Origin of the sequence: Runella defluvii (assembly GCF_014195535.1) — a bacterium.
Taxonomy (GTDB): Bacteria; Bacteroidota; Bacteroidia; order Cytophagales; family Spirosomataceae; genus Runella; species Runella defluvii.
In genome coordinates this window covers 82304-139206 of sequence record NZ_JACIBY010000009.1, presented here as the reverse complement: position 1 = coordinate 139206, position 56903 = coordinate 82304, and the positions used below count along the sequence as shown (strand labels likewise).

Here is a 56903-nt window from a genome sequence, read left to right as displayed (position 1 = left end):
CTTTACCAATGAAAGTACGCCGCCAGCGAAATCTTTGCACTATTTTTGGAAAAAATCAATCCAATGATTCCAGAAACAACCCTAGCACTTGCCCAGCAACTTTGGGACTATCACCATGTTAATCAGCATCTACAAAAATCAGACTGTATTTTGGTATTAGGAAGTCACGATTTGCGCGTGGCTGAGCGGGGAGCCGAATTGTATTTGCAAGGTTGGGCACCTTTGCTTATCATGTCAGGAGGTCTTGGGAGGCTTACCCAAGAAATGTGGTCGGAGCCAGAAGCCGATAAATTTGCAAAAATTGCCCTCGAAATGGGTGTTCCTGCGGAAGCGATTTTGATTGAAAACAAGTCAACCAACACGGGAGAGAATATTTTATTTACCCAGCAATTACTACAAAAAGAAAACCTTGCTCCAGAGCGGTTTATTGTCGTCCAAAAGCCCTACATGGAGCGCCGAAGTTTTGCTACGTTTAAGAAACATTGGCCAGAAAAAGAGTTGATTGTGACTTCCCCCCAACTTTCGATGCAAGCATATCCCACTGCCGAAATTACGTTGGAAGAAGTGATACATATCATGGTAGGAGATCTTCAACGCATCAAAGTTTACCCAGAAAAAGGATTTCAGATTGAACAAGAAATTCCCAAAGAGGTGTGGGAGGCGTTTGAGAAACTCGTTTCGTTAGGCTTCAACAGCCACCTTATTGGCAGTTGATTTACGATTTTTCCACTTCTTTTTTATCCGTTCTACCCAAATGATGTAAATGTCTTTATCAAACAATCGAGAATCTTTGAGGGCGCGGTCGGCAAAATACATGCCTACAAAAAATAGGATGGTGTTTGAAAACCAAGCCCCCACAGGTACCCAAACTAGACCATCTTTGGCCCATTTGTCGCCCTGAAGGGTAAGTACGTAGGATAAAATAAATAACAAAACCGACACTAAAACGGGAATACCAAAGCCTCCTTTTTTGATGATAGCACCAAGCGGAGCACCGAGCAAAAACATGATGAAACACGACACGGCTTGGGTGTATTTGTGGTGCATTTCTAGGTCATAGCGGTACCATGCTTTCCCTTTTTCGGTGATGTAGGTTTTGTTACTTTCGGCGTAAGAGCGGATGTTTTGGGCTTGACTCAGGGCAGTCGCTACTACTTGTTCTTTCTCCGCAGGAAGTACAATGGCTTTTTTCTTTAACAAAGAGTCCACCCATTTGCCAAATTTTGGCGTGGTATTTTTCGCCATGGTTTCAGCACGGAAAGCGTAGCTAAAATATTGTTTTGACTGAGGCAGGAGGCCATCCCTACTTTTGCGGTATTCTTTTTTGAGCGAATCGGCTACTTTGCGAAGTTCCTTCGCGTCTTTCATGTACTCGTGGTACTGAAATTGATTCTCGTCGGTTCGTTTGAGACCAAACGATTCTAGGCTTACGACCATTTTGTAGTGCCCAAAATGGGAACGGGTAAACTGGCCTCCACTATTGGGTGATGAAAAAGAGTTGGCAGTTTGGGCAGCCTCAGAATATTGGGTGCCGTTGAAAAGCTCAAATACCAAATAACTTTTGTCGTTGATGGTGTACATCAAGCCCGAATCGGCTAAAATCACTTCACGGTTACCTGCGTTGTAATCATTGACGTTGTGACGATACACGACCAATCCTTTGAGGCTTCGTTCGTTGGGCGCGGGGAATTTTTTGTCCACCTTAATATTATGTCCTGGAAGGTCATTGTAGAAAATACCTTCTTTAATATTAAGCGTAGCTTTGGCTGTTTTAATATCATAGAGCAGACTGTATCCTTTCAAATTGGCCCAAGGTGCTACCTTATTGTTGTACCAAAATGAAAAAAGGGTGATGGCAATCACCATGACCATGACTGAGCGCATGGCACGCCAAGTAGAAATGCCCGCACTTTTAATGGCGGTTAGCTCAAAAAACTCACCCAAGTTGCCGAAAGTCATGAGCGAAGAAAGGAGCACTGCCAAAGGAAGCGCGATAGGGATGGTTATGAGGCTAAAAAAGACGATGAGTTTAACATAGTTTAACAAATCAATGTCTTTGCCGACGAGTTCATTGAGGTATTGGGAAATGAGGCGCATCAAAAAAATGAAGACCACAATGCACAACGTCAACGCAAACGGCCCTAGAAATGACCGTAAAACTAGCTTATCAATCTTTTTCATGCACTTTTAACTGAACCTCGGCTACAGATACCTAGCTTCCTACAATTTCTTTGAGACTATCGATTAAACCATCCCAAAGGTCTTTTAGTTCTTCGCTGTCGGTGTTTGTAGAGTAGTCGGTAATGCGCAAATAGGTTGAACCCGTCAGGTCGCTTACCTCTACTTTAAATTCGATATAATTGTTATCGCGGTTATTATCGCTTGTGTTTAAGAACTCAAATTTGGCACTTTTATTGAGCCGAAGTGAGGTTTGTTCGGCGATGTGGCTTTCTTTATCCCAAATAAAATCGAAGCTATGGTTAGGTTTTACATTTACTTTTTCACAAAACCATTCAGAAAGTCCCGATGCTGTACTCAAGTACGGGAACAACATTTTAGGCGAGGCGCGGAGCTCGTATTCGTTTGAGTATTTGAATTTTTGCATAGCTTTTTTTTTTGTTCGGTCTTAAAGGTAAGAAAAGTCTTTTACTTAGGTAATTACCTTCCCCAACAAAGAGGCAAAATAGAAACTTCTCACAATTATTCAAAATGTGTTTGCGTAATTAAAATATTTATTCTACTTTTGCACCACCAAAACGATGGCGGGGTAGCTCAGATGGTTAGAGCGTAGGATTCATAACCCTAAGGTCGGCAGTTCGATCCTGCTCCCCGCTACACTGATTGTCAGGCCGTTACGATGAAAATTCGTAGCGGCTTTTTTTGTTAGTGTGACATAATTACAACATCGTCTGATTCCAATTTGTACAAATTTTACTCAGAATAAATTTATTTAAATGCTAAAAGTGAGTGCAACGGAGTCAAATTTTTTCAATTATTTTAACATTTCTAACGTTAAATCATCAAAATAAGCGGTTCCTTCACAATCACCAGAAGTGAAACCCAAACGACAAGTGATTTTCACGTACCCATCTCCTGAGTTGAAAGGAAGCTGTATCAATGTCCAGTCGTTGGTGCCTTTTAAATCTTTACTACGAGGAGGAAAACTAGGATTGCTTGTGCTTGTTACTACACTCAAATTAGCTCCCACGCCATTTGAATTGGTTTGTGTAGTGATGTCCTGAGTTTTGATCCAACCTTTTAAAATATAATTAGTATAGGGTATCACCCGAATGGTTTGATACACTTGTAGGTCATTACTTTGTACTGACCCATAGGCGGGACCTGAATATATTTTGATGCAATTTGAGCCATTCCTCCCTTGCCCCCTGAGCCATGAAAATACGCCTTGGTCAATCTTCCAGCCTGCTTTTAACCAAGGCAAGGTTAAAATGCTACTCACAAAACTTACGGAGTCTTCAAAGCTATTATTGGAAAGTGGAGAAAAGTAGGGTTGTAAATTGACTGTTACTTGCGCTTGTGAGCAGGAGGAGGGATTGCTTCGATTGCAAATGGCATAAACAAAGCGATCGGTTCCGCTTTTTTCGTTGGAAAAGTAATTGAGGCTGCCATTCGGATTGACCGTTACTGTACCTTTGGTAGGGCTAGTTACAAGGGTTGGTAAGGAGATTTGAGTTAGATTCGTTACTGCTGTGCCATCGGGGTTTTGATCGTTAGTCAAAATAGAAATAGTTTGAGCTACCCCGCCCCCCGCATAACTATTGTCAATGTGGGCGATTGGCTCACTGCACCCTTTTAAAAGGGCTGTAAATGTACTTCCTCTTTGTGCCTGAAAGCCTGGCAACAACGTAACGCTATTGTTGGCTATGTACAATCCATTTGTTTTATCAGGTATATTTTGCGTGGAAATAAGCGTACCCGCTGTCCGCTCAATCCCTGATATGTTGGTGCCTGTAAGTGAAATAGTATCGGCAATGATTGACACGGTAAAAGGCGTACTTGTCAGACTGTTACAACCATAGGTACATGTGACGGAGTAGTTGGTGGTAGCATTTGGAGTGACTATAATGGAAGAGCTAGTCTCACCCGTAGTCCATAAGTTGGTACCATAACAACCATAGGCCGTCAATGTAACCGATGCACCTGGACAGACCTCAGGGACGCCACTGATTGTCGGGGCATCTACGCCGCAGGTATTTCCATAATTTCCGCTAATCGGACTCGAAATGGCCGACGCACCGTGCGCATCAGTTACCCGAATGCGCGACATGTAAGGCCCTGATTGAGGGATTTGATAGTCGAAATAGTGAGTGTTCAGCGGAGGTGTATCAAAAATACCATCATTGTTGACGTCGAATTCAACTGTGAAGGAGTCGCCGTCGGGGTCTGTGGTTGTCGTTGCGTCAAATCGAGTAAATGGCCCCGTGTATGCAGTGGTAGGGTACAGAAGTTTTAAAAAGGGCTTAGGCGCCTGATTTCCCCCAGTCACATTGAGGGTAAAGGCAGAAGAAACTTTCCGATTTCCTTGCCGATCACACACTGAAATAGAAAAAGTATTGTTTTGCCCTGCCGTATAATAAGGGGTTTTAAACGTGGCTATTACTGAGGTAGGATTCGAGGTGGATTTTTCAAATATCAATTCATCAATAGCATTTCCTTGGTAGTCGAATAGTTGTGCGTAAGAAATACTGTCAGCATCAGCTGCATTAAAACTTATATGGAGTAGCCCATCCACAGGAGAGAGGATATTGGAAGTTAGTATAGTGAGGCTTGGGGCAGAATTTACGGTTTTGATTCGGTTGAAATAATGGCTTTCGTTCAGTTGAACCGATGAACCATATTCCAATCTAGTGTATTCTTTAGGGTAAAGTGTTGGGAAAAAACTCCCACGTATTCCCCTTAATCCGTTATACATTAATCCTCCAAAGGCATTATTGTCGTGGCGAGCATCGTGACTGAGCCCGAAAGCATGTCCCATCTCGTGGCACAAGGCCCCTAAATAGGACGATGCTACGGAGCTGAAGGTCTCTCCTTCAAACCACATAAAAGAGGTATTTTGCACCAAGGGATAAGGCCCCCATTCGGGTACCGTCTGACCAGCATAAGGGGTGTTATCCAGTAGTCGTTGAGGGTTAAATAATTGTATAACGGTACTTCCTAACTGCATTAACCCCGAATTTTTTCCGCTTCCTCCTCCTCCTCCCAAAGCCAAACCGCCGTAAAAACTGCCATCTGGATTTTGTACGTGCGTTTCGGGAATCAATATCCATAACTCTCCCTCAAAATCTACGGTTAATCCTACATTTTTGGCAGCGATCTTTGTTCGTTCAAAAAGTACATTTCCATTTCCTCCCCACAAATAATCATCGGTTTCGGGGACATTGACTAGGTGAATTTTGGGCCTTGGAGATTCTTCTTCGGTTTCATAAATAAATGTTTTGGGCCCGAAACCATTTTGGAGCATGTTGTTGCGGTACCACATTTGCGCCATTTCAACTGCGAATTGAAGGTTTTCCTTATAGTGGGGTTGAGGTGTGCGATTGGAAGGAACGACATACCCTATTCTGACTTTCGCAGGTGGTAGGGCTGGTACTCCAGTCCCGAAGGTTTTATCCATCGACAATGGCTGTTCTGTAACAACGGTTCTGGCGGGAATTGTAACCGATTCGTGCCTTACTGAATCTCTCAGCAGGGGGAGTTGCGCCATGATTACAGTTGTATTGTAAAGAGTAAGCAGAACTATAAACCAAATGACTATTCTAGGCGCCCAATACTTTTTCATAAATCCATCATGTTTGTGAAACGGCGTGATACCCCCTACGTTTTGTAAGAGAGTCTAAACTAAGAGAAAGTAAATCATGATGGTATGATGCAGGTCATCTTTGGACTAATGCCGTAAATTTCTGTACTGTATAAAACATGGGGCTTACGTTAGCAAAAGAGCCCATTAGTAGTGTAACTTTGAAGCGTTTTGAAGTATAGTTTACAATGAGACAAATACCACGAGTAAAAATTTGTTGTATCAGTAGCGTAGCCGAAGCACGCCTTGCGGTTGCGCATGGAGCGTCAGCGTTAGGATTGGTGGGAAAAATGCCTAGCGGGCCTGGCGTTATTACAGATGATCTTATTGCTGAAATTGCTCAGCAAGTGCCACCACCAATTTCAACGTTCTTACTAACGAGTGAGACGTCGGCTGCTTCCATTATTGAACACCACCAAAAAGTGAATACAACGACTATTCAGATGGTTGATGCCTTATCAGAAGGTACTTACCGACAAATTCGGGCACAATTGCCTGCGGTCAAACTCGTTCAAGTCATTCACGTGATTGACGAACGAACTGTCGAGGAGGCCATTGAAATTGCCCAGCACGTTGATGCTTTGTTGTTGGACAGCGGTAATCCCAACCTTCAAGTAAAAGAACTTGGGGGAACTGGGCGGGTACACAATTGGGAGCTAAGTCGAAAAATTCGCGAAAGTATTTCAATCCCTTTGTTTTTGGCAGGAGGGATTCGGGCGGAGAATGTGCGTGAAGCGATTGAAACCGTCGAACCTTTTGGTTTGGATTTGTGCAGTAGTGTTCGTTCCAACGGTCAATTAGATGAACAAAAGTTGGCCACCTTTTTTGAGGCCGTTTTTGCGTCTAAATAGTTTTCATTTGGCGTAAAAGTTCACAGTACTGCCTGCTGAAAGCTGACTGCTAACTACTTATATGAAATGGGGGTAAATACTTTTTGAATTGTCTTTGCATTAAAATTCGTTGGAAAACGTTAATTTAGTGGTAACAAATTAATCTAATTAGCTATGAAAACCCGATTCACACTTTTAGCCACCTTTTTGGTGCTTGCTACCGTTTTAAGTAGCTGTTTTTATTCAGGAGGATATCGTTCGCGGTATTATGACCCTTATTATGCCCCCCGCCCTTACGTTCGGGTAGTGCCACCGCCGCCCGCGTATCGCCCTCGGGTTTACGTAGCCCCACCACGATACCGCCCTCCACATCGGTACGAAAGTCGCGGACGTTATCAATACCATCGAGGGAATCGCAGACGTTGGTAAATAAAAGACCGATTATAAATTTTTGACATGAAAAAGATATTTTTATTGATGCTTTTGGGGTTAATGCTTGAATTGCCAACCGCCCAAGCAAAAACAGCTTCGATGGCCGAAACGACGACCATTGAAGCTGCTTCTGATGCGAAAACGCTGCGTAAGAAGAGACGAAACCGCCAACGTAAAGGCTTTATGTGGGGGCTATTTCGTAAACGCAATGCCTGCGATTGCCCTAAACATTGATTGTTAACTCACTTTTTTTAGCCAAAATGTCGTGGTAGGCTCCTTCCCAAAGCGCGAGTCTTTGTTCTAAAGAGGCTACCACGGCTTCTTCGGCTTCTTGCCAAAAAGCGGCGTTTGTGCCACACAAATTTTCGGTCATTTGAATCGCTAAATGACTATGGTGGTCGCCATCTACTTCAATGTGACGTTCGAGGTAATACTTAAAAATTGAGATGTTGTCGGGAGAGGTTTGGTTTAAATCATTGACCATCGAAACAAACATATTCGGTATCAAATCTTCTCGCCCAAACGTAAAGACCGCTGCTTGAAGGTGGTCTTTTTTGCTATTAATGACATCAAACGTATGCGTCACAAAATTTGCGGCAGCGGCAGGTGTACCTGCAAGCTGAAACGCATTTGAAAGTTGCCCCGAAGTCAAAAAGTGTTGGATAAAATCTAAAACAGGTTGGGTGTCTGCTTTGGCTTGGTGCATGGCATCCAAGTAGAGCTCAAAGTGGCTTTTTCGATTCCCTTCAAGGTCAACATCAGATTCTTCTCCTACCACAATTTCATTGATAAGAAAGCGGGTATCTGCCGAACCTTTCGGATACCACGGGACAGTTGTGCAAGTCAGTGATTGTTGTAATGATTTTAGGAGCGACATAAAATCCCAAACGGCATAGACATGATACTGCATGAAGATTTTTAGGTCGTCGATGCTGTCGATAGCAGCATAAATTGGGTGGTTAATAATTTGTTGGCGTAGTGGCTGAATTCGTAAGTTGATTTGTTCAATGGAAGGATTCATACGTACATGAAAAATGGTTTATTCTTTCCTAACTACGTTTTTTACAGGAAGATGGTTTTAGAATTTTTGAAAAAATAAGAATAATAGAAACAAAGAATGACACAAAAAGGCATGAAAATAAGGTGTTGCTGATTTTTTAAGACAAGTGGAAATGTCTAAAATTTTCAATAAAAAGTGATACATTTGAGAAGACTAAAACCAACCTTTTTGATTTATGAGAACAATTGATTCTTGGCTGAATGAATACGGAGAAAGCCACCAAAACCCTACCAACAAGCTTGTACATTGGATATGTGTTCCTGCCATCTTTTTTAGCATCGTGGGTTTATTGTACGGAGTAAAGCTACCTTTTGCCATTACCGAAATGCTCCAGCTAAACCTGGCCATTTTGATTTTAGCTTTTGTAAGTATTTACTATTTCCGTCTGTCGGTAACTCTCGCAATTGGGCTTTTGTTCTTCTCAGGGTTTTGTTTGTATTTGGCACAACAGATAGAAAATCAAGGTTTTACGCTTTGGAAAGTATCAGTTGCTATTTTTGTGATAGCGTGGATAGGGCAATTTTGGGGGCATAAAGTAGAAGGGAAGAAACCTTCTTTTTTTAAAGATTTACAATTTTTAATGATTGGCCCCGCGTGGCTGATGCACTTCATCTATAAAAAAATAGGCATTCCGTACTGAGCAATCGTCTGACTTGTTGGTAAGTAAATCATTTGGTGAAAATGAATGGATTTGAGCGTCAAAAAAAGATATACCTCGACGGTGCATCGGGTCTGGTTTCTTCGATTCCTGTTGATAATGCCCTTTTAGAAAAAAAAGCTCTGGGGGCTATGTCGCCCAAAGCGGCTGCGTATATTGGAGGAGGAGCTGGTCACGGTAGCACCATGGCTCAAAACCGCGCGGCTTTTGAACGATGGCGGGTATTGCCCCGAATGCTTCGCGATGTGTCGGTGCGAGATACCAGTATTAACTTGTTTGGCCGAAAACTACCTTACCCACTTTTACTGTCGCCGATTGGCGTATTGGAAATGGTTCATCCTGAGGCCGATTTGGGGGTAGCTAAGGCGGCAGCGGAGCTAGGAATTCCTTATATTTTTTCCAATCAAGCGTCGGTGCCGATGGAACAATGCGCGGAGGCGATGGGTTCGCAACCACGCTGGTTTCAATTGTATTGGAGTAAGTCGGATGAGCTCGTGGCGAGTTTTGTAGAGCGGGCCGAAAAATCAGGCTGCGAAGCCATTGTTGTTACCCTCGACACGACTCTTTTGGGCTGGAGAACCCAAGATTTAGAATTGGCGTATTTGCCTTTTATACACGGTCTCGGCATTGCGCAATATACTTCTGACCCCGTATTTAGAAAGTTGTTAGACGAGCCAGATGCCGCACCTGCGCCAAAACCAACCATCACTTTTGATGCCATTCGTACGCTTTTTAGCGCGATTAGCCATTATCCAGGTAGTTTTTGGCAAAACGCTACCTCGGGTTATCCCCGCAAAGCCGTCAAAAAATTTATAGATATTTATACACGGCCATCGTTGACGTGGGAAAACTTGGGTTATTTACGAAAACGCACAAAACTGCCCATTTTGTTGAAAGGCATTCTTCATCCCGATGATGCACTGAAAGCCCTTGATTATGGCCTAGATGGGATTGTGGTATCCAACCACGGTGGTCGGCAAGTCGATGGTGCCGTTGCGACGATGGACATGCTGCCGCTGATTGCCGAGGCACTGCAAGGCCGTATGCCTATTCTTATCGACAGCGGTGTACGTGGTGGCGCTGATATATTCAAAGCGCTGGCCTTGGGCGCAACGGCTGTGTGCTTAGGGCGTCCGTACGTATATGGGCTTACATTGGGTGGAAGTGCAGGGGTAAAAGAAGTTTTATCGAATTATTTAGCCGATTTTGATCTTACCATGGCTTTGGCGGGCTGCCGTTCAATAAAAGAAATTGGGCGAGAGTCGTTGAGACACCAATAAATTTTTGCTGTAATTCAAAAACGGGGAAGTAAAGGCGACTTTGCTTCCCCGTTTTTATGTTTTTTAAAAGAAAAAATAGAGCAGTTTTCGCAACGTTTACATTGTAGGCATCGTATAGTCTATCTGAAAGCTTCTTGTGAGGCTAAACTCTTTTTTAACCTATGAATTTCAAGTGAAAAAATTAACCATTGCCGTTGGACTTTATTTGAGTTTTTTGTGCGGGGCTAATGCCCAACAAAAAAGCCTCGCGACGAACTCAAACTACCAAGTGAAAAAACTAAAATTAGAAGAAGTAAATTTGGTCTCAAGTTATTATCACCAAAATGGTAATAACTCTGCTGTTACTGGCGGTATTGGTACCGAAAAACTAACTGATTTTGGAAATACGCTGGATCTTAAATGGGTGAAAACGGATGCTAAAAAGCGCAAACACTCATTGACCGTGGACATGGGGGTGGATACCTACACGTCGGCTTCGTCGGATAAAATAAATCCAAATCCAGTAACGCAAGGTACCTTGACGGGCGCTTCTTCAAGTGGTTCTTCAACCAACATACAGCCTGTAACTCAGACCGTCACGTCGGCTTCGGGTAAAGGTGGAGGACGTTCTAAACCTTCGCGAACGACAAGCGACCCCAATGCGGTTATTTCGCTCACTTCGGCCTCTTATCGTGATACACGCGTGTATCCAACGATTGGTTGGTCGATGAAAGATGAAAAATCGAGAACAACCTTTGGGATTTCGGGTTCGGCCTCTACAGAATACGATTACAAATCGTTGGGGGGGAGCCTTAATTTTGTAAAAAACTCCCGCGATAATAACCGTGAATTTGGCGTTAAAATCAACGCATTTTTTGATACGTGGTCGGTTATTTTACCAGTAGAATTGCGTCCAGTAGGATATGGGTCTGGGGCCAAAAGTGACCCAAATCCGATTGACTACAAACCGCGACAATCTTTTTCAGCGGCGTTTTCTTGGGCTCAAGTTATCAATGCTCGCTTACAAGTGGCATTGATTGCCGAACCATCGTACCAACAAGGATTATTGAGTACGCCTTATCACCGTGTGTATTTCAATAATGGCTCCGAAGGGCTTGAAAAACTACCAGGGACGCGTATAAAGCTACCAATTGCGCTTCGAGCCAATTACTTTATGGGCGATAAATTTATTTTCCGTACTTCCTATCGTTTTTACCAAGATGACTGGGGGATGACGGCCCATACGGCCAGCCTCGAAACTTCAGTCCGAATGTCGCCGTTCGTTGTCATCACTCCTTTTTATCGTTTTAATACCCAAACGGCGATTGACTATTTCGCTCCTTACCAACAAAATTCGGCGTCGAGCGAATTTCATACCAGCGATTATGACGTTTCGGCCTTGCAGTCGCATTTTGTGGGCGCTGGGTTTAAGCTCATGCCGTTGAACGGAGTCATGAATTGGAACCACTTCAATTCGCTGGAATTGCGAGTGGGGCATTATATGAGAAGCACGGGGCTTGTTGCAAACAGTGTGACACTGGCAGCGAAGTTTAAATAAAAACAAACTTGTACTAAACATAGCGCTGGATAGGTTGACTACCCAGCGCTAGTTGTTATTCAAAAGAGATAGTTTTTCCCGACTGACTACTTTCGAGGGCTAATTCCATCACTCGGGTGGTATTTCGAGCTTGTTGAGGTGTCACCTCTAATGGCACTTTATTGACAATCGCTTGATACACATTTTCGTAAAAAGGGGCATAATGCCCAGCTTGGCTCGGGATTATTTCCGCACCTGCCTCGGTATAAAGTGTTCCCCAAAGCTTTTCTGGTTCGCTTCCCCAGTCATCAGTGTTGGGTAGCGCATTTTTGCGAAGCGTTTCTTCCTGAACATCCAATCCTGACTTAAAAAAGCTGCCTTTATTGCCATGAATAATGTAGCGAAGGTCGTTTTGGAACACCATCAGACTGGCTTTCAAAATGACGCGTTTATCTGCATAGTTCATTTGAATGTCAAAATAATCGTCCGTCTCTCCGTCAGGACGAATGGTTTTGATGGTGGCCGTTACGCTTTTGGGTGTTCCGAAAAGTACGAGTGCTTGGTCAATCAAATGTGGTCCCAAATTATAGAGATTACCCGCGCCCGCCGACGCCACTTCTTTCCAGGTACCTTTGGCTACTTCGGGGCGAAAACGGTCAAAATGAGCTTCGTATTCTACAATATCGCCCAATTTATTTTCTCGTAATAACGCCTGTATGGTCAGGAAGTCGGAGTCCCAACGGCGGTTTTGATAAGCCGTAATCGTAAGTCCTTTCTCTGCCGCCAATGCAATTAAAATATCAGCTTCGGCAGTGGTATTGGTAAAAGGTTTTTCGATAACAACGTGTTTGCCAGCCTCCAAAGCCGCTTTTGCGTAGGGGAAGTGGAGGTCGTTGGGGGTACAAATAAACACCAAGTCGATTTCTGAATCGGCCAAAAGCGCTTCTGCACTGCCTACAACGGCAATAGTTGGGTCAAAATCGTGGACAGAAGTGGTGTTGCGGGTAACAACTTTTGAAAGTTTAAAATGTGGATTTGTGGCTAAAAAAGGGGCGTGGAAGTACCGTCCCGAAAGGCCAAACCCAATTAATCCGACATTTACAACGGGGTCAAGTGGTGAGTTCATGCGACTAAAAATGCGTTTTCTTTCTTACCGAAGCGTTTTTTACGACAAAGTTACTGTAAAGTTGGGGATAAAATACGTGCGAGCAGGACTGCGGGCGTAGGATTAATTTGTACCTTTGTGGGCTCATTTTGAACAGCTTTTTACGAATGCAATTTTTTGAAAAAAATAAGACATTGCTTGCCCGACTGGGCGTTTTTATATCGCTAGTGACGCTGTTGTTAGTGGTGCTTATCGGGGTTGAGTTTTTTGTGGGAAACGGTGATGGCGTTTGGTTTGACTACGATTTGCGCCTGATTGGCTTTCGCGTAGCCGCTTGGGCGGTGTCGTTGGTGGCGTTGTCGCTACTCATCAGAAATTCATCACCTCTTTTGCAAAATATCCTACTTTCGGTGGTAACGATTGTACTCGTGATTTTGGGGGTGGAAACGGCCGTTGGATGGATACATGATGCGGGTCAAAAACAACCTACCACCCCAACGGGGCCTCAGTACGCTGGTCCTGCGTATGATTCGAGCTATGCTTTTGACGAATTTTTGGGACGTAAGCCCATTCCAAATCATACTTTTGTTTGGGCCAAAACGCTGGACGGAAAGCCTTTTATTCAAATTCCGATGAAGGTCGATTCGTTCTCGCGGCGGATTACGCCTTTTGCCGATTCTGCACACACTGTGCGAAATAAATATGCGCTGTTTTTTGGGTGCTCGTTTACCTACGGAGATGCCGTGCGCGACAATGAAACCATGCCTTATTATTTCCAAAAAGACAACGCTGACGTTCAGGCGTACAATTATGGCTTCTTTGGTTATTCTCCGCGACATGCACTGGCTCGTTTGCAGCACCAAAATGTTGTGCAACAAGTGGCTCAAAAAGACGGTATTGGGATTTATACCTACATCGAAGACCACGTCAACCGAGCTATTCCGTCGGTAGGCTGGATTGGCATGTACGATGGCTATTTTCCCGATATTGATGAAAAAAACATGCAAACGCAAGGGGTCTATCGGTTTGCACACCCTTTGAAATACCGTTTTGGAATGATGTTGTTTAAAAGCAAAGTTCGTCAGCATTTTGCGATGGATTTTCCTTTTGTGTATCGCCCGAAAGATTACGAATTGACGGCAAATTTGATTAAAGCAACGGAAGACGAGTACAAAAAGCAGTTTAAAAACGATAAGTTCTACGTGATTTTGTACCCCGATGCCTTGAAAAAGGATTCACCTATGCCTGCTCTATTGAAAGAACGGGGCATGAAAGTGCTGGATTATCGTCAGCTTTTTCCCTATCCAGCAAAACAATACCAGCTTACGTACGATGGACACCCCAATCCTGAGGCACATCGGTTGTTGATGGAGCAATTGACCAAAGATCTTAAAAAACAAGGCGTACTTTAAAATGACATTGTTAAGCATCGAACGTTTTGGGTTAGAAGACATCGAAGAGGTGGCCGCCAAAGTCCTGCAAGCTTGTGGGAACGAAACCATTTGGCTATTGAATGGAGCCATGGGAGCGGGAAAAACAACGTTTGTGAAGGCGCTAGGCAAGGTCATGGGGGTGATGAATAACGTTCAAAGTCCGACGTTTTCGATTGTGAATGAATATATCACCGCCGATGGGGAAACGATTTACCATTTTGATTGTTATAGACTAAAAAATACGGCTGAGGCGTACGATATTGGGGTTGAAGAATACCTCGATTCTGGCTATATTTGTTTGATTGAATGGCCCGACCGAATCGAAGAACTTTTACCAGAAAGTTACGTAGAAATCCATATTTCGAGCCTGCCAGATGGGTTTCGGAAACTGGAGGTTCTCAAAAAAGCATAAATCAACAAACGTAAATCGACTAATTTGGACATGATGGGTTTTGGCGAATTGGCGCAACAAACAGCTTTGTATCCGCAAGAAGCGCTTGCCCCGCTCAAAACAAGCCAGCAAAGCTTGTTGATTGGGCTTCCAAAAGAAATATCTCTGCAAGAAAACCGCATTGCACTGACGCCCGAAGCCGTGGCGATTTTGGTTCGAAATGGTCACCGAGTCGTTGTGGAAAAGGGAGCGGGAGAAGGGGCTCAGTTTCCCGATAATGAGTACAGCGAAGCTGGAGCGCAGATTGTGTTTTCGCCCCAAGAAGTTTTTACGAGTGATTTAATCCTTAAAATTGAACCCCTCGTAGAGCAAGAGTTTGGAATCCTGAAAAATGGCCAAACCATTATTTCGGCGCTCAATCTTCCCACCCGCGACCGTTCATATTTTGAACACCTCAATCAGAAAAATATTACGGCACTTGGCTACGAGTACATTGAAGACCCCGCTGGCGGTCAGCCTGTGATACGTTCATTGAGCGAAATTGCAGGAAGTACCGTCATGCTTATTGCCGCCGAGTATTTGAGCAGTGCCAACAAGGGGAGAGGGATAATTTTGGGCGGAATTACGGGAGTTCCACCCACCAAAGTAGTCATCATCGGCGCGGGAACTGTGGCAGAATACGCCGCCCGTACAGCGCTGGGGCTAGGGGCTGAAATCAAAATTTTTGACCAACACATTTACCGTCTCCAACGGCTGAAATATGCCATTGGGCAGCACATTTATACCTCAATTATTGAGTCAGATACGCTTTCGGAAGCCGTGCAGCGGGCCGATGTCGTTATTGGTGCTCTGCGCCCCGAAGACGGCCAAAATATTTACGTTGTTACCGAAGAAATGGTCTCAAAAATGAAACCCAACTCGGTGATTATCGACGTGTCCATCGACCAAGGAGGCTGCATCGAAACCTCGCGAATTACGACCCACAAAGACCCAATTTACCGACAATACGACGTCATTCATTATTGTGTGCCCAACATTGCATCGCGGGTGGCACATACGGCAAGTGTTACGTTGAGCAACGTCTTTTTGCCTATGTTGTTGAAAATGGGCTCGTTAGGAGGCGTTGAGGAAATGATGTATGCGCGTCGTTGGTTTAGTAAAGGAGTTTATACGCACCGTGGCACGTTGACAAATCCTTTTATCGCCAAGAAGTTTTCGATGCGTCACAAAGACCTTAGCTTGTTATTGGCAGCACGGCTCTAGTCAGATTGTATTCAATAATCTGAATTTTTACATTCGACATTCAAAAAACATGATTAACCACAGCAACGAAAATACCTTAATGGATGATGCTAATTCACCCGAAGTAAACAAACAGCTTTTGGGGATAGTATCACAAGATTTTGTCAAGGTTTCTGACCAGCTCAAAGAAGCTTCCTATCAAATTCGGAAGCGAGGCTTTTCCACCCACCCCATTTTTGTGGCGGTACAAAAAGAGATAGAACTTGGGGTATTGCTGATTGGAAAAACCGAGCTAGAAAACGAATGGTCGTACCGCGCTTCCATGTTAGACGAATTTATCCAACGCAATCTCGTAGGTCTTGAATCCATCGAATTGTTCAAAGAAAACTATAAAAACCCCGACGAATACTGCTGTTTATTTGTCATTCAAGGCGATTTTGCTGGCTTTATTTTCATTCCATACCCCGAAGACTAAATTATGAAAACCAATTCTGTACTTCTTTTTTTAGCGCTAGGCTTCAGTGTTTTATTGGTAAGTTTTATCCCAAACAACGAGGAAGGAACGTACCAAAATGAAATAAATCAGTGGCATCAAAAACGCATGGATGGGCTGAAAAGTGAAGAAGGTTGGTTGAACCTCGCAGGTTTATTTTGGCTGAAAGAAGGAGATAATACCTTTGGAAGCGACGAGAAAAATGACATTGTTTTTCCAAAAAAAGCATCAAAACAAGTAGGGACGCTAGTACTCCGTGATGGCAAAGTGAGCTTCAAGGCGCATTCAGATGCACAGGTAAAACTGATTGAGGTAGAAACTTCTCCCGAATTTGTGTTTGAGGAGGGCAAAACAACTACCATGGAACAAGGCGCTCTTCGGTGGTTTATCATCAAACGTGGACCAAAATATGGCATTCGACTTCGGGATTTGGAACATCCCGCTTTGGCGCATTTTAAAGGTGTTGAGCGGTTTGTGGTCAATGAATCGTGGAAAATAAAGGCAAAGCTTGAAAAACCAGCTACTCCACGCACCATTGCCATTACTGATGTATTGGGATTGGTAAGCCAACAATCGTTGGTGGGTCATGCTGTGTTTCAACATAACGGAAAAACGTATCGCCTAGCTGCGACAGACGCAGGAGGTGGACGATTGTTTATTATTTTCAAGGACAAAACTACTTCCCACGAAACCTACGGTGCAGGGCGCTTTTTATACACAGATGTGCCCGACGAGGCAGGAAATGTCGTATTGGACTTTAACAAGTCTATCAATCCACCCTGTGCGTTTAGTCCTTACGCGACTTGTCCATTGCCTCCTGCCGAAAATAACCTTGCAATACGAGTAGAAGCGGGAGAGAAAGATGCTAAGATGCACTAGTCGAGAGGGGCAGATACTAGGCTTTCATAGAAATATAATACCTGTTTTTTGTACAGAAAGTAGCCCCTCGTAACGGCCGTATTGAAGTTACGAATGGCATCAAAAAGGACATTGATAGCTTCGTCGTCATAGCTAGGTTGGGTAAAATAATCCCACGTCTTTGAGAGGTATTTTTTGAAACTTTCCTTCATTTGAGGGGACAATTCCGTCTCAACGAGCGAAAAATCTAAAAGCTTTCCAATGTGTTGCTTAAAATCGCCTTCTATTTTGCCTACCGTTATTAAGTTTTCTCTAATCGTCTCGAAGGGCGTGGTTTCTTGTATAAATTGAAGTGAATCAGACAATTTGCCTGAAATCGCCATTGCTTCATCACTCCATCTGTCAAATTCGATAAACGAACGATATACCACGTTAAACTGCTCAATTTCTCCTTTTTGGGTAGCCAAGTGATGAAAATAATGGTAAATCGCGTGGTCGTTTTCTTCAACTTTTACTTTTAATTCATCTAACTCTTTTTCCAATGAGGGCAGGAGTTGGGCTAGGTCATTGACAGTGTATTTGACCCCGTCATAGTCAAAGGTTTTGATACCTGTGTTATCTTCTGCAATTTGTTTAAGGATGATTAAATCATAGCTTAGTGCCATGGTGTTGTTGAGGGTTTCTAGCATTTTTGCCCCAAATAACTCATCTAAATTGCGGTTTGGCGCGAAGTTCGAAGGTTCATTGGGAAGTTGGGTAAGTAAATTTTGGCTGTCGAAGTACCCGTTAAAAAACGAGCTAAACCGACGTTTATGATAGTTCTCCGTATAATCCGCTGCGAATTTCTGGGCTGGAAGCTCAGTCGTTGGTTTTGAATAAACTACGGTAGAGAAAATCTTTTGTGTAAGAAGTTGCTGATGGGCTTCAATATGGCTGAATACGGCTGATGCAGGTCGCAAATCTTCGTGAGTTGGCAAAAGGTCAAGCTGTTCTAGCCGTTTAATCCTATCTTCGGTACTTGGGTGGGAGGCCCATTGATCAGTAATTACCAATTTTGACTTATTGTAACGATTGAGTTGTTCTAGTCCCACCATGGGTAATTGATTCACAACAGGGAGCCCATTTTCCTTGCCCAAAAAATTGAGCACAAAATAGTGTTGTGGGTAAATATTGTTAGTCGTAACGGCTTCGGTAAACCTTTCATCATAGTAACTGAGTACATTATTATAGGCCTCGTCGGCGAGGCTAAAACGTAAAAGCGAAGTAATTAAAGGTTTAGAACCTGCAATGTGAGCCGCTACTTCGTCGGCGTGAAATTCCATTTCACGAGAAAGGCTCATGTAACTGAGGTTGACGACCTCGTAAACTTTGCGGAGGATAAATTGAATACCTTGGATGATTTTAACCGCCACCATGACGAAAAAGCCAATAATCGCGTGTATATCCGCAATTTTCTGAGCTAGGGTCCCGTACCAGTTGTTTTCATAAAGCATGTTATAAATAATTTGGTTAACGTTATACACGTAACTCCCAATCTTCATACTCCGTTGAGAAAAGTGCCCAAACTCATGCGCAAGTATGGCTTTAAACTCATGTACCGAAACAGAATTGACAAGCGCCAATCCTATTTGGAGGTTTTTGCGAATGGGTAAAAACATACTCCAGAAGCTAGAATCGTAAAAAACACAGGCATTGACGTCGGCAGAAAGATAAATTTTCTTTGGGAACTGAGTACCAACTTCTTTAACAAGGGAATCTATGAAGGCAAATAGATGAGGGTCGCTTTCTGCTGTAAGTTCGACTAAGTGAGAGCGGTCCACTATGTGTTTTTTGAACATGAACTTTAACAAAAACAAAAGAACAAGCAATCCCATAACGATAAGTCCAATGCCTACCGCAATGGTGATCCATTGTACTTTGAGGGTAATAAACATGATACCTAAGTAACTGCTTAAAAGTGTGAGGCCAATAGCCAACACAATTAAAATTAGATACACTATAACAAAGAAGGAAATCGCCAAAATGGCTTTGGTCGTCATCTTTTTGAAGTCGCTTGTTAGCTGAATGTTAGGGGTAGGCATGGCAAAATGGCGTTTGTGGACATTTTAAGCTATAAAAACGTGTAGTTTGAGTATCAAAACTACAGTTCTTTTTTTATTTTCCAACTAAATGGGTCGTAATATTTGAGATTTTAGAATTAAAACACTACCTTTGCGGGCTCATTTTCAATGAGTTTATTTTTATACACATTTAACAATTCTCAGTATGTTCACAAAACAGTATGAGATGGTGTTCATTATGACTCCCGTTTTATCTGATCAACAGATGAAGGACACCGTTGATAAGTTCCGCAAACTCCTTACCGATAACGGCGCGGAACTCGTACACGAAGAGAGTTGGGGGCTCAAGAAATTGGCCTACCCAATCCAAAACAAAAACACTGGTTTTTATCACTTGATTGAGTTCAAGTCGGAGCCTAGCCTTATCCAAACGGTTGAGACTGAATTCCGTCGCGATGAGCGCGTTATGCGTTATTTGACAGTTGCTATGGAAAAGCACCACGTAACTTATGCTGAGCGTAAGCGCAGTGGATTAGTTGGAAAAAAACAAACTGAAAACAACTAAGGAGGGCCAAGACATGACACTTGTAAACGAACCAATCGAGCGTAACCAAAATCGCAAAAAGTACTGCCGTTTTAAGAAAGCGGGTATCAAATTTATTGATTACAAAGACCCAAATTTCTTATTGAAATTGGTAAATGAGCAAGGTAGAATTTTACCTCGCCGCCTTACTGGTACTTCTTTGAAGTATCAGCGCAAAGTGTCGCAAGCTATCAAGCGTGCGCGTCACTTGGCTTTATTACCGTATGTAGCTGACCAATTAAAGTAAAAAACGGAAGGAGAAACTGACGATGCAAGTTATTTTAAGAACTGATATTGCTGGGCTTGGTTATAAGAACGACGTCGTTGACGTTAAACCTGGCTATGGTCGTAACTATCTCATTCCGCAAGGATTTGCGGTAATGGCGACCGATTCAAACAAAAAACAATTAGCTGAAAACTTGAAGCAAGCTGCTCACAAAGCAGAAAAACTCAAGAAAGATGCCGAAGACTTGGCGGCTGCTATTGGAGATATTACGCTTAACATCGCTGCAAAAGTGGGTGAAAGCGGAAAAATCTTCGGTCGCGTTACTAGCATCCAAATCTCTGACGCACTTAAAGCAAAAGGTTTTGATGTTGACCGTAAGAAAATCACTATCGAAGATGTGAAAGTTGTAGGTACTTACAAAGCACAACTTGACCTTCACAAAGAAGTGAAACACACAGTAAGCATCAGCGTAGCAGGCGAAGAATAAGCCGTCTCAGCAGATGTGGATATACAAAAGGCGCGTTTCAAACGCGCCTTTTGCTTTTGTGCCTATCCTTGTGACGGTGGGTCGTTGGGAACGGCTTCGGCGGTAGGCGTTTTGCCTTTTATGCTGTCTAGCAGCTCTTGCAAAAGACGTTCTGCCTCGGGCGTATATTTCTTCAAAGCCTCAGAACCTTCCGTTTTGAGTTGTTCAAAATACTCAGGCATTTTATCCAGTGCTTGTTCGGCTTCTCCTTTGAGGTCGTTGGCCTTCGCTTTTAAATCCTCAAATGTCTTTTCACCTTCTTCGGTTTGTAGGTACTTGTGTAAAGCTACGCCAGCGGCGGCGCCTAAAATGAACGTTGCTAAGTGTTTTGCATTGACCATGACTATAGGTAGTTTTAAAGTTGTTGGCAGAAAGGTAAAGAATCCCCAAACTTAATACAATGACTTTCTACAGGAATGGTGCACCTTATTTGGCGGTCGGGTAAAATGCAGTATGAATTCATGCAGCGTGTAAGTCATGGTACATTTGCTCTCTTCCTTTTTTGTAGGCTTCCCAGTCAAATTTTTTCAAAAAGTCGGCGGCAGTTTGCGCTCCTTTTACAAAAAGTTGGCACTTTTCTTCGTCCGAAATGTTAAAATTGAGCCAATTAAACCCTCGAACGTCAATTCGGCCAATGGTTTTCTCAAAATCTCGGTTTTTTAGCAAAAATTCACGGTCGTAATTAAACCTAACGGTGTTAAACATACCCATGATAAAACTGCCAAATGTCTCGTATTCATGAATGGTAGTGGCATCGTCGTCGAGCTTAATACCAAACGTAGGCAAACGAGGGGTTTTAAGGTTGGGGTTGAAAAAAACGTTGATGGGGAAATTGGAGACAATCCCGCCGTCAACAAATTGCACACCACTAGGAATATCACTGAGGTTTTCTACCAAAAAGAATTCTTTCCAAGCTTCTTTTACGCTGTTTTTGGGAATATTATTGATTTGGAATGCCTCAAAAAAAATTGGAACCGACATCGAAGAACGTACAAAAGCAGAGGGCTGAACTTGGGCTTCGTCGTCCCAGTACAATCGCCACATTTTGGGAAACTCCACTTTCACTTGTTTTGTAATGTCGCAGGCAATGATGGTAATAGAATCCTCTAGTTTGGGTTGATTGAGGTCAGTCACTTTGAGGTGGTCTTCGCGCGTTGGGCGGAGTTGAATGTGGGTCGCCGTTTTTTCAATTTTTTCACGAAAATCTTTCAAGGAAGAAATACCATTGTTTTCTAAAATGCCTTGCATCCATTTTAAAAAAGCATTGCCCTTGCTTATGCCAAATCGGCTGCGTTTGAAACGGTAATACAAATAATAAACGTAGCTCACAATCACGGCCGAACAAATAAGTAACACCCCACTAATGGCATATAAAATGCTAACGAGGGCAGGCGTAGAGGGGGCGTCTCGGTAAATCCAGTAAAAAATACTACATACGACGGCAAGAATTAGGCTAAGACCAATCGCCGAAAACAACGCTTTGATTGTCAACTTGGGCTTATACTTCATAGCCCAAGCGATTATGCGCTTTACCACCCAAAAGGCATCCACAAAGTCGAAAAGGTTGGTGCTGGACAAAATTTTAAGGGCTTCAGTCGATTTCTCTTCGTTGCGGTATCCGATACTGGCCAACAGCATGGTATTAATGGCTCCTGCGCTAGTCCCAGCCAGTTTCAGAAAACGAATGCCCATTTTTTCGAGCACATAGGTGTAGCCTACCAACGCCACTCCGAGTACGCCACCACCTTCTTGCACGAGATTGACGTATTGATGGGATTCATCATCTATCACATCCGAAACCACAAATTCTTTGTTCTCAAAATGGGCTTTTAAATCCGTTAAAATCGGCGCAACGGCACTTTCATAGTCATTAAGGGTGAGCTTTTTCATAGGGAAGTTGAGTTTATTTAGAAAATGTCCAAACTGAATTCTGTTTTATTTTGTTGTCTTAACCAAAAGTCAAAAACTATTAGCAATAAATCAAACCGAATACTCAATTGTAGGTTGATTTTTGACTTGGAACTCACTTATCTGTGTTTATGCTAGATATTCAAAAAATACGCCAAGACTTTCCCATTCTCAATGAGGTAGTTCATGGTAAATCATTGGTTTACTTTGACAACGCCGCCACTACCCAAAAACCCCTTCCTGTTCTTGAGGCATTGGCCAATTATTACGGGCATTACAACGCCAATATTCACCGTGGTATTCACTTTTTAGCCGAAAAAGCAACCTCTGCTTTCGAGGCTTCGCGCCATAAAATCCAAACCTTTCTTAACGCATCCCGCGTAGAAGAAATCATTTTTACCTACGGAACGACCGACGGAATCAACCTAGTGGCTCAATCGTATGGCCGTACTTTTTTAAAAGAAGGGGATGAAATCATCATAAGCACCCTTGAACACCACTCCAACATCGTGCCTTGGCAGATGCTTTGTGAAGAAAAAGGCTGCGTACTTCGGGTCATTCCCATCAATGATGCAGGCGAATTGCTCATGGATGAGTTTGAAAAAATGCTTTCAGAGCGAACCAAATTGGTGTCGGTTGTGCACGTTTCAAACGCGTTGGGAACCATTAATCCCGTGGCTGAAATCATCAAAAAAGCGCACGAAGTAGGAGCAAAAGTGCTGATTGATGGCGCACAAGCTACGTCACACATTGACATTGACGTTCAGGCGTTGGATTGCGATTTTTACGTGTTTTCGTTGCATAAATTGTACGGCCCTACGGGAATGGGGGTGTTGTACGGCAAAACAGACATATTGAACGCCATGCCGCCGTATCGTGGTGGTGGAGAAATGATAAAAGAAGTAACGTTTGAAAAGACGACGTACAACGATTTGCCCTACAAATTTGAAGCAGGAACGCCTAACATTGCCGATGTTGTAGCGACAAAAATGGCCGTTGAGTACGTAGAAGCGCTTGGAAAACAGGCCATTGCTGATTATGAACATGAGCTTTTGGTATATGGAACCGATGCCTTGCAAAGCATTGAAGGCTTGCGAATTGTGGGTACGGCTAAGGAGAAAGTAAGTGTATTGTCGTTTGTAATGGAAGGCATTCACCCGCAAGATATTGGCGTCATTTTGGACCAACAAGGCATTGCCGTTCGGACGGGGCACCACTGCACACAGCCGTTGATGAAACGTCTTGGAATTGTCGGAACTTCCCGCGCTTCTTTTGCCGTTTATAATACAAAAGAAGAAATTGATAAATTAGTAGTGGGGTTAGAGAGAGTTAAAAAAATGTTGAGCTAAACAAAAATAACGAGTGCATGGCTCGTTAAAAATAAATGACAATTAACGAAAAACAGGACGCTCTTATCGAAGATTTTGACCTCTTCGATGACCAATTGGAAAAAACCCAGTATATCATTGACTTGGGAAAAAAGCTGTCTCCGATTGCGGAGGAATATAAAACCGATGATAACCTCATCAAAGGTTGCCAGTCGCGGGTGTGGTTACATACCGAAATGCGTGGCGACCGGGTGTATTTTGAAGCCGATAGCGAACCTACTGCCCAAATTAGTAAAGGATTGGTGAGTTTGCTGATTAAAATCCTTTCGGGCGAAAAACCAGAGGACGTAGCCAATGCAGATTTGTACTTCATTGATAAAATTGGCATGAGTACCATCATCACTTCGCGCCGCGCAGGTGGGTTGGCTTCAATGATTGTACGTATGAAAGACTTTGCCCAAAAACAACTTATTGCTTAACACTTACGTATTATGTCTGAAGCAGAACTGAAAGAAGAAGTCGTCAAAGCCATCAAGCAAGTATATGACCCCGAAATCCCCGTGGACGTGTGGGAACTTGGCTTGATTTATGACCTAAAAATATTCCCTGTCAACAATGTGTATGTTGAAATGACCCTCACGTCGCCATCGTGCCCTTCGGCAGGAACAATTCCTGTTGAGGTAGAACAAAAAATTCGCGAAATTGAGGGAATCAACGATGTTAGCGTTGAGCTGACTTGGGATCCGCCGTACTCTCAAGATATGATGAGCGACGAAGCCAGACTCGAACTTGGGTTTATGTAATCCAAAGGCGAATACTATATTTAAAACTGTCAACTTAAAAACTGTAAACAGATTATGTATCCTCCACATTTAGTAGCTCCTATGCGGGCTCAATTGACCGATAACGGTTTTACTAGCCTCGAAACGGCTGAAGCAGTGGATCAATTTATGGCCAATACCAAAGGAACGACCTTGGTCGTTGTAAACTCGGTGTGTGGTTGTGCAGCAGGTGCAGCCCGTCCAGGCGTGTTGGGAGCGTTGCATTACAGCGACGTGAAACCTGATAACTTGGTAACCGTGTTTGCGGGTGCTGACCAAGATGCAACGGCCAAAATGCGTGAGTATTGCTTGCCATATCCTCCATCATCGCCAGCGATTGCGATTTTCAAAGACGATGAATTGGTGCACTTTATTGAGCGCCACCACATCGAAGGACGTAATGCCCAAATGATTGGCGAACACCTCATTACGGCTTTTGAAGAGTTCTGCGGCGAAAAAGCTTAATGATGTATTGACCTAGATTCGCAATTTCTAAAATCAAAATTGAAAATAATCAACCCTTTTGCCATTAATTGTACCTATGAATAATCAAGAACTTGTTAAAGAGCAAAGTAGATTCCTTGAAATGAATGGCTTTATAATTCCTCGGACGGAAGGTGAAGCTGAGAATGTGTTAGCAAATTTAAATGGCTATACACTACTAATGATAGGTTCTTATAAGAATTCAACTTGGCAAAATGGGGTAGTAGATGCACTTAAAAAAAGTGAGGGTATCATTATTAAACCAGTAGCAGTATTTTCTGATGTTAATAATGCTGTCGTAAATAAAGTTTTCGACTATGCTCCTTCTATTCCAAGAGGATTAAATGGCGTTGCTATTTTTAACGGTTCAGAATTGATAGAATTTATAAAGATTCTACAATTGGAAGAGCAATCGGTAAGTTCTAAAATCCTTGGAGCTATTTTGAATTTAGAGATGTAGAACATTGATAAGTTATCTTTCTTAAAAAGCCTCTCGAGTAAAAACGAGAGGCTTTTTAATGAAAAGATGATTTGGCCTAAATTAAACTTCTACGACCTTTTATTTGTTAGAATTCAAAAAGGAATCTAAGCTTTTACCGATAACCTTTAAAAATCAATTCAATGATAGGGCATCGCTTTTCTGAATTTAAACCGTCTGAGCAATCAGGTAAAAACAAGTTTGAGGAGTTGTTGAATATCTTTCAACAATTGCTTTTGATGACTTCGGGCGATGTGTCGCAGGCGATGTCGTGGATGAATCAGTTGGACCGTCAATACAAACTGACGGATGACCAATACGGAATTGGTGATTTTTTCGACGATTTGAAACGTAAAGGCTACATTACCGAAGAAAACGAAGAGGGGCAAGTAATGATGACGCCCAAAAGCGAGCGGAGTATTCGTAAAAGTGCCCTTGAAGAGATTTTTGGAAAGCTCAAACGTTCTAAGTCGGGGGGCAATCACCGTACACCTTACACGGGCGTGGGAGACGAACTGAGTAGCGATGTTCGTAATTTTCAATTTGGGGATTCGTTGGAACAAATTTCGATGACGGAATCCATCAAAAATGCGCAAATCAACCACGGAGCCGAAGATTTCTATTTGTTAGAAAACGACTTAGAGGTCGTTGATAAAGAGCAAAAAACCAGCACGGCTACGGTGCTGATGATTGATATTAGTCACTCCATGATTTTGTACGGGGAAGACCGTATCACGCCCGCCAAGAAAGTGGCGTTGGCCATGGCCGAACTCATAAAGACCAAGTATCCCAAAGACATGCTCGATATCATCGTTTTTGGAAACGACGCCTGGCAAATTCAAATCAAAGACTTGCCGTATTTGGAAGTAGGGCCTTACCATACCAATACGGTTGCGGGGCTTGAATTGGCGATGGATTTGTTGCGTCGTCGCAAGACCAAAAACAAGCAGATATTCATGATTACCGACGGAAAACCGACTTGTTTGAAGGAAGGAATAAAGTATTATAAAAATAGCTTTGGCCTCGACCGCAAGATTGTTAGCAAAACGCTTACGTTGGCCGCGCAATGCCGTCGATTGGAGATTCCGATTACAACCTTTATGATTGCGTCAGATCCTTATTTGAAGCAATTTGTACAGGAATTTACGCGGGTCAACAACGGCCGTGCGTATTACAGCAACCTCAAAGGCTTGGGAGGTTTTGTGCTTGAAGATTTCCAACGTAACCGTCGTAAAAACTTAAAATAGTGTCCTCAAAAAAACTGTTTTACCTTTCTCTTGCTGTTTTTGTGGGAATTGTGGCGTATCAAGTCTATCTGAAAGCCACTGAAAAAAAAGTAGTACCGCTCACTAAAAGCTGGGAAAAGGCGGTGCCACATCAGCAAGTTCCAAAGGGATTGGCTTCTTTGAGCGCCAAACAGTGCGGAGCTTGCCATCAGGCACATTACGAAGAATGGCAGCATTCAACGCACTCTCACGCGTGGACAGACAAGCAGTTTCAGGCGGAGTTAAAGAAAGAATCTAGCCCATATTTGTGCATCAACTGCCACATTCCGCTTCAAAATCAACAAGAATACGTTGTTTCTGGGTTGCTCGACGGAGATATTTATCAGCCTGTAAAACAAAAAAATCCACATTTTGACCGCGAACTTCAGCAGGAGGGAATCAATTGCGCGAGTTGCCACGTGCGCGACAACGTTGTGATTGGTACAACAGGGACGGCCAAAGCCCCGCACGCCACTAAAAAAGACCCCGAATTTTTATCAGAAAAGCTCTGTATTTCGTGCCACAATGCCAGTGCTGTCGTAACGCCAACGCTCGTTTGTACCTTTGAGACAGGCGATGAATGGAAAAAAGGGCCTTTTTACGGTCAAAAGACGTGCATTAGCTGTCACATGGAGCCCGTAGAAAGAGAAATTGTAACAGGCTATGGCAAGCGGCTAAGCCATTTACACTACTTTGCAGGGTCGGGCATACCGAAAGAAAAAGGCGCTAAAACCAAGGGGCTGAAGGGGTTGTCGTTTACGACTTCAAAATTGGCTACTACTTACAAGGTCGGCGAGGAACTTGATTACCGATTGACGTTGAAAAATGAATTTGCAGGGCACCGCCTTCCAACGGGTGACCCCGAACGTTATTACTCGATTTTGTTGGAACTCGTAAATGCTGAAAACAAGGTTATTGCTTCAAAATACGACCGAATCGGAGAGAAATGGGAGTGGTGGCCTGCTGCTAAAAAACTTTCAGACAACAACCTAAATCCTGGCGAAGAACGCTCTTTTGTGTTGAAACAGACATTGAAAAGCTCTCAATCGTTGACACTCCGCGCCAAAGTGACCAAACACCGCCTCAATCAAGAATCGGCTACTTACAACAAACTAGACAGCAGCTATCCGTTGTCGATAACGGTGTTTGAGAAAGAGTATAAGGTTTTGGTGAAATAATTGGGGCTTAAATTCTCTTCACATTTTTGCAACGTGGTGGCCTTTAGAACTCTCAACTACGTCAAATGGGAAACAGGCGCATTTGTCAAAGATATTTGAGTGATGTACAAATGTGCCATTTCTGCTTCTCTTTATAAAATAACAAAATTTTAATTTCCTTGACTCATTTGTTAAGTTATAAATATATAGTTATTTTAGTGAAATCTAATTTGAAAGCCATTTGTATCTAAAGTATTTCCAATGAAGCTCAAATTTATATTATTATTCCTGATTTTTATGGCTGTTAATGCTGTTTTAAATGCACAGTCAATCACAATTGCTGAAACGGCATTGCCAACAACATGTTCAAGGGATACTTTAAAAATCCCAGTTGTTCTTAGCGGAAGTTGGGATAAAACAAATATCTTTGTTCTAAAGCTTAAATCAAATTTTGCTCAGGTTGATACAACGATTTATGTGACTTCTTTAAACAGCACCTCACCTTTGTTGTTTAAACTTCCAGAATTTTTTGCTACTGAAAAAATTCAATACAATTTTTCATTTTTAGCAACAATTGAATCAACGAATCCCAAGGTGATTAGTAATTCTTCGTATTTTAATATGAAGATGTTGTCAGTAATAGAAATGGGGACTCCAGTAGAAATTATTAATTCTAATGTGAAAATACCTAGTTATTATGTGATGAAAAATTCTGTTGCCAATATTCCTGTTAAAATATTTCGCGGAACGATGGATACATTCGAGAAGGGAATGTGGAGTGATAGCACTTTTGTGCTTTTTCAGGATAATATTATTAATCTATTGCCCAAAAAAACTACGAAATATAAGCTGGAAAGTATATCAAACTCGTGTGGGTTAGGTAAAGTAATACCACCTTCTGAATTTACATTGAAAGTAAATAATTTTAATATAAAAGTAGTAGATGTTTATCCCAAAAAAATATGTGATATTAAAAATATTCAAATTGAAATAGACTATGATGGAGGAATAATTGACCCTGATAAATTTTATGTGGAAATGTATGATGAGAATAAAAAGGCGTTCAAGAGTCATAAATTGAAAAATGTTGATTTGAAAAGGTTTACCTTTAATATTGATACGGTTTATACATTTGGTAAATATTATTTAAGAGTAAGGTGTGATAGCCCAGATGTTGCTTCTAATTTTACCGAAATTAACATAGTGGAACCTCCAAGAATTGAATTAGACTATTTTTCGTATGAAATGGAAAAATATACAATTGACTACAAAGCACTATTGAATATTTATTTAAAAAATATAACTTCTAATAGTGATAATCCAACTCATTCGGTGAAATTTACAAATGGTTTGGAATTAGTAAATTTTTCAAATGATTTTTATGGTTCAACCTCAGGGATAGAAATAAAACCGACAGAAAATCAATATTATAAAATTGAATCTGTTATTACTCAAGCATGTGGTTTTACTAAAAACTTTACAGTAACGGGGGAAAAAGAAATTAAAGTTAAAAATGACTTTATTATAAAAGATGTATTAAATAAGAAATATTGTGGAAGTGAAAAGGTCAAATTTAGAATACAAACAGATAAGGTATTTAACTTTGATAATTTTTTTACTGTTGAATTGAAAATTATAGGAAGTAATATAAAGAATATTGATATTCCAGTAAAACAAAATGAAGATGGAACTTTGGAGTTTATTCTGCCCAATGATAGTGTTTTTCGACCTACTATTAAGTTCTTTAGTTTTTATATTAAATCCTCAAACCCTGAGGCGAGAAGTGCCTTGTATGATGAACAATTGAAAGTAACGACTCGGCCTATTGTTAGGTCAATACCTCAAAATAGTATAATTGAGACTCCAAGTTTTTACACGAATACTGTTGTAGAGTTTGAGGGTTCTACTAAAGGTAAATTGAGTTTTTCTGATGGGGATACTACATTTAGTGTTTCGTTCGATGAATCAGGTGAATTTAGGACAATCTTTCTGCCAATCTTTGCCTTAAAAACAAAAACATATACGATTCAGTCTATTGAAAATAGCTGCGGTGTATTAGTTCCTACTCCAAAATTAGAGTTTACAATTGAAGTTAAAAAAATAACTAATACTATCCAAGTTACAGATTTTCCTAGGCAAGTCTGTACTAAAAAAATATATGGTGTCTCATTTGTAACTACTGGCTCGTTTGAACAAAATGAAGTAATAATAGCTAAACTTACATATTATTCAATCAAGGACAATAAAGATATTGCTGTGGAGGTAGGAAAAGGATTTAAAAGCCCAATACCAATACAAATTCCTGATTCTATTCCAAGAGGGCGAACAAGTTTAGTACTTTTGACTTCAGCAGCAAATAGTCAAAATAATTCTATTGAATCAAAAGTATCAAACATATTTATAATTAATGGTCAAGAAATAGAAAGAAATAATTATTTTATTTCTTCGAATTTACATGAACTTCCGATAAATAAATCTGTAGATATATTAAAAGGAGATGAATTAAAATCTGTATTTATTTCTTCAAATTCCCCCTATCAGACATTTGGATTAAAAGTTAATGACACTTGGTACGAAAATCTTTCTGAAACTGCCAGCACTAACTCGAAAATAGAGATTTTTTTTAAGCCAAAAACTGATACTTTGTATATATTAAAAGAATTAAAAAATGCTTGTGGTATTCAAGAAATAAATGACACTCTTCGTGTTTTTGTAAAAAAAAATCGAATTTGACCTGTGTTGAATAGTGAAATCTTTAGATGTCAAGGTAATTTATTAAGCATAGCGTTTTTGATTGACGGAAAAGGAGGTAAATTTGATAATTATAAAATTTATTTTAAGCCCACTTCTATCGGTTTCTCGGGGTCAATACCTGAATCTTTGAAATATGAAGCAAAAATTGTGAGTAAATCCTTTCAGGGCTGTACAGTTGTGATACCAGACATGCCTTATGAAAACCAAGTGTCAGTATATTTTGAAGCAGCAGAAGATAGTTCTGATTACGCATCTGTAGTAAATCCCCCTTATGGTTATTTTGGAAAAAAATATATAGTAAAATTAACAAGTAAAGATGAAAAAGATACAGTTTGGGTTTCAGAACAAATGAATACTGTGCCGTTTTATATTTCTACTTTGAACTCTTTTAATCCAAAATGGATAGGTAATATAAACAGCGAAAATAGCAGTGATAATTCTTTTTATGAAACTTCGTTGAACGCTTATCAGCAGAGTATGATTCAAGAGTCATATTTTGGTGCTGATTTAAAATATATTATAAAAAATATTGAAAGTACATGTGGCTACGGAATAGGCTTGGGCAGTGTTTTAGTAAAGCGATGCTTCGATAACCCTTATTTGTCAAATGGGCCTAACTCACGAATTTCTCAAGATTGGTATTCAAAGAATACAATTAGATCGGAAGTAAAGGTTGATAAAAGTAATACACTTTATTCCGCAACTCAATCCATTGAGCTATTACCAGGTTTTATGGCTGATGGGGGAAATAGGTTTAAAGCAGAAATAAAAGGTTGCAAATTAGATGTCAAGTGAGATGTTTATTATATGCTCTTAGCCATTACATAATCATTCTGCACTTCGGTGCCAAGTACAAAAACGTGCTCGCCTACTTTCTCAAAACCCATTTTGGTGTAAAACTGTAACGCGCGGGTGTTTTCTTCCCAAACACCTAGCCAAACGGTTTTAAAGCCCGAATTTTTGCACCAATCCAGACTTTCATTCATTAAGTGCTTTCCCAAATTTTGCCCGTGAAAGGCTTTGTCCACGTAAAATCGTTCTATTTCAATGGCGTTTTCAGACGATAGTTCTTTCGGAGCATGGTTTTTAACCAATTTGGTGAAGCCAATGAGTTGTTCTGCTTTTTTCAGAAGTAAGTATTGAACGGAAGTGTCTTCGAGTTCAGCCTGAATTTGTTTCAGGGTAAACTTCGTGGAAATGTGCTTTTCCATGTTTTCGGGCGTGTTATAAACGGCGTAGGTATCAATAAACGTTTGCTCGCTTAAATCTCGCAATGCTTGTGCATCGTGGAAGGTTGCTGGTTGGATTGAAACAGACATCAATGAAGCGTTTTCTGGTAAAAGACACTGTCAACGGCCATACGTGGAAACTCAATGGGTAATTCTTCAACGGGTACTTGAGCAAAACCATTTTTTTCGTAAAAGCGCATTGCTGCTTGGAGGCGTGGGTTAGTCCCCAAATATAATCGGTCGATGTGGTGTAATTCACAGTGCTTTGTAAGCGTAGAAAGTAATCGAGACGCCACCCCAAATGCTTTTCCACGAAAATCATGGTGAACGAACATTTTACGGATAGCGCCCATGTTGTTGCCAATGTCGATGAGGGCAATTGTGCCTACCAACGTACCATCAAGGGTAGTTGCTACCCAAAAATTACCCGCATTTTTGCAATAAAACTCAGGGATAATCAACAAATCGGGTTGGTCTTCGAGGGTGATGGGGACTTTAAATTCAAGCTGTTGAATGTCTAAAATTAAGTCAATAATTGGTTCTTCATAGACGGATTGGTACTCCAAAATTTGTATCATGGCAGTATAGGTGGTGGTGAGTTTTAAAGTAATGGTGCAAATTAAATACGTGGTTTTAATAATTAGAAATGTTATTTTTTGATAGATTTATGCTGAAAACGTATAAGTGTTTTCTTTTTATAAAATGGATTTCCGTCAACTGAATTATTTTTTGGGGGTTGCAGAGGAGTTGCATTTTTCGCGGGCTGCCGAGAAACTATTTATTGTTCAGCCTGCACTCAGCCGTCATATTCAGCAATTGGAAGAGGAGTTGGGGGTTGTTTTGTTTGAGCGTGACAAGCGTAACGTAAAATTGACACCAGCGGGAAGCTATTTTCGAGATGAAATCAGTCGAATGCAGCTTCAGTTGAGGAATATCATTGAGCAAACCCAACGAATTCACGGTGGTTCGATTGGTACGATACGAATGGGACACCCTGGTTCGGCACTTTATTCTATTCTTCCCGAAGTGTTGTCGATGATGTACCAACGATTTCCCGATGTGAAGGTACAACTTACAGAAATTGCTGAGGTAGAGCTTATTGCAGCTTTGTCGAGCCACGAAATTGACGTGGGCTTTACCCGTGAAATTTCTACAGATGCGCAGTTTACGACACAATTATTGTTTGAAGAACATTTTGCCTTGGTTGTTCCTACCGATTATTGGCTCAATGAACATACGTTTACGGGCATTGAGCAGTGTTTGGAATCGGGCTTTATTTTGCCCAAAATCGAAATGGATGTCAACTATGGAAAGTTGCTGAACAATGTGTTTGAACAAGGTGGTTTTCGACCAAAAGTAGTCTATCATTCCAATTATGGCGCTACGATTTTGCGGTTGGTGGAGAAGAAACTCGGTTTGTCGGTGCTTCCTATTTCGTATCGTCAGGGTTCGTCGGCGTTGGGGGTACGCTTCATTAAATTACCAAATCTTACCCAATTATACTTAATTTGGCGCTCTGAAGACACCAACCCCGTGCTGCCACACATTCGCGAAATTGCGCACGAAGCAGTGGGGCATTTATCATTTGACCAGTTTTAAGGGTGTTAACCGTTTTTAAGGGTGTTAACCGTTATTTGTTATTCGTTCATAATCAACGAATTATATTGATAACAAATGGCCTGAAATTTTTGCTCTGCTACTTAATAAAGTTGTTTAATAGGATGGAGATTAGAAAATCAACGCTAGAGGATTTGAGCCGAATCCAGCAATTGTACAAAACTGTCGCGCGGCGCTCGGGAGGAATTGCCCGCAAAGAACACGAGATTTTAGAAAGCTATATTTATAATTTTTTGAGTAAAAGCTTGGCGAATGGTTGCTCAATGGTGGCCGAAGAAGCAGGTGAGATTGTAGCCGAAGTCCATACCTATTCATTGGGAATTGAGTGTTTTACGCACTTATTTGGCGATACAACCATTTGTGTACATCCTGACTACCAAGGCAAAGGCGTGGGAAAGAGGTTGTTTACGGCTTTGTTGAAATACGTTCAAACGGAAAGAAAAGACATACTACGGGTGGAGCTTCATGCCCGCGAGAGTAACCCAACGGCCATTGAACTGTATAAAAAAATAGGATTTAAAATTGAAGGTAGGGCAGAGGGGAGAGTGCTTGACCCCGACGGGAGCATTGTGGCGGATGTGCCGATGGGTTGGTTAAATCCTAATTTTCAACGATCTTAAACGGCTCGCCCCGACAATATGTCGGGGCGAAAACGGTCTAGCGTCTCTGACGCAATTTAGGAAAAGAAGTTGGCGTAAAACGCTTAGAACAATTTCCGATTCAAGTCAAATTCCGAAAGGTAGTCGCTTACGCGTTTGACAAACATTCCTCCCAACGCACCATCTACCACGCGGTGGTCGTACGAGTGAGAAATGTACATCATGCTACGAATACCGATTACATCGCCTTGGGGAGTTTCGATGACCACGGGGCGTTTCTGAATGGCTCCAAACGCCATGATGGCTACTTGGGGTTGGAGAATGATGGGCGTTCCCATGATGTTTCCAAACGTGCCAATGTTTGAAACCGTATAAGTGCCTCCTGCAAGGTCGTCGGCAGTCAATTTGTTTTGACGAGCACGGTTGGCCAAGTCGTTGACTTTTTTGGCAAGCCCAATCAAACTGTATTGGTCGGCGTTGTGAATAACGGGAACAATGAGGTTGCCGCTTGGCAAAGCAACGGCCATCCCGACGTTGATGTCTCTCTTTTTGAGGATACTATCGCCTTCTACCGAAATATTGATCAACGGAAAATCTTTGATGGCTTTTACAACCGCTTCAATCAAAAGTGGGGTAAAGGTCAATCCTTCGCCCGTTTGGCGTTTAAATTCATCCTTGATTTGATTCCTCCAAAGTACGATATTGGTCATGTCGGTTTCCACAAACGACGAAACGTGCGGGGAAATACGCTTCGATTCCACCATTCGCTCCGCAATCAACTTCCGCATTCGGTCCATCGGCACCACTTCAATTCCTTTCGAAGTTTCGTGTTTTGGGTTTGCTGTTTCCTGTTTCGGGTTTGCCTGTTGACTATCAACCATGGACTGTTGACTATCGACTATGGACTTAGAACTACGACTCGCCAGGTAGTCCAAAATATCCTTTTTGGTAACGCGATTTTCAGCTCCAGTGCCTGCGATTTTTTCGAGTTCTTGGAGGGACACACCTTCCATTTTAGCGATGGTTTGGACCAAAGGAGAATAAAATCGAGTACCAACTGCCTCGCTGGTTGTATGCGTTGGAGAGGAAGGCTGGAGATTGGCTACCAACGATTGCGTAACCGTTTCGATTTCTTTTTCAAGGGTTTGTACTTCCTTCGACTCCTCGGCCACGGGAACAGCCACCGAACCATTGGTTTCAATCCGAATAATGGCATTTCCGACGGGAACGACATCGCCCTCTTTTACTAAAATTTCTGCAATGACGCCACCGTAAGGAGTAGGAACTTCCGTATCGACTTTATCAGTAGCCACCTCCATCACCGAATCGTCGGCTTCGACGCGGTCGCCTACTTTTTTTAAGATGCCAATGACGGTACATTCCATGACACTCTCACCCATGCGAGGCATCACCATTTCTACTATTGCCATTTTTGTTGATGTTTATCGATTCGCCAAAATCTGTTTTCTAAGTACATTCAAAAGGTAAATTCCCGTGTATTGGATGTTCTGCTCACGGAATTTGCCAAGTTGTAATTTTTGGGTTACGGTGCCTGAAGGCCCAGCGCACGCAATCCAGATTGTGCCAACGGGTTTTTCTTCCGAGCCACCATTAGGCCCCGCAATGCCACTTGCGGCTATGCCGTAGGTTGTTCCCAACCGCTGACGAACTCCTTCCGACATTTCAATAACAGTGGCCTCGCTTACTGCACCAAACTCGGCCAGCGTTTCTGGCTTTACGCCCAATTGGTTTATTTTAACTTCGTTACTATAACTCACGATTCCTCCCACAAAATAATGAGAAGACCCAGGGATTTTAGTAAGTAAGTGAGATACATATCCTCCCGTGCAACTCTCGGCAGTGGCAACCGTTTCACCGCGTTCCTTTAATAAACGCCCAACGACCGTTTCCATTTCATCGTCGTCAAACCCAAAAACGAATTCTTGAATCAACGGAAGTACTTTGTCCACTTGTGCTTGATTTTCAGCTTTGAGTTGCTCGGCATCGGTACCTGTAGCCGTGAGGCGCAACTTTACTTGGCCGAAACTTGGCAAGTAAGCCAAACGGATGTGTGGAGGCAAAGCGTCTTCCCATGCTTCGATGCGTTCGGCCAAAAACGATTCACCAATCCCCACCGTCCGTATCATTTTATGCTGAATGACGGGTGTTTCAAAAAACTCCTTGAGCTTGGGTAAAATGGCGTTGGTCATGAGGTTTTTCATCTCAAACGGAACCCCTGGCATGGAAATAAAAACCTTGCCATTACGCTCAAACCACATGCCTGGCGCCGTTCCCCAATAATTGGCAATGTAGGTGCAAGCTTTGGGTAACGCCGCTTGTTGCCGATTGAGCTCCGTCATGGGGCGGCCCCGTTTTACAAAAAACGACGTGATGATTTCCAGCGCATGCTCATTGATAACTAGCTCCGTATCAAAGTATTTGCACATCGTTGTTTTGGTAATGTCGTCTTTGGTAGGCCCCAAACCTCCCGTAATTAGAATGACATCTGCCCTGGCTTCGGCTTCGGCCAATACCTCCAAAATAGCGGCCTCGGTATCACCCACCGATGACTTTCGGATGGGGCGTATGCCAATATTGGTAAGTTCGGTGCCTATCCATTGGGTGTTGGTGTCCGTGATTTGTCCAAACAATATTTCGTCGCCAATCGTGATTACTTCTGCTCTGACCATGTATTCTAATTTTTTTTCAAAGTTAGACAAAATTCTCTTTTGGTATGAACGTTGTACCAATGCTTTAGGTTTGAAAATATAAACGGAGCAATGATGTTACTACCTATAAACATTATTGTCCAAAGGTTAGACCAATTAAAACCCACATTTTTTGTCCATGAAATCTATTGTTAGTGTTTGTGTGGCTTTTGTACTCGGAACGAGTGTGTATGCCCAAGATCAGCCAAAGAAAAAAAGTACGTTTGGGGATTTGTTAAAAAAAGCCGAAACGGCCATCACCGACGTAACCAAGGGAGGTACCAGCCTGACCAACGACGAAATTGTCCAAGGACTTAAAGAGGCCCTTACAGTAGGGATTTCAAACGGTTCGGCACAAGCTTCGGCGGTGGATGGTTATTACAAAAACACCCTCATAAGGATTCCATTTCCTTCTGATATTCAGAAAGTTGAAACTACGCTACGTAAAGCTGGCTTAGGAAATGAAGTCGATAAGTTTTTGTTGTCGCTTAACCGCGCGGCTGAGGACGCTGCCAAAAAATCTAAACCTATTTTTGTGAAGGCTATCACGTCGATGAGTATTCAGGATGCTTTGGGGATTTTGAAGGGAGATTCGACCGCCGCTACAAGTTATTTGAAACGTACTACGAACGCTGATTTGTATAAACAGTTTTATCCCGTGGTTGACAGTACCTTGAAGCTCAACAATACTACCAAGTACTACGCCGATTTGATTAATGCGTATAATAAAATTCCTTTGGTGCAAAAAATCAATCCTGATTTGAAACAGTACGCTACCCAAAAAGCCGTCGATGGTTTGTATGTACTAATTGCCCAAGAAGAACGCAAAATCCGTAAAGACCCCGTTGCCCGTGCTACCGAATTGTTGAAAAAAGTTTTTGGACAGCAGTAGGGAAGGGTTTCAAAAGGCAAGTTGGCAAAAGGCAAGTAAGCAAGGGGCAAGTAAGCAAGGGGCAAATTTGCTCTTTGCAAATTTGCCCCTTGCCTAATGTGCCAAAACCAGCTCTAAGCTCTTCATCACGACCTCGCCCATGCTTCGACACTGCAAAAAGCTGTTGTTTCGATAGTGTTGGGCGAGTTCTTTTTTTAACTGGTTTAAGTTATCAGGAAGGCAGATTTGGTCTTCCATCATCACGTTCATCAAATCCTGAATCCGCGAACGCTCCACCCGAATCCTCCCCGCAATCAGCGAACGCTCTTCTCGCTGGTATTGGAGCACACTTTCGTTGGTCAGGCACTTCATTCCCAACTCAATGATGGCATTGTTTTGCTTAAAATATTGGGGCAAATACACCGCTTTTTTACCCTCGTACGACTGTTGGTCAAAATCAATCGATCGGATACGGTAGTAAATTTCTTCAAAGTCGGGGGTAATGTCCACCACAAAATTACTGGAGTGCATATCGCCCAATAGCCTTACGAAGCAGCGTTCGTTGAATTTGACAAACTCTTTACAAAAACGAATGGCGTTGAGGTTGGGCTCGTTGAGGTAGTTTTTGATAAACATATCTCCAGGAATCCCCGCAATGTGTTCTTCGACCAGTGTGTCGCCGCTGGTCATGTAACTGATTCGGTTAGGCGAAAGAATGTGCTCTAATTCAAGGCCATAAATCCGCGACGAATCGGCATTTTTGATGTAAAAATAATCGAAGTTATCGTTCACTTTATTGACAATCCGCACCCGAAAAGGACGAGAATTACCGTACGAACAAACGTCCACGCGGTCCACGTACAAGTGCTTCATTACCGACAAATCACCGTCGGCACGAAGGTCGGCGTAAATGGTTTTGAGGGCATCGTAAATTTCATCAATCTCGCTGTACGAATAAAAAACCGTCTCCCAAAGCGTATCAGTTCCTTTTTTGTCGTAAAGCGGAATGGCGTTTTCGTATCGTAATAAATAGCTGTAATCAATAGGCAATGCTACCTCTCGGTTGTAGCTTTCGAGGTAGCTGCGTAGCTCTTTATTGATTTTAAACGGTTTTTTTTTGTTGGCAATAAAGGCCATATCTATGGAGGAAATTAGGTTCGCGACAGCGTATAAGGTCGCTGCGCGTCTAATTTAAGAAAAATAAACAACAGAATCGTAAAGGACCACATCGAAGAACCCCCGTAGCTAAAAAACGGCAGCGGGATTCCGATGACGACCATGAGTCCGATTGTCATGCCAATATTGACCAAAAAGTGGAAAAACAAAATGCCTGCCACGCAATAGCCATAAGCCCTTGCGAAGCGCGTTCGCTGTCGTTCGGCCAAAAATACGACCCGACACATGAGCCCAAGCAGTAATAAAACTACGGCTGCGCTGCCGATAAAACCGTGTTCTTCGCCGATGGTACAAAAGATAAAATCGGAGTGTTGTTCGGGGACAAAGTTAAATTTGGTTTGTGTTCCATCTAAGAACCCTTTTCCCCAAAGCCGTCCTGAACCGATGGCAATCTTGGATTGTGTTACGTTCCAACCGATACCAGTAGGGTCTAGTTTTGGATCGACCAATACTTTGATACGGTTGCGGTGGTGGGTTTGGAGGACGTTGTTGACCAAAAATTCCACACTGGTCGTAAAAAACATCATTAATCCAAAAATGACGACGAGGTTGATGGCCGTTTTTTTAGTGCGGTCGTACCGAGGAATGATGAAGTAATAGACCAAAAATCCAAACAACGTCAACCCGAGAGAAATGTATAAAGGGGAGAAAAACAGCGACAAAATGAACAGCACAATGGCAACCAAGACAATGGAAGGGTAAATGCCAGGCAGTCCTTCACGGTAAAGTACAATCAGGAACGAGACAAACACGAGGGCACATCCCACCTCTTTGGAGGCCACAATGAGCACCATTGGCAATAAAATGATGCCTGCCGTCCAAGCAATGTCTTTCCAACGCGATAGGTTAATGTGGGGTTGGGTGATGAATTGGGACAGAAGTAGTGCCGTTCCTGTTTTGGCAAATTCGGCGGGTTGGAGCGAAAATGAGCCAAATTTAATCCATGATTTGGAGCCTTTGATGTCGGTTGCTACGACCAATACGACCAAAAGAAGCAAAATACAGGCGCCATAAATGAAAGGTGCGAAGACCTCCCAAAATTTGTGGTCGATGACCAAAATCGCAATGACAATAAGCGCTGACGTACCAATAAACATAAATTGGCGCCCTGCGTTGTTGGAAAGGTCAAAAAGCTTGGTTTGTTCTTCAGGGTCATACACGGAGGCATAGACGTTGAACAAACCCATTGAAACACAAGCTGCGTAAATCAAGACCGACAGCCAATCCAAATTCTGAATAATATTTTGTTCGTTACGAGCCATAATGTCGTTTCAAAAAGTCAATAAAAAATAACCAATTGGGAGAATCCAGAGCAGCCTAAGGCGCAGGTACCGCTGTGCTTTTGGGAGCTGTTTGGTGGACAATCGTGGCCTCTGGTTTGAGGGGCGTGGGAGCAACATTTTTGGGTTTTGGTTGTTGCGAACGGGGAAGAATTACGTTTTGAAGGAAGTTTTTGTTTTTCCATTCTTGTTCGTAGGCTTTCCGTTGAACGTGCCCATTGAGGTAGCGTTCGATGGCCAAAGAAGCCACAGGAGCGGCTGCAAACCCTCCAAACCCTGCGTTTTCAACAAATACGGCAATCGCAATTTTGGGGTTGTCTTTGGGCGCAAATGCAATAAAAATGGAGTGGTCTTTTCCTTTTTTGTTCTGTGAAGTTCCTGTCTTACCGCACATCTGAATGCCTGGAATCATTGCCCCACGCGCCACTGTACCACGGACGACGGCCATTTCCATGCCATTCACGACGGGTTCATAGTAATAACGGGCAACCCCCGTTTCGTGCTTTTCGTTGTACTCGGGAAGTGGATTGTTGTTTTTTCCAACTCCTTTCACCAAGTGCGGAACTTTAAACCAGCCACGGTTGGCAATGGTGGCGGCTAAGTTGGCCAATTTTAGCGGAGTAATGAGCAATTCACCTTCCCCGATGCTGAGGGAGTAAATTTGCCCAAAACGCCATTGGTTTTTGCCAATGCGTTTGTCATAATACTCAACGCTAGGGAGTACCCCTTTGGCTTCGCTGGGTAAGTCCACGCCAAGTTTTTGTCCGAACCCGAATTTTTCGGTGTATTCGTGCCATTTTTTGAGGCCAATAGAGGAAGCCTTAAACGCATTTTTCTCGGCATTGGCATAAATCATCCGACGGAAAACGTGGTAAAAGTAAGGGTTACACGACCACTGAATGGCGCTGTTTACACCTGAAAGTGCTCCGTGACCGTGGCATTTCATGGGTGCTCCTGCGTGGCTAAACACACTTCCTGGACCAATGACGCCCTCTTGCATGGCTACCAACGCCTGCACAGTCTTAAACGTAGAACCAGGGCGGTAGCTTCCCATTACAGCGCGGTTATAGAGCGGGCGATAAGGGTTTTTTTGAAGTGCAGTGTAGTTTTTTGAAAAATCGCGGGTTGCAAACAGCGCAGGGTCGTAACTAGGTGCAGAAGTAATCGCAATCACTTCGCCAGAGGAAGGCTCAATGGCCACCACAGCACCTGCTTTATGTAGCATCAAACTATCGACATACTGCTGTAAATCTAAGTCGATACTTGTATAGAGGTTTTGTCCTGCCATGGCCACGGTATCCATTTCTCCATCTTTCCAAGCGCCCTTGGCTACACCGTTCACATCTTGCATGACGTAGCGCACCCCTCGGCGACCGCGAAGTTGCTCTTCATAAAATTTTTCTAATCCACTTTGCCCTACCAAGTCTCCTTGACGATAGTAAGGGTAGTCTTGGTCATCAAGTTGTTTTTTTGAAATCTCGCTCACGTAGCCCAATGCGTGCGCAAGGGTAGGGGCGGAATAGGTCCGAATGGAGCTTTTTTGATAGTCGAACCCAGGGTAGTCCACCAGAGCATCCTGAATGCGGGCAAACTCTTGCTTCGAAAGCTGACGAAGAAAAAGGGAAGGCTTGCGGTAAGAAAATGTTCTGGCCGCTTGCATTAGGCTATCAAACTTGGGACGTGTTATTTTAAATAAATTGCAAAGCGCCAACGTATCGGCTACTCTCACTTTGCTTGGCGTCACGTATAAGTCATACACGAGGGTGTTGAAAACAATCAGTTTTCCGTTGCGGTCATAGACTTGTCCCCGCATCGGCACATCGGGAATGGCGCGGATGGAGTTGCTCGCGGTTTCGTACGTATTGTCAAGAACTTGGAGGTACAATAGTCGAAATAGAAAAATTATTCCTACCACCACAAACAACCCATAAACATAAAATTTTCTACTCTCAGACATCTAACTAATGGTTTTAACGTATTATTCCCTCGCTTACTTCTTACTATATAGACAAGTAATTACTTTACAAAGTTCGTAGGTTTTAAGCGATTTACAAGAAATTTTGAGAAGATATTCAATAAAAAAAGAAGGCTTTTGGCCTTCTTTTTTTATTGCGATTTTTAAAGTTTTGTGGCTTACCAACCCGCTCCTTTTACCTTGGTTTTGATGCGGCACAGGTACATATCGGCGGTGATGTACAAGGTGCTGCCGTCGTCTCCCCAGCCGCAGTTGGCGGTGGCTTCACCCGTGTCGATTCGCCCCAACAACTGCCCCGTTGGCGTGAGGATTAAGACACCTCCTGGCCCCGTACACCAGAGATTGCCTTGTTGGTCGGTTTTGAGTCCATCGGGTAGCCCTGCTAATCCTTGTTTGACCATCGGCGTGGCATCAAAAAGCACTTTCCCTGCGCCCACCGAACCATCAGCAAGCACAGGAAAGGCCATAACGATGGCTTTTTCGGGATCCGACTGAGCAACGTAGAGCGTTTTTTCGTCGGGCGAGAAAGCCAAGCCGTTGGGGCGGGTCATTTCTTTGGTGATTAAACTCACCTTGCCGTCGTTGCCCACGCGATATACCCCAAACCAGTCGATTTCGCGAGTAGGGTCGTTGTGTTTGAGGGGCATTCCGTAAGGTGGATCGGTAAAATAATAAGCTCCGCTCGAATGCTGCACCACGTCGTTGGGACTGTTGAAACGTTTTCCTTGAAAATTATCAGCAATGGTTCGTTTGCCTGCATTGGACAACGGCATGGCCGAAATCCGACGGTCGCCGTGTTCGGCTATGATGAGGCGACCTTGTTGGTCGAGGGTGAGGCCGTTGCTGCCAGGTTCATCGCCATAGGTGCCTGCCCCCGTAAAGCCCGAAGGTTTCAAAAAGGGAGTAAGTCCTTCTTTGGCGCTCCATTTGAAGATGGTGTTAGCGGGCACGTCCGAAAACAGCAAACAGTTTTGGGACTTAACCCACACGGGGCCTTCTGCCCAGATGAAGCCAGAAGCAAGTACTTCGATTTTGGCTTCAGGGGCGACCAACGCATCGAGCCGAGGGTCGTTGCGGACGATTTTGCCAAGGGTAGGGTAGCTCGACTGCGCTAGAAGTTGGGGGCTGGCAAAAACCAAGGCCGCCACCGCCCATCGTTGAAAGAAAGTCATGGTTGATAGGTTTAGAGTCTCAATGACCAGAAAAGCAAAAAACGGATGCGATTTAATGGTGAAGCACAATAGCGCGTGATAGCGCGAGCGTCCCCGCTCGCGCCATCGGGACTTCGATGATAACAAGCTCGCCTTTCTCGTTTTCTACGAGAATACCTACCCTATTAAACTTATCGTCCACGGTTTCCTTATTGCTTTCACTGTCCAAGACCTGTTTGATTTTCACATCTTCACCAAGCAGCTCTGATAGAAACCCTTCAAGCACATCAAAATTGGCTTTTTGGCGAAGTATTTTCTTCATCGCCCAATCGAAACGGACTAATTTTTTTATCATGGCAATGAACTTTAGGGCAAAAATAAAAGAAACGTTATCAAAGGTTCTACCTCGTACTGACTATTTTTAGGCTTCTAGCCTAAATTATGGAAAAAGGCTGGAAGCCTTGTAATAGTTGTCACGAGCGGGGACGCTCGCGCCATCGGGAGACATATGTTACATCACTCATTTAGTTTACCAATTACCGTTTAATAAAATCTTGCTGAAATAACCTAAGTGGTTATTGGTTAGGTAGTTGTTTATTTCGTCATTTGTGAGATAACCTTCTTACTTTAGCTAAACCATGCCAAAACTATATTCCTTCATCGTCTTTATCTTGTTTGTATCTAGTCAGGCGTTGGCGGTGATTCGCTACGTAAAACCTATTGCCTCTGGTACGGGAGATGGTAGCTCATGGGTCAATGCTTCGGGCAACTTGCAGGCTATGATTAACATTGCTTCTCCCATCATGGATGAACTTTGGGTAGCGGCAGGTACGTATTTCCCCACAGCTTATCCGAGTGGCTGCGCTACGTGCGGTACGGCCAGCATAACCAACCGCAACAATACATTTCTGTTGAAATCGGGGCTTAGAATTTATGGCGGCTTTGCAGGAAATGAAACCAATCGCGCCACCCGAAATTCCCACCTCAACGAGACAATCTTGAGCGGCGACCTTGGTACCAAATACGAAACCAACGACAATGCCTACCATGTAATAACGGCCATCGACTGTGCAAATAATACCATTTTAGAGCGTTTTACCATCAAAAACGGAAACGCCAATGGCACAACGAGTGTGACAGTCGCAGGACGCACTTACTATCGAAGCTGGGGGGGAGGGGTGCTTTGTGTATTTTCGCAAATGAGAATAGCGCTGTGTGCAATCGTCGAAAACCAAGCTACTGATGGCGGGGGTGTACTCAACAACAGTTCTAATACGTACATCACCAACTCGGTCATTGCCGAAAATACAGCAACAGCAGGTGGTGGTGGCGTCTATAACCACGAAGGCTCGGCAGCCGATATGAGAAATTGTACCATTGTCCAAAATACCGCCAATGTAGCGGGAGGGGCGATGTACAACTATAACTCAGGACCGTTCATTATCAATAACATCATTTGGGACAATAATAGCCCGAGCTTGCCAGGTATTGCCAACAATGGTAGTATAGTTACTGGCTATTCTTCCAATGTTCAAGGTGGGTATTCTACTTGGTGTAGCGATTGTACGAGCTCCGAGCCTCAATTTATGAATCCAGATTTTCCCGCAGGTATTGATGGAAAATGGGGCAGCCGCGATGACGGTTTGCGGATTACGTCATGCACACCTGGCAAAGACCAAGGCACGAATGGTTCTACCGAAGGGGTGGACATGGCCAATCAGACCAGAGAGGTTGATGTCCCTTCTATTCCCAATAACATTGCAAGTATCTCATTGGACATGGGGGCGTATGAATATCAAAATACCGCGCCATCCAATCAAACATTATACGTCAATGTCAACCTTTCAACGGGGCTAAACGATGGGAGCAGTTGGGCCAATGCGTTCAGAGGAGCTACTGCTTTTGGAACGGCACTGCTGTATGCCAACAACTGCGATAACAACACCATTTTAGTAGCCAAAGGCACTTACAAACCGCATCGACGGGCGTTTGGGGTCACGAGCGGATCAAATCGTACCTATACGTTTGCTCTCAAAGGCGGGTTAAAAATTTATGGCGGATTTATGGGTACGGAATTAGTTGCGGACTATTCGACTCAAAAAGCCCGTCAAAATGAAACCATTCTTTCGGGTGACTTTTCTGACAATGACATCGTGACGGGGGAGGGTGGTACATTGGCGATTTCAAACAACGCCGAAAATGCCCACCATGTGTTGACAACCTATGATGGGGCAAGACAGGTGCTACTCAAAGGTTTTACCATCAAAGGAGGCAATGCGTTAGGGTCTTCCAACCAATATGGCGGGGGGATTTATGCCTACAGCAGTTTTTCTTTTGAAATAACCGATTGTATCATAAAGCACAACAGTGCCGCTACTGGCGCGGGTTTTTATTTTCGTTTGAGTTCTCCTTTGGTGTTGAACAACAATTATTTTGATAAAAATTTAGCGTCAACTGATGGAGGTGGCTTTTACATTTCGGAAACTACGTTGAAAGCCAATAACAACGTTTTTGCAGGGAATAGGGCGGCTGCGGGGGTAGGTGGTGCGGTGCGCAATGACCTTTATACTGGAGAGTTTTTTAACAATACTTTTTATAATAATTCGGCACAAACTGCGGGAGGGGCGTTTTACACCTACGACCCGGGCATTGCTGGTGCTCCTATCGACATCAATAAAACGTACAACAATATTTTTTACAAAAACGCGATTGGAACAAACACGACGACCATCTATGCCGATTTCTTTATTGAACGAAATGGCCGAGATTTTAAAAACAATATTTTGCAGTTTGCCGCGTCACAATACCCCTTAGACAAAACGCCCAATGGCATTGGGGCTACGGCTTCCAACAATCTTTTTGCGGTCAATCCACTTTTTGTGAATGAAGCTAATTTGCTCGGTCCCGATTTGATTGGCGGTACTACCGACGACGGCCTGCGACTGCAACGAGCCAGCCCTGCCGTCGATGCGGGAACGTATGCTTTGGCTCCCTCTTTTGACATCCTGAATAATCTCCGTTACTTGGTTTTTGACATTGGTGCGTATGAATTTCAGCCCAAAGAAGCCTGTCCCGACAACCGTTACATTACAGATGCGCCGATTGAGGCTGGAACTCACTACGCAGGCAGGAAGGATAGGTTTGGGTTTTTGATTGGAGATGGGAACATTACAGCATTAGGAACGGTCGCTACGGGGACGAATGTGGTTTTTGATGCCAGCAAGAGTGTGACGTTATTGCCAGGTTTTGAGACGCAATCGGGCGCTGTTTTCCGAACAAACTTGCAGGGTTGTATCACTTTTGAAGCACCCCCTCTGCCCGCTTCATCTCAAAAGTAATCAGGCTGGAAGCCTTGTAATAGTTGGCACGAGCGGGGACGCTCGCGCCAACTAGACTAATAATACTTAAATAATTGGTTTAGATAGTTTGTTAAGTACAAACATAAGCCAATTATTGATAGGTTTATAAACGCTCTAAAAGTCCATTTTTTATTTGAAAAATCGTAATCTATCAGTTTTGAAATCGTGACGGCTGTTCCCATTAAAAGAAACCAAACAGAAAAAAATAATGAAAGTCTTCCTCGTACCAAAGTCGTGACTAAATCGTGAATAAAACCGCAGAAGGCAAATGTTAAAACTAATGACAACCCAGCTGGAAGTACTTTTTTGAGTGGTTTGAAAATTTTTAAACCTAAATAATAGCCAAAAATAGGGTTCCAAAAATTCCAAAAGGTAGAAAAATTTTTGGCTCCAAGCGACCTTTGTAAATTATTTTGAAGTGAGCTTGAATTCCCAATTGGAACTCCATTTCTCTTTTTTACGTATTCGGACAATTTCATTATTTAGTCTGCCGTTTGTTTTAGTGTTTGTCGCAAACTGATAAAGCCTAAAAGCCCTGCTGCCAAAGAGGAAAGCAAGATTACTAATTTTGAGTTGTTTATGATTGTTTCATCGTCAAAAGCGAGTAGCGTAATGAAAATGGACATCGTAAAACCAATTCCAGCCAAAAGACCAACGCCAAAAATTGATTTCCAATGGAGGTCGGTTGGTAGTTTGCAAAGTCCCAAAGTCACGGCTAAAAATGTTACTACAAAAATACCCAGCGGCTTACCTACGATTAGTCCAAGCGCGATGCCTAAACTGTTGTTTTCGGCTAGAGTGTGAGTTATGTCACCACTAACAACGATGGCGGTGTTGGCTAACGCAAAAATGGGTAAAATAATAAATGCAACGGGCTTGTGTAAAAAGTGTTGTAAAATGTATGAAGTTGATTTTTCGTCTCCGTTGCCAAAGGGAATGGCAAAGGCCAATAAAACCCCCGTTATAGTGGCATGAACGCCTGAATGAAGCATAAAATACCACATTGCAATCCCGCCAAGGAGGTAAGGAATTAGGTTTCTCACTTTTAGCCTGTTGAGCACCAAAAGTAAACCAAAAATAAATAACGCAATAAATAAGTTAATCCAAAGTAGCGTTTTAGTGTAAAAGATTGCGATTATGATAATAGCACATAAGTCGTCAATAACTGCTAATGCTGTTAAAAATACTTTTAAAGAAGTTGGCACTTTATTGCCTAATAATGATAGAATCCCTAGTGCAAAAGCAATGTCTGTTGCCATTGGAATGCCTGCACCCGACTGTGTTTCAGTGCCATAATTAAACATTAAAAATATTCCTGCGGGTAATACTATCCCGCCAATTGCTCCTAATAATGGCAACAGCGCGTCTTTTATTTTTGAAAGTTCGCCAATGTAAATTTCCCTTTCTAACTCCAAGCCGATGAGTAAAAAGAAAATAGCCATAAGGCCGTCATTTATCCAATGTTCAACGGATAATCCTGCAAATTTGCTATGGAAAAAAAGCTGATAATCTGTGCCAAAGGGTGAATTGGTAAGTACCAACGACACAATGGTGCAAGCAATTAAAACAAGTCCCCCTGCTTTTTCGCTCTCAAAAAACTCTTTAAACAATTTAGTTGCTATCATCGATTAGGTCTATCAGTTTGTGGTGGGTAGGGTGGCAGGTAGCGGTTTGCCACTTGGTGTTGTAGTGGTAAATTTAGCACAAAAGTTTAACAGATGCACGGACGTTCAATCTGCAACTTTCCACCTCATCGAGGCAAGTTGCTGTTAGATAATGTATTAGGAAGTTGATTTGCCTCAGAAGCGCCAAATTCTAACGCCAATCTAAGCTTGAGTGTACTCCACAAACGCACCTAAAGCCCACGCAGCTACGGGCATTTGCCAAATCGAAGGTGTTTACGATGGGGATTTTGGGGTTGGGGACGATAGCGCGTGATAACGCGAGGTTCTGCCCCGTGCTGATTATTTTCAGGCTTCTAGCCTAAGTTGCGGAAAAAGGCTGGAAGCCTTGTAATCGTTGTCACAAGCGGGGACGCAAAAGCCCTCCGAATGTCTATTTGCTAGTGAGCTTCTGATAAACGGCTTTAACAAAGTCCACCGTAGTATCGGCAATATCTGCGATTTGCTCAAAAGTTTTGTTGCCTTCTCTAATGAGGTATGTAACAAACTTTGCTTTTTCCTTCTCTTGTCCACGAAGATAAAGTACATCTCTTTCTTCTTTGATGTATTCTGCGATGCTATCCATAGCGTTTTTTAAATTTAACTCTAAGTTACGGAGTTGCGCTAAAACTCGCAACTGATTAAAGTATCTATTTAACGAAAAATCTCCTTTGGTAGTTTCTTTGATACGCACAAGTATCTGTTTTAGAGCATTTTCGGGGTTTTCGCCTTTGAAGTTTGCCAAAATACCCAAGATAATTTCTTCGGGTTTGTCCGAGTTCAAGAAAATATGATAGTCAAGGGTCGAAAGAGAAACAAGTGGATAACTGAATTTTAACCGTTCTCTATCAAGTTCGGTTGGCATTTTAGGATTGCCTGACCCAAGAAAAATGACGAATTGCCTTATGGGGGTTCTATACTTTCGTTCAAGCATTCCGTAATATTCAAGCATCCGATACACCATTTCAGGTTCGTCTCTCACTTGGAACTCAATTTGAAGCACAAAAGTGTCTCCTTTTGTATCGGTTACTTTTTTGAGTACATCAGGTTTACGTTCTTTGGTGTGTTGAATGTCATCGGGCAGTTCTTCCACAGAAACAGCCGTAATTTCAAGTACATTTTGCATGATACTCGAAATCACAGCTTCAAGATTCTCTTTGAAAATCTTGTCGTATTGTGCGGGTTGCCGCCCACTTGATTGGCGTTTTTTCTTTTTTGCCTCCATGAAGCAAAGTTATATAAAAGCAGCAATTTAAAAGTATAAATGAGTAACTACTTTGACAATCAATGTGTTACAAATACTCTATTTATTTTGTGTTCCCAGTCTCTCTACGGAAGACAACGAACAACGCGGGTAGTTGCTAGATCAACAATAACTCTATAACAAAAGAAAAGGGTTTGGTGAGCACTCGCCACCAGGCTGGCAGCCCGCCCGAGTTTCGTTCAATCCCGAACGCTTTCGGGAGCTTTATGGCTTGGCCTTCGGCCACCACGAGAGCTTGGTTATTATAGCCAGTTTTTAATCGCTTTCGTCTGTGTTCAGCCAAATAATTTTTTGCTCTGGGACATGATTGTGCCCAATTATGTCACGGTACAAGTTTGGTCTTCTTGCTTGGATATAACGATTTCCACCTGCATTCTCAAGTTTTTCAGGTGTAATCGTGGCTGTTACAAAACTATCATCAAAACTGCGACACTCGGCAATAATATCTCCAAATGGGTCAAGAATCATTGAACAACCATTTTTTAGCTGGTCGTCGTCCATGCCAATTGGGTTTGAAAATACCACATATATGCCGTTGTCATACGCTCTTGCTGGTAGCCACTTCATTAACCAAGCCCTGCCTTTCATTCCATCAAACTCCAAACGCAAAGACGTTGGGTCAGTTTCACGGTTTTTCCAAAGTTTTGGGTCAACAAAACCCGCACCTGGTCTGGTTGATGGCGTACACATGGTTACGTGGGGCATAAAAATGATGTCTGCTCCCAAAAGTCTTGTAGCCCTAACGTTTTCAATGATGTTGTTGTCGTAACAAATTAAAATACCACATTTCCAGCCATGAATTTCAAAAATGGTATAGTCTTGTCCAGCAGTTAAATGTGGATTTATGAAAGGATGTATTTTATGATGTTTTGCAATCAAACCATTTTTATCTACACAGATGTAAGGCTTGTATAAATTATCATATTCATCTTTTTCAAACAATCCTGCTAAAACTACCATGTTATATTTAGTAGCTATTTCTATTAATTTCTTTGTGCTTTCGCCATCTGGTACAAATTCTGCCAAATCAAGCATTTGATCTTTGCTTAGATGTCTTGCAAATGTGTACCCTGTAATAGAGCATTCATGAAATGCTATTACGTCAGAACCTTCTTCGGCTGCTTTTTTTGTCAATTTTTCAATGACTGATAAATTGTAGGCTTTGTCGGCATTTTTAGCCTCGAATTGGGCTGTTGAAATTTTTATTTTGTCCATTTTTTGATAGTTTACAAATTTGGGACAAAAATAAATTATGAGTTTTCCTATAAATTGTACAAACCCGACATTCGTATTGTATCTGCTTTAATTTCCATGAAATTGATTGCCAACCTACTTGTATGGTTCAGATACTGGCTTGGTGTTATTCCTGTATATTTTTTGAATTCTTTGATTAAATGCGATTGGTCAGCATAGCCAGCTTCGTAACATAAATCGGTAATATTACTTTGGTCGGATTTGTATTTGAGTAGGTGCAAAAAGAAATGCAACTTCACAATGTTTCCAAACTTTTTTGGACTTAATCCGATGCTCTCGTTAAAAATTCGTTCGATGTGCCGTTCCGTATAGCCTGTATATTTTACTAAATGATTTACAGTAACAGACCCTTTATTTTTCAAAATAAAATTTAAAGTGGAATGAATAATGGTTTGATTTGAAACTGATATTTTGGTTATGAGTTCAATGAAGAAAGAGTTCAAAATTTGTAATTTCGTTTCTATCAACGATTGTTTAGATAATTTTTCATAAAATAAAGCGCTCTGATTACCAAAAAATACCTCTGTATCAATGATGCTGTCTCTTAATTCATTTGCAGGTATTCCCAACAGGTGATTTATCCCAAAAGGTTGAAAAACTACAATTATGATTGATGCTTTTCCCTCCAAATACAAGTCTTTAAACTCGCTTATCTGCCCATACAAAAACGAATTTGGGTAGTTTAAAACTTTGTGGTCATGATAATTTGAGATAAGATTGCCCTTAAAAAGCAAAACCATACCAGTATTACCATCAGAAAATAAACGAAGTTTTTTGATACCGTCCCCCGCACCCTCTAAAAAAAGATAGTGTTTAATATATGGCGATAATTCTTTTGTCGGTGCTATCTGCATGGTCTGTCAAAAATTGCCAATCGATTGGATAGACGCCACTCCATCGTTTTCAAACGCGTATAATTGTTATCGGTTAGAATGGCGTCCATTTTTCATTTTTGCGCAATGAGTTGAGTCCTCAAGACAGTCAACACATACAAGCGCCCGTTTAGTCTTTGCGGGCTACATTGCCTATAAGCGTTCTCAAATAAAAAGACCTAAGTACAAATATACAAGTAGTTGAACGAAATTTTTATTCGATAAAGCCAACAGTTACCATTTTGCGTGATAGCGCGAGGTTCTGCCTTGTGCTGATTATTTTTAGGCTTTTAGCCCAAGTTGCGAAAAAAGGCTGGAAGCCTTGTAATCGTTGTCACAAGCGGGGACGCTCGCGCCGTCGGGGGGGCCATTTCTAAAATTTAATAGCATTGTTGTCTTTCTTGATGCGTCGCTTTAAAATACCCGCTAACGGCAGCATGGGCGATGTGGCGGCGAGCATTGGCTTTGTGGCTTGGGCTTTCGCCGCCATGTGCGACCATGCTTTGTTAGTGGTTTTTTATGATTCTTTCTGCTTACCAAGCAATAACCCAATATAAATAATATCAAAAACAGCAATACAAATACCTAAAACCAATATGAATAGATTCGGCTTCCCAAAAGCGGGCAATCCAACTATGCCCACTAAAATCGTAGGGGTAAGGGTTCCAATAAATTTATTGATAGCAAGGGTTAGGCTTTGCCCTTCGTTGCCACGTCTTTGCACAAACATCGCAATAAATAAAATAGACATGGCTAAATTTTGCAGAAAAGCAGAATACGAACCGCCTTTTACAAGCCCAAATTCTTCTACAAAGTAGTATTGAATGAAATAAGATACGATAAGTCCTAAAACACTCCAAGCGATGAATACATTTTTGGAAAGAAAGTCAGGAAAGTATTTTTGTCCATACTTGAAATAAGTATATAAAATTCCAATATCAAAAAAACACCAAACGGCATTAAATCCCACTTGCAGGGTCAGCCCTTCTTCTCTGTACCCTATAATCGTGTGCAATGTCTCCCAAGCAATATTTAAAGCCAATGCCCAAAAAGGCATGGAGTAGGTTTTTTGTTTGAAACCCAAGCGGATACATTCGATATAAACGATTGTCCAACAAATGCCGCTGATACCTGCTAAAACTAATGATGTATTCATAATGATTGATTCTAATTTAATGATGAAAATTTATGTTCTATTTGAGATAGCCATTGCTGACGCTTTTCTTGTGTCACCATTTTGACTTGATTAAAACTAATCCATTTGCGGTTTTTATACCCCATTTTCCAAAAAGTACCCAACATCATGGCTTTTTTAATGGCATTTCCAAATAACGACCAATACAACCATTTGGGCGTATTCATGGTGGTAATCATTGTTACACTTTTGATGTTTGGCATCAAGGGCTGCATTAAGGTGTTACCTGCATTGGTATAATCATACATGACACCAGGGAATATGACTTTATCCACAAAACCCTTCATCAATGCAGGCATCAATTCCCACCAAATAGGGAAGATAAAAACCAGATGGTCGGCTTTTTCTAAACGTTCTTTGTATTCTATAACTTTGGGGTCAACAGGCTTTTTATCGCGGAACGCTTTTAAGTCTGCGGAAGTCATGATAGGATTAAAATTGTCCTTATCTAAATGAATAAGGTCAATTTCATGAGAGGCTCTTTGAAGCCCTTTGAGCGCAGCCTGTAAAATGGCATTGCAAAAACTCCCGTCGTAGGGATGATTGAAAACGATAACTACTTTCATATCAGCACATTAAAATTTATGCTGCAAAGGTCGGGAGAAAAATGAGGTAGAACGATAACAATTGTTAAAAACGCTATCGCCTGTTTCTAATTCTACTCAACGAAACCGAAGTAATGCCCAAATAAGAGGCAATATAATGCTGCGGTACACGCTGAAAAATTTCGGGGTATTCTTTGAGCATCTCCTTATAGCGTTTTTCAGGATTATCTTTAATGCGAGAGAGAAAAAGTTTTTGATACAAAAACAAGCGTTGCAAGATATGTGCATTGATTTCTTCCTTAATCGCAGGTTCTTGCGCTGTCAGCGTTTGAAAATCTTTTTTTGAAAGCGTATAAATAACGCAAGGCTCTAAACTTTCGATATTAAACAGGCTGGGTTCGTTGGTTATAAAACTTTCAATAGAAGAAACTCCCTGCCCCTCAAAGAAAAATTGAAAAGTAACTTCTTTACCATCATTATTAAACCAAGAGCGCAAACTACCTTTTTCTATCAAAAAGATAGTGTTAGCAATTTGCCCTTCTTGTAAAAGCAGGGTTTTAGCAGATATTTCTTCCCTTGCGAATAAATGACTGAACTTTTCCCAATTTTTTGAAATAGGTAGCATTATTTATTTGATGTATATTATTGCCACTAACCATTTTTCGTGATAGCGCGAGGTTCTGCCTCGTGCTGACTATTTTCAGACTTCTAGCCTAAGTTGCAGAAAAAGGCTGGAAGCCTTGTAATCGTTGTCACAAGCGGGGACGCTCGCGCCATCAGAAGTTCAACACATACAAGCGCCCGTTTAGTCTTTGCGGGCTACATTGCCTACAAGCGTTCTCAAATAAAAAGACCTAAGTACAAATATACAAGTAGTTGAACGGAATTTTTATTCTAAAGCCAACAGCTAACATTTTGCGTGATAGCGCGAGGTTCTGCCTCGTGCTGATTATTTTCAGGCTTCTAGCCTAAGTTGCAGAAAAAGGCTGGAAGCCTTGTAATCGTTGTCACAAGCGGGGACTTGAAATACCCATAAAAACAAAAAAGCAGGCCAAAACCTGCTCTCAGCGTAGTTGTCCACCCGACGACTGGGGCGGCACTCCGCAACTCCATAACAAAAGAAAAGGGTTTGGTGAGCTCTCACCGCCAGGCTGGCCGCCCGCCCGAGTTTCGTTCAAGACTGGGCGTTTCCCATCGTCTTCATGGCTAGGCCTTCGGCTGCCACGAAAGCTTAGTTATTAGGTGCTGGCTTTCTCATTCATTAAAGTCAATTTTTAATTGCATTGGATTGTCAAAATTGATTTCTCCAGTGTCGTCTTCATTATATTGATATACACAAATATTTTCGTTCTCAGACTTCCATAAGTAAGGACAATTGCATTTCCAATCTATTTCGCTATTAATAATTCCTCTATCTCCACAATCTTGACAATGAATATAAATGGATTTACAACTACGGCATTTTCCGCCAAGCCACCAATTTATCAATCCATTAACCTCAAAAAAACCATTACTATCAAGAATTACACAATCATCATTACAAACCTGACACATAACCCATTTGTCATCTACTATTAGGTCAGTAGCTTCGTCAATTGTGAATATTCTTAAATCAAGCCCATTAAATTTAGCACTCAATTCTGCAGGTTTTGTCCACTCGTTATTTGTCACAATTATTGCTTTGTCAGCTTTAACAGCTTGAGCTAACATTATTATTTCTTCAACATCCTTCACATCGATTTTATCTTTTCTTTTTTTAGCGTCTATCAATATTTTGAATGTGTGATTTTCAAGTCGCATTTCCCACCAAACATCAATTTGCCTCGGCTGTCCAGTAACTTTATCTGGAATTGTAATGTTCTTGCTTACAACACCAAATTCTGCCATTTGTTCATAAAGTATTCCAACTGCTTCCTGATATTCTTGCCAATTCATTATTTTGTTCGTTGTTACTTTTAAGCTTACACCTAACGTTTTGGCGCTTGGCGCAGTGGAGGATTTCGGAGCACAAAACTGTCAATACACCACAAAAGTTGATGCGAGGTAGAATGTTCAATTAACCACGTCACCCGCCATTGAGCCAAACGCCTGTTATGCCTTCGTTCTTCTTTTTCAGTCTTGTTATTCTTCATTCACTTCAATTAAAAAATCTGACGATATAGAGTTTCTTGTTTTGTTGATTATTTCTTTAAGCTCATCTATGTCAAAGTCATTGTTTCTGTACCATTTATCAAGTTCGGTAAAAAAACTGTTTGACACACTTTCACTAAAAACTAAGTCATCTATAGAATCAACATAATCTCCATATTCTTCCATTATTGTAGATTCAAATTCGTCAATGAAGTCAATCAGGTCTTCATTGTCATCAGCGTATTCTTTAAACTTTTCTAAAAAGGTGGATAGTGGAAGTCTTGGAATTAAAAAGTGTAATCCGTCAATTATTGGGTCTGTACTATCAGAGTTCATTATTCTATTTGCTAATCTTCTGTTTTCAGCCGATTGGTCAGCAGTCATATGGCTAGTTAAGTATCCTTCTACTTCCTGTTGTACGTCATTTGTTTCTCTATTGTAATAAATTTTCGTATCGTCATTTCTTCCCATTGCAGCAAAAACACATTCTAATAGTTCGTCTGAAAAATATGTTTGTCTTGTTTGTAATCGAGAATTGTCAAATGGTTTTATATTTCCTACAAAGTCTGAATAATCAAAAACAACTTGAAGAACTTGCTTGGAAGCTTGCGGGTCTTTTAACCAATTCTTAATTGTATTAAGTTGCATTAAATTTAGTTCAGATGCAGGAGTAGTAAGAAAAAATGAAACCAAAGTAATTGCTCTGAATAATTCGTCTTGGTCAGCAAAAAATGAAACGTTCCTTAACCCTTCAAGCGTTTTTTCCGCTTCTGCTTTACGGCCCAATCTTGCGAGGCAATAAGCTTTTTGCGGAATTCTTTCAGTATGATTGCCTATTGAGTCAAAAAGTTTCATTGATTCATCATATATGTCAATTAAACCTTTAAAATCTCGTTTAGCTTTCAACTCTTCTTCAAGTTGATTAAGTTCTTTCAGTCGTTTTATTTTGTCGTCTGTTGTCATAATTGTCTTTTATAAATTGTTTTGCATTTCTTTTATGAACAATGATTGCAAATATTTCTCTGCTCCCAATTGGTCAAATATTTGTTCAATGACCGCATACTCATTGATTGGCATTTCAGCAATAACTGCCCTAGTGATTTTTGCAATTGCATTAATTTTGGTGTCCCCTGAAACTACCATTGCAACCCATACTAAAATTAATTCGTCAAAAATCCTATGAAGGAAATATGTGTATTCAATTCCTTTTAATGCGTCTTTGTTACCCGATGCAGCTGCTTGAATGTATGAAGTAAAGTCTGAAAACCTAATAGAAGTCACCTTGTCGTTTGCCTTAAGTTTAGATTCTAAA

Annotated in this window: 56 protein-coding genes and 1 tRNA gene (1 of these 57 cut by a window edge); 29 read left to right on the top strand and 28 right to left on the bottom strand. The window is 42.0% G+C overall.

Annotated features, from left to right (window positions below; genetic code table 11):
- Nucleotides 1-63 precede the first annotated feature (63 nt).
- Nucleotides 64-714, top strand: a complete 651-nt coding sequence (locus FHS57_RS20160) for a YdcF family protein (protein WP_183976849.1) — start codon at nucleotides 64-66, stop codon at nucleotides 712-714.
- Here FHS57_RS20160 and FHS57_RS20155 read toward each other — a convergent pair.
- Nucleotides 682-2181 (bottom strand): LptF/LptG family permease, encoded by a 1500-nt coding sequence (locus tag FHS57_RS20155; RefSeq protein ID WP_183976847.1) that lies wholly within the window; start codon nucleotides 2179-2181, stop codon nucleotides 682-684. The genes FHS57_RS20160 and FHS57_RS20155 overlap by 33 nt on opposite strands.
- A 31-nt stretch (nucleotides 2182-2212) precedes the next feature.
- Nucleotides 2213-2605 carry an START-like domain-containing protein gene (locus tag FHS57_RS20150; protein WP_028524527.1) on the bottom strand — a complete coding sequence of 131 codons (393 nt, stop codon included), beginning with the start codon at nucleotides 2603-2605 and terminating at the stop codon, nucleotides 2213-2215.
- 156 nt (nucleotides 2606-2761) lie between these two features.
- Here FHS57_RS20150 and FHS57_RS20145 point away from each other — a divergent pair.
- Nucleotides 2762-2835 (top strand) — tRNA-Met (locus FHS57_RS20145).
- Nucleotides 2836-2992: 157 nt separating this feature from the next.
- Here FHS57_RS20145 and FHS57_RS20140 read toward each other — a convergent pair.
- Nucleotides 2993-5800, bottom strand: a complete 2808-nt coding sequence (locus FHS57_RS20140) for a 3-coathanger stack domain-containing protein (protein ID WP_183976845.1) — start codon at nucleotides 5798-5800, stop codon at nucleotides 2993-2995.
- A gap of 206 nt (nucleotides 5801-6006) precedes the next feature.
- On the opposite strand from FHS57_RS20140, the gene FHS57_RS20135 reads away from it, so the two are divergent.
- The 3 genes from FHS57_RS20135 to FHS57_RS20125 all read left to right on the top strand — a co-directional run bounded on the left by FHS57_RS20135 (nucleotide 6007) and on the right by FHS57_RS20125 (nucleotide 7314).
- Nucleotides 6007-6669 (top strand): phosphoribosylanthranilate isomerase, encoded by a 663-nt coding sequence (locus FHS57_RS20135; protein ID WP_183976843.1) that lies wholly within the window; start codon nucleotides 6007-6009, stop codon nucleotides 6667-6669.
- A 153-nt stretch (nucleotides 6670-6822) separates the two neighbouring features.
- On the top strand, nucleotides 6823-7077 hold the full coding sequence (locus FHS57_RS20130; protein WP_183976842.1) for a hypothetical protein: 255 nt from the start codon (nucleotides 6823-6825) through the stop codon (nucleotides 7075-7077).
- A 27-nt stretch (nucleotides 7078-7104) separates the two neighbouring features.
- Nucleotides 7105-7314 (top strand): hypothetical protein, encoded by a 210-nt coding sequence (locus tag FHS57_RS20125; protein ID WP_164489914.1) that lies wholly within the window; start codon nucleotides 7105-7107, stop codon nucleotides 7312-7314.
- Here the strand turns inward: FHS57_RS20125 and FHS57_RS20120 are convergent.
- Nucleotides 7304-8101: a DUF3050 domain-containing protein gene (locus tag FHS57_RS20120; protein WP_183976840.1), complete on the bottom strand. Its 798-nt coding sequence runs from the start codon at nucleotides 8099-8101 to the stop codon at nucleotides 7304-7306. The genes FHS57_RS20125 and FHS57_RS20120 overlap by 11 nt on opposite strands.
- A gap of 214 nt (nucleotides 8102-8315) precedes the next feature.
- Between FHS57_RS20120 and FHS57_RS20115 the strand changes: the two genes are divergently transcribed.
- From FHS57_RS20115 to FHS57_RS20105, 3 genes are all read left to right on the top strand, one after another.
- Nucleotides 8316-8780: an Mpo1 family 2-hydroxy fatty acid dioxygenase gene (locus FHS57_RS20115; protein WP_183976838.1), complete on the top strand. Its 465-nt coding sequence runs from the start codon at nucleotides 8316-8318 to the stop codon at nucleotides 8778-8780.
- A 41-nt stretch (nucleotides 8781-8821) separates the two neighbouring features.
- Nucleotides 8822-10078, top strand: a complete 1257-nt coding sequence (locus FHS57_RS20110) for a lactate 2-monooxygenase (RefSeq protein ID WP_183976836.1) — start codon at nucleotides 8822-8824, stop codon at nucleotides 10076-10078.
- Nucleotides 10079-10250: 172 nt separating this feature from the next.
- Nucleotides 10251-11615 (top strand): DUF3570 domain-containing protein, encoded by a 1365-nt coding sequence (locus FHS57_RS20105; RefSeq protein WP_183976834.1) that lies wholly within the window; start codon nucleotides 10251-10253, stop codon nucleotides 11613-11615.
- A gap of 55 nt (nucleotides 11616-11670) precedes the next feature.
- On the opposite strand, the gene FHS57_RS20100 is transcribed toward FHS57_RS20105, so the two are convergent.
- On the bottom strand, nucleotides 11671-12720 hold the full coding sequence (locus tag FHS57_RS20100; RefSeq protein ID WP_183976832.1) for an oxidoreductase: 1050 nt from the start codon (nucleotides 12718-12720) through the stop codon (nucleotides 11671-11673).
- A 146-nt stretch (nucleotides 12721-12866) separates the two neighbouring features.
- On the opposite strand from FHS57_RS20100, the gene FHS57_RS20095 reads away from it, so the two are divergent.
- From FHS57_RS20095 to FHS57_RS20075, 5 genes are read left to right on the top strand one after another with little or no spacing between them, the layout of a single operon-like run.
- The gene (locus tag FHS57_RS20095) at nucleotides 12867-14111 is read left to right on the top strand and encodes a hypothetical protein (RefSeq protein ID WP_183976830.1); all 1245 of its coding nucleotides are present in this window, start codon (nucleotides 12867-12869) and stop codon (nucleotides 14109-14111) included.
- A 1-nt stretch (nucleotide 14112) separates the two neighbouring features.
- Complete coding sequence (tsaE, locus tag FHS57_RS20090) at nucleotides 14113-14544, top strand: tRNA (adenosine(37)-N6)-threonylcarbamoyltransferase complex ATPase subunit type 1 TsaE (RefSeq protein ID WP_183976828.1); 432 nt, start codon at nucleotides 14113-14115, stop codon at nucleotides 14542-14544.
- A 30-nt stretch (nucleotides 14545-14574) separates the two neighbouring features.
- Nucleotides 14575-15786 carry an alanine dehydrogenase gene (locus tag FHS57_RS20085; RefSeq protein ID WP_183976826.1) on the top strand — a complete coding sequence of 404 codons (1212 nt, stop codon included), beginning with the start codon at nucleotides 14575-14577 and terminating at the stop codon, nucleotides 15784-15786.
- Nucleotides 15787-15835: 49 nt separating this feature from the next.
- Nucleotides 15836-16240 carry a hypothetical protein gene (locus FHS57_RS20080; protein ID WP_028524481.1) on the top strand — a complete coding sequence of 135 codons (405 nt, stop codon included), beginning with the start codon at nucleotides 15836-15838 and terminating at the stop codon, nucleotides 16238-16240.
- A 3-nt stretch (nucleotides 16241-16243) separates the two neighbouring features.
- On the top strand, nucleotides 16244-17137 hold the full coding sequence (locus FHS57_RS20075; protein ID WP_183976824.1) for a DUF1684 domain-containing protein: 894 nt from the start codon (nucleotides 16244-16246) through the stop codon (nucleotides 17135-17137).
- Here the strand turns inward: FHS57_RS20075 and FHS57_RS20070 are convergent.
- Complete coding sequence (locus FHS57_RS20070) at nucleotides 17134-19197, bottom strand: M48 family metalloprotease (RefSeq protein ID WP_183976822.1); 2064 nt, start codon at nucleotides 19195-19197, stop codon at nucleotides 17134-17136. The two genes, FHS57_RS20075 and FHS57_RS20070, sit on opposite strands and share 4 nt — an antisense overlap.
- A gap of 184 nt (nucleotides 19198-19381) precedes the next feature.
- Here FHS57_RS20070 and rpsF point away from each other — a divergent pair, with 184 nt between their 5' ends.
- From rpsF to rplI, 3 genes are read left to right on the top strand one after another with little or no spacing between them, the layout of a single operon-like run.
- Nucleotides 19382-19741 carry a 30S ribosomal protein S6 gene (gene rpsF, locus FHS57_RS20065; RefSeq protein ID WP_028524478.1) on the top strand — a complete coding sequence of 120 codons (360 nt, stop codon included), beginning with the start codon at nucleotides 19382-19384 and terminating at the stop codon, nucleotides 19739-19741.
- Between the two features lie 13 nt (nucleotides 19742-19754).
- Entirely contained in the window at nucleotides 19755-20006 is a 252-nt protein-coding gene (gene rpsR / locus FHS57_RS20060; protein ID WP_028524477.1) for a 30S ribosomal protein S18, read from the top strand.
- A gap of 22 nt (nucleotides 20007-20028) precedes the next feature.
- Nucleotides 20029-20472 carry a 50S ribosomal protein L9 gene (gene rplI / locus FHS57_RS20055; RefSeq protein WP_183976820.1) on the top strand — a complete coding sequence of 148 codons (444 nt, stop codon included), beginning with the start codon at nucleotides 20029-20031 and terminating at the stop codon, nucleotides 20470-20472.
- Between the two features lie 62 nt (nucleotides 20473-20534).
- Here the strand turns inward: rplI and FHS57_RS20050 are convergent, their stop codons facing one another.
- Both FHS57_RS20050 and FHS57_RS20045 read right to left on the bottom strand, forming a co-directional pair.
- The gene (locus FHS57_RS20050) at nucleotides 20535-20852 is read right to left on the bottom strand and encodes a YtxH domain-containing protein (RefSeq protein WP_028524475.1); all 318 of its coding nucleotides are present in this window, start codon (nucleotides 20850-20852) and stop codon (nucleotides 20535-20537) included.
- A gap of 118 nt (nucleotides 20853-20970) precedes the next feature.
- A complete protein-coding gene (locus FHS57_RS20045; protein WP_183976818.1) occupies nucleotides 20971-22401 on the bottom strand; it encodes a patatin-like phospholipase family protein in 1431 nt (476 codons plus the stop codon).
- A 149-nt stretch (nucleotides 22402-22550) separates the two neighbouring features.
- Between FHS57_RS20045 and FHS57_RS20040 the strand changes: the two genes are divergently transcribed.
- From FHS57_RS20040 to FHS57_RS20000, 9 genes are all read left to right on the top strand, one after another.
- Nucleotides 22551-23768, top strand: a complete 1218-nt coding sequence (locus FHS57_RS20040; RefSeq protein WP_183976816.1) for a cysteine desulfurase — start codon at nucleotides 22551-22553, stop codon at nucleotides 23766-23768.
- Between the two features lie 35 nt (nucleotides 23769-23803).
- The gene (locus tag FHS57_RS20035; RefSeq protein WP_122930228.1) at nucleotides 23804-24226 is read left to right on the top strand and encodes a SufE family protein; all 423 of its coding nucleotides are present in this window, start codon (nucleotides 23804-23806) and stop codon (nucleotides 24224-24226) included.
- A gap of 12 nt (nucleotides 24227-24238) precedes the next feature.
- Nucleotides 24239-24550: an SUF system Fe-S cluster assembly protein gene (locus tag FHS57_RS20030; protein ID WP_183976814.1), complete on the top strand. Its 312-nt coding sequence runs from the start codon at nucleotides 24239-24241 to the stop codon at nucleotides 24548-24550.
- Between the two features lie 54 nt (nucleotides 24551-24604).
- On the top strand, nucleotides 24605-25033 hold the full coding sequence (locus FHS57_RS20025) for a BrxA/BrxB family bacilliredoxin (protein ID WP_183976812.1): 429 nt from the start codon (nucleotides 24605-24607) through the stop codon (nucleotides 25031-25033).
- A gap of 76 nt (nucleotides 25034-25109) precedes the next feature.
- The gene (locus FHS57_RS20020; RefSeq protein WP_183976810.1) at nucleotides 25110-25511 is read left to right on the top strand and encodes a BrxA/BrxB family bacilliredoxin; all 402 of its coding nucleotides are present in this window, start codon (nucleotides 25110-25112) and stop codon (nucleotides 25509-25511) included.
- Between the two features lie 161 nt (nucleotides 25512-25672).
- Nucleotides 25673-26776 (top strand): vWA domain-containing protein, encoded by a 1104-nt coding sequence (locus FHS57_RS20015; RefSeq protein WP_183976808.1) that lies wholly within the window; start codon nucleotides 25673-25675, stop codon nucleotides 26774-26776.
- Nucleotides 26776-27972: a multiheme c-type cytochrome gene (locus FHS57_RS20010; RefSeq protein ID WP_183976806.1), complete on the top strand. Its 1197-nt coding sequence runs from the start codon at nucleotides 26776-26778 to the stop codon at nucleotides 27970-27972. Before FHS57_RS20015 ends, FHS57_RS20010 begins: the two co-directional genes overlap by 1 nt.
- A 240-nt stretch (nucleotides 27973-28212) precedes the next feature.
- Nucleotides 28213-30684, top strand: a complete 2472-nt coding sequence (locus FHS57_RS20005) for a hypothetical protein (protein ID WP_183976804.1) — start codon at nucleotides 28213-28215, stop codon at nucleotides 30682-30684.
- Nucleotides 30685-30741: 57 nt separating this feature from the next.
- A complete protein-coding gene (locus tag FHS57_RS20000; RefSeq protein ID WP_183976802.1) occupies nucleotides 30742-31500 on the top strand; it encodes a 3-coathanger stack domain-containing protein in 759 nt (252 codons plus the stop codon).
- Between the two features lie 8 nt (nucleotides 31501-31508).
- On the opposite strand, the gene FHS57_RS19995 is transcribed toward FHS57_RS20000, so the two are convergent.
- Together FHS57_RS19995 and FHS57_RS19990 are read right to left on the bottom strand one after the other, a co-directional pair.
- Nucleotides 31509-32024, bottom strand: coding sequence for a GNAT family N-acetyltransferase (locus FHS57_RS19995; RefSeq protein WP_183976801.1), 516 nt, complete (start codon nucleotides 32022-32024; stop codon nucleotides 31509-31511).
- A complete protein-coding gene (locus tag FHS57_RS19990; RefSeq protein ID WP_183976800.1) occupies nucleotides 32024-32512 on the bottom strand; it encodes a GNAT family N-acetyltransferase in 489 nt (162 codons plus the stop codon). Before FHS57_RS19990 ends, FHS57_RS19995 begins: the two co-directional genes overlap by 1 nt.
- A 124-nt stretch (nucleotides 32513-32636) precedes the next feature.
- Between FHS57_RS19990 and FHS57_RS19985 the strand changes: the two genes are divergently transcribed.
- Both FHS57_RS19985 and FHS57_RS19980 read left to right on the top strand, forming a co-directional pair.
- Complete coding sequence (locus FHS57_RS19985; protein WP_183976799.1) at nucleotides 32637-33533, top strand: LysR family transcriptional regulator; 897 nt, start codon at nucleotides 32637-32639, stop codon at nucleotides 33531-33533.
- A gap of 122 nt (nucleotides 33534-33655) precedes the next feature.
- The gene (locus FHS57_RS19980) at nucleotides 33656-34171 is read left to right on the top strand and encodes a GNAT family N-acetyltransferase (protein ID WP_183976798.1); all 516 of its coding nucleotides are present in this window, start codon (nucleotides 33656-33658) and stop codon (nucleotides 34169-34171) included.
- An 83-nt stretch (nucleotides 34172-34254) separates the two neighbouring features.
- Here the strand turns inward: FHS57_RS19980 and FHS57_RS19975 are convergent, their stop codons facing one another.
- Both FHS57_RS19975 and FHS57_RS19970 read right to left on the bottom strand, forming a co-directional pair.
- Entirely contained in the window at nucleotides 34255-35580 is a 1326-nt protein-coding gene (locus tag FHS57_RS19975; protein WP_183976797.1) for a dihydrolipoamide acetyltransferase family protein, read from the bottom strand.
- A 12-nt stretch (nucleotides 35581-35592) separates the two neighbouring features.
- Nucleotides 35593-36840: a competence/damage-inducible protein A gene (locus FHS57_RS19970; RefSeq protein WP_183976796.1), complete on the bottom strand. Its 1248-nt coding sequence runs from the start codon at nucleotides 36838-36840 to the stop codon at nucleotides 35593-35595.
- Between the two features lie 157 nt (nucleotides 36841-36997).
- Between FHS57_RS19970 and FHS57_RS19965 the strand changes: the two genes are divergently transcribed.
- Nucleotides 36998-37750 carry a DUF4197 domain-containing protein gene (locus FHS57_RS19965; RefSeq protein WP_183976795.1) on the top strand — a complete coding sequence of 251 codons (753 nt, stop codon included), beginning with the start codon at nucleotides 36998-37000 and terminating at the stop codon, nucleotides 37748-37750.
- Nucleotides 37751-37843: 93 nt separating this feature from the next.
- Here FHS57_RS19965 and FHS57_RS19960 read toward each other — a convergent pair whose 3' ends face one another.
- From FHS57_RS19960 to FHS57_RS19940, 5 genes are all read right to left on the bottom strand, one after another.
- A complete protein-coding gene (locus FHS57_RS19960; protein WP_183976794.1) occupies nucleotides 37844-38866 on the bottom strand; it encodes a hypothetical protein in 1023 nt (340 codons plus the stop codon).
- Nucleotides 38867-38880: 14 nt separating this feature from the next.
- Nucleotides 38881-40167 carry a rod shape-determining protein RodA gene (gene rodA, locus FHS57_RS19955; RefSeq protein ID WP_183976792.1) on the bottom strand — a complete coding sequence of 429 codons (1287 nt, stop codon included), beginning with the start codon at nucleotides 40165-40167 and terminating at the stop codon, nucleotides 38881-38883.
- 55 nt (nucleotides 40168-40222) lie between these two features.
- Nucleotides 40223-42142 (bottom strand): penicillin-binding protein 2, encoded by a 1920-nt coding sequence (gene mrdA / locus FHS57_RS19950; protein ID WP_183976790.1) that lies wholly within the window; start codon nucleotides 42140-42142, stop codon nucleotides 40223-40225.
- A gap of 176 nt (nucleotides 42143-42318) precedes the next feature.
- The gene (locus FHS57_RS19945) at nucleotides 42319-43332 is read right to left on the bottom strand and encodes an SMP-30/gluconolactonase/LRE family protein (RefSeq protein WP_183976788.1); all 1014 of its coding nucleotides are present in this window, start codon (nucleotides 43330-43332) and stop codon (nucleotides 42319-42321) included.
- Between the two features lie 52 nt (nucleotides 43333-43384).
- Nucleotides 43385-43666, bottom strand: coding sequence for a PD-(D/E)XK nuclease family transposase (locus FHS57_RS19940; RefSeq protein ID WP_221225679.1), 282 nt, complete (start codon nucleotides 43664-43666; stop codon nucleotides 43385-43387).
- Between the two features lie 283 nt (nucleotides 43667-43949).
- On the opposite strand from FHS57_RS19940, the gene FHS57_RS19935 reads away from it, so the two are divergent.
- Nucleotides 43950-46649, top strand: coding sequence for a 3-coathanger stack domain-containing protein (locus FHS57_RS19935; RefSeq protein ID WP_183976786.1), 2700 nt, complete (start codon nucleotides 43950-43952; stop codon nucleotides 46647-46649).
- A 56-nt stretch (nucleotides 46650-46705) separates the two neighbouring features.
- Here FHS57_RS19935 and FHS57_RS19930 read toward each other — a convergent pair whose 3' ends face one another.
- The 11 genes from FHS57_RS19930 to FHS57_RS19880 all read right to left on the bottom strand — a co-directional run.
- On the bottom strand, nucleotides 46706-47149 hold the full coding sequence (locus FHS57_RS19930; protein WP_183976784.1) for an acyltransferase: 444 nt from the start codon (nucleotides 47147-47149) through the stop codon (nucleotides 46706-46708).
- Between the two features lie 3 nt (nucleotides 47150-47152).
- A complete protein-coding gene (gene nhaA, locus FHS57_RS19925; protein WP_183976782.1) occupies nucleotides 47153-48295 on the bottom strand; it encodes a Na+/H+ antiporter NhaA in 1143 nt (380 codons plus the stop codon).
- A 430-nt stretch (nucleotides 48296-48725) separates the two neighbouring features.
- Nucleotides 48726-49556, bottom strand: coding sequence for an RpnC/YadD family protein (locus tag FHS57_RS19920; RefSeq protein ID WP_183976781.1), 831 nt, complete (start codon nucleotides 49554-49556; stop codon nucleotides 48726-48728).
- A 294-nt stretch (nucleotides 49557-49850) separates the two neighbouring features.
- Nucleotides 49851-50810: a nitrilase family protein gene (locus tag FHS57_RS19915; RefSeq protein WP_183976779.1), complete on the bottom strand. Its 960-nt coding sequence runs from the start codon at nucleotides 50808-50810 to the stop codon at nucleotides 49851-49853.
- A gap of 47 nt (nucleotides 50811-50857) precedes the next feature.
- The gene (locus FHS57_RS19910; RefSeq protein ID WP_183976777.1) at nucleotides 50858-51703 is read right to left on the bottom strand and encodes an AraC family transcriptional regulator; all 846 of its coding nucleotides are present in this window, start codon (nucleotides 51701-51703) and stop codon (nucleotides 50858-50860) included.
- 535 nt (nucleotides 51704-52238) lie between these two features.
- Nucleotides 52239-52877 carry a transmembrane-type terpene cyclase gene (locus FHS57_RS19905; protein ID WP_183976775.1) on the bottom strand — a complete coding sequence of 213 codons (639 nt, stop codon included), beginning with the start codon at nucleotides 52875-52877 and terminating at the stop codon, nucleotides 52239-52241.
- 11 nt (nucleotides 52878-52888) lie between these two features.
- Nucleotides 52889-53482 (bottom strand): NAD(P)H-dependent oxidoreductase, encoded by a 594-nt coding sequence (locus tag FHS57_RS19900; RefSeq protein WP_183976773.1) that lies wholly within the window; start codon nucleotides 53480-53482, stop codon nucleotides 52889-52891.
- Between the two features lie 73 nt (nucleotides 53483-53555).
- Nucleotides 53556-54086: a Crp/Fnr family transcriptional regulator gene (locus FHS57_RS19895; protein WP_183976772.1), complete on the bottom strand. Its 531-nt coding sequence runs from the start codon at nucleotides 54084-54086 to the stop codon at nucleotides 53556-53558.
- Between the two features lie 629 nt (nucleotides 54087-54715).
- Complete coding sequence (locus tag FHS57_RS19890; protein WP_183976770.1) at nucleotides 54716-55396, bottom strand: restriction endonuclease; 681 nt, start codon at nucleotides 55394-55396, stop codon at nucleotides 54716-54718.
- Between the two features lie 186 nt (nucleotides 55397-55582).
- A complete protein-coding gene (locus FHS57_RS19885; protein ID WP_183976768.1) occupies nucleotides 55583-56554 on the bottom strand; it encodes a hypothetical protein in 972 nt (323 codons plus the stop codon).
- Nucleotides 56555-56563: 9 nt separating this feature from the next.
- Nucleotides 56564-56903, bottom strand: the 3' portion of a protein-coding gene (locus FHS57_RS19880; RefSeq protein ID WP_183976766.1) for a hypothetical protein. 236 nt of this gene lie beyond the right edge of the window; only the last 340 of its 576 coding nucleotides appear in the window; the start codon falls outside the window, past its right edge; its stop codon occupies nucleotides 56564-56566.

What these genes read in the sequence shown, in the direction of transcription:
- FHS57_RS20095 (WP_183976830.1), top strand. Translation starts at nt 12,867, where the DNA reads ATGCAATTTTTTGAAAAAAATAAGACATTGCTTGCCCGACTGGGCGTT.
- rodA (WP_183976792.1), bottom strand. Translation starts at nt 40,167, where the DNA reads ATGGCTCGTAACGAACAAAATATTATTCAGAATTTGGATTGGCTGTCG.
- FHS57_RS20080 (WP_028524481.1), top strand. Translation starts at nt 15,836, where the DNA reads ATGATTAACCACAGCAACGAAAATACCTTAATGGATGATGCTAATTCA.
- FHS57_RS19935 (WP_183976786.1), top strand. Translation starts at nt 43,950, where the DNA reads ATGCCAAAACTATATTCCTTCATCGTCTTTATCTTGTTTGTATCTAGT.
- FHS57_RS20030 (WP_183976814.1), top strand. Translation starts at nt 24,239, where the DNA reads ATGTCTGAAGCAGAACTGAAAGAAGAAGTCGTCAAAGCCATCAAGCAA.
- FHS57_RS19960 (WP_183976794.1), bottom strand. Translation starts at nt 38,866, where the DNA reads ATGGCCTTTATTGCCAACAAAAAAAAACCGTTTAAAATCAATAAAGAG.
- FHS57_RS20035 (WP_122930228.1), top strand. Translation starts at nt 23,804, where the DNA reads ATGACAATTAACGAAAAACAGGACGCTCTTATCGAAGATTTTGACCTC.
- FHS57_RS20130 (WP_183976842.1), top strand. Translation starts at nt 6,823, where the DNA reads ATGAAAACCCGATTCACACTTTTAGCCACCTTTTTGGTGCTTGCTACC.
- FHS57_RS19900 (WP_183976773.1), bottom strand. Translation starts at nt 53,482, where the DNA reads ATGAAAGTAGTTATCGTTTTCAATCATCCCTACGACGGGAGTTTTTGC.
- FHS57_RS19965 (WP_183976795.1), top strand. Translation starts at nt 36,998, where the DNA reads ATGAAATCTATTGTTAGTGTTTGTGTGGCTTTTGTACTCGGAACGAGT.
- FHS57_RS19970 (WP_183976796.1), bottom strand. Translation starts at nt 36,840, where the DNA reads ATGGTCAGAGCAGAAGTAATCACGATTGGCGACGAAATATTGTTTGGA.
- FHS57_RS19985 (WP_183976799.1), top strand. Translation starts at nt 32,637, where the DNA reads ATGGATTTCCGTCAACTGAATTATTTTTTGGGGGTTGCAGAGGAGTTG.
- FHS57_RS20020 (WP_183976810.1), top strand. Translation starts at nt 25,110, where the DNA reads ATGAATAATCAAGAACTTGTTAAAGAGCAAAGTAGATTCCTTGAAATG.
- FHS57_RS19990 (WP_183976800.1), bottom strand. Translation starts at nt 32,512, where the DNA reads ATGATACAAATTTTGGAGTACCAATCCGTCTATGAAGAACCAATTATT.
- FHS57_RS20085 (WP_183976826.1), top strand. Translation starts at nt 14,575, where the DNA reads ATGATGGGTTTTGGCGAATTGGCGCAACAAACAGCTTTGTATCCGCAA.
- FHS57_RS20100 (WP_183976832.1), bottom strand. Translation starts at nt 12,720, where the DNA reads ATGAACTCACCACTTGACCCCGTTGTAAATGTCGGATTAATTGGGTTT.
- rplI (WP_183976820.1), top strand. Translation starts at nt 20,029, where the DNA reads ATGCAAGTTATTTTAAGAACTGATATTGCTGGGCTTGGTTATAAGAAC.
- FHS57_RS20160 (WP_183976849.1), top strand. Translation starts at nt 64, where the DNA reads ATGATTCCAGAAACAACCCTAGCACTTGCCCAGCAACTTTGGGACTAT.
- FHS57_RS20125 (WP_164489914.1), top strand. Translation starts at nt 7,105, where the DNA reads ATGAAAAAGATATTTTTATTGATGCTTTTGGGGTTAATGCTTGAATTG.
- rpsR (WP_028524477.1), top strand. Translation starts at nt 19,755, where the DNA reads ATGACACTTGTAAACGAACCAATCGAGCGTAACCAAAATCGCAAAAAG.
- FHS57_RS20075 (WP_183976824.1), top strand. Translation starts at nt 16,244, where the DNA reads ATGAAAACCAATTCTGTACTTCTTTTTTTAGCGCTAGGCTTCAGTGTT.
- nhaA (WP_183976782.1), bottom strand. Translation starts at nt 48,295, where the DNA reads ATGATAGCAACTAAATTGTTTAAAGAGTTTTTTGAGAGCGAAAAAGCA.
- FHS57_RS20045 (WP_183976818.1), bottom strand. Translation starts at nt 22,401, where the DNA reads ATGAAAAAGCTCACCCTTAATGACTATGAAAGTGCCGTTGCGCCGATT.
- FHS57_RS19940 (WP_221225679.1), bottom strand. Translation starts at nt 43,666, where the DNA reads ATGATAAAAAAATTAGTCCGTTTCGATTGGGCGATGAAGAAAATACTT.
- FHS57_RS20140 (WP_183976845.1), bottom strand. Translation starts at nt 5,800, where the DNA reads ATGAAAAAGTATTGGGCGCCTAGAATAGTCATTTGGTTTATAGTTCTG.
- FHS57_RS20150 (WP_028524527.1), bottom strand. Translation starts at nt 2,605, where the DNA reads ATGCAAAAATTCAAATACTCAAACGAATACGAGCTCCGCGCCTCGCCT.
- FHS57_RS20050 (WP_028524475.1), bottom strand. Translation starts at nt 20,852, where the DNA reads ATGGTCAATGCAAAACACTTAGCAACGTTCATTTTAGGCGCCGCCGCT.
- FHS57_RS19930 (WP_183976784.1), bottom strand. Translation starts at nt 47,149, where the DNA reads ATGAAATTGTCCGAATACGTAAAAAAGAGAAATGGAGTTCCAATTGGG.
- FHS57_RS19895 (WP_183976772.1), bottom strand. Translation starts at nt 54,086, where the DNA reads ATGCTACCTATTTCAAAAAATTGGGAAAAGTTCAGTCATTTATTCGCA.
- FHS57_RS20070 (WP_183976822.1), bottom strand. Translation starts at nt 19,197, where the DNA reads ATGCCTACCCCTAACATTCAGCTAACAAGCGACTTCAAAAAGATGACG.
- tsaE (WP_183976828.1), top strand. Translation starts at nt 14,113, where the DNA reads ATGACATTGTTAAGCATCGAACGTTTTGGGTTAGAAGACATCGAAGAG.
- rpsF (WP_028524478.1), top strand. Translation starts at nt 19,382, where the DNA reads ATGTTCACAAAACAGTATGAGATGGTGTTCATTATGACTCCCGTTTTA.
- FHS57_RS19995 (WP_183976801.1), bottom strand. Translation starts at nt 32,024, where the DNA reads ATGTCTGTTTCAATCCAACCAGCAACCTTCCACGATGCACAAGCATTG.
- FHS57_RS20025 (WP_183976812.1), top strand. Translation starts at nt 24,605, where the DNA reads ATGTATCCTCCACATTTAGTAGCTCCTATGCGGGCTCAATTGACCGAT.
- FHS57_RS19885 (WP_183976768.1), bottom strand. Translation starts at nt 56,554, where the DNA reads ATGACAACAGACGACAAAATAAAACGACTGAAAGAACTTAATCAACTT.
- FHS57_RS19905 (WP_183976775.1), bottom strand. Translation starts at nt 52,877, where the DNA reads ATGAATACATCATTAGTTTTAGCAGGTATCAGCGGCATTTGTTGGACA.
- FHS57_RS19910 (WP_183976777.1), bottom strand. Translation starts at nt 51,703, where the DNA reads ATGCAGATAGCACCGACAAAAGAATTATCGCCATATATTAAACACTAT.
- FHS57_RS20015 (WP_183976808.1), top strand. Translation starts at nt 25,673, where the DNA reads ATGATAGGGCATCGCTTTTCTGAATTTAAACCGTCTGAGCAATCAGGT.
- FHS57_RS19975 (WP_183976797.1), bottom strand. Translation starts at nt 35,580, where the DNA reads ATGGCAATAGTAGAAATGGTGATGCCTCGCATGGGTGAGAGTGTCATG.
- FHS57_RS20115 (WP_183976838.1), top strand. Translation starts at nt 8,316, where the DNA reads ATGAGAACAATTGATTCTTGGCTGAATGAATACGGAGAAAGCCACCAA.
- FHS57_RS20120 (WP_183976840.1), bottom strand. Translation starts at nt 8,101, where the DNA reads ATGAATCCTTCCATTGAACAAATCAACTTACGAATTCAGCCACTACGC.
- FHS57_RS20110 (WP_183976836.1), top strand. Translation starts at nt 8,822, where the DNA reads ATGAATGGATTTGAGCGTCAAAAAAAGATATACCTCGACGGTGCATCG.
- FHS57_RS19945 (WP_183976788.1), bottom strand. Translation starts at nt 43,332, where the DNA reads ATGACTTTCTTTCAACGATGGGCGGTGGCGGCCTTGGTTTTTGCCAGC.
- FHS57_RS20155 (WP_183976847.1), bottom strand. Translation starts at nt 2,181, where the DNA reads ATGAAAAAGATTGATAAGCTAGTTTTACGGTCATTTCTAGGGCCGTTT.
- FHS57_RS20135 (WP_183976843.1), top strand. Translation starts at nt 6,007, where the DNA reads ATGAGACAAATACCACGAGTAAAAATTTGTTGTATCAGTAGCGTAGCC.
- FHS57_RS20005 (WP_183976804.1), top strand. Translation starts at nt 28,213, where the DNA reads ATGAAGCTCAAATTTATATTATTATTCCTGATTTTTATGGCTGTTAAT.
- FHS57_RS19920 (WP_183976781.1), bottom strand. Translation starts at nt 49,556, where the DNA reads ATGGAGGCAAAAAAGAAAAAACGCCAATCAAGTGGGCGGCAACCCGCA.
- mrdA (WP_183976790.1), bottom strand. Translation starts at nt 42,142, where the DNA reads ATGTCTGAGAGTAGAAAATTTTATGTTTATGGGTTGTTTGTGGTGGTA.
- FHS57_RS19980 (WP_183976798.1), top strand. Translation starts at nt 33,656, where the DNA reads ATGGAGATTAGAAAATCAACGCTAGAGGATTTGAGCCGAATCCAGCAA.
- FHS57_RS20040 (WP_183976816.1), top strand. Translation starts at nt 22,551, where the DNA reads ATGCTAGATATTCAAAAAATACGCCAAGACTTTCCCATTCTCAATGAG.
- FHS57_RS19915 (WP_183976779.1), bottom strand. Translation starts at nt 50,810, where the DNA reads ATGGACAAAATAAAAATTTCAACAGCCCAATTCGAGGCTAAAAATGCC.
- FHS57_RS19890 (WP_183976770.1), bottom strand. Translation starts at nt 55,396, where the DNA reads ATGAATTGGCAAGAATATCAGGAAGCAGTTGGAATACTTTATGAACAA.